Origin of the sequence: Brevundimonas sp. PAMC22021 (assembly GCF_019443405.1) — a bacterium.
GTDB lineage: Bacteria > Pseudomonadota > Alphaproteobacteria > Caulobacterales > Caulobacteraceae > Brevundimonas.
This window is the reverse complement of sequence record NZ_CP080376.1, coordinates 2,130,684-2,184,952: the sequence shown is the minus strand read 5'-3', so window position 1 is coordinate 2,184,952 and position 54,269 is coordinate 2,130,684. Positions and strand designations below refer to the sequence as shown.

The following is a 54,269-nucleotide window of genomic DNA, read 5'->3' as shown; positions in this document are numbered from 1 at the left end:
TGCGGATCGTGGTGGTGCTGTCGCTGCTGAGGACCGCCCTGGGCATGCAGCAGTCGCCGCCGAACGCGGTGTTGGTGTCGCTGGCGCTGTTCCTGTCGGCGATCGTCATGGCTCCGACCTGGCAGGACGCCTATGATTCGGGCATCCGCCCCTTGCTGGATCAGCAGATGGAACTGCCCCAGGCGTTCGATGCGGCGTCCGAGCCGGTCAAGACCTTCATGCTGGGTCAGGTGGACCGCGCCGACCTAGCCCTTTTCACCCGCCTGAGCCAGGTGGAAGCGCCGCAGAACGTGCAGGAGCTGCCGCTGCGCGTGGTCACTCCGGCCTTCATGATCTCGGAGCTGAAGCAGGCGTTCTCGATCGGATTTCTCCTGTTCATTCCGTTTCTTGTGATCGATCTGGTGGTCGCCAGCGTGCTGATGTCGATGGGCATGATGATGCTGCCGCCGGTAGTGGTGTCCCTGCCGTTCAAGCTGATCTTCTTTGTGCTGGTGGACGGCTGGCGGCTGGTCGCGGGCAGTCTGGTGGAAAGCTTCCAGCGGGCGGCCGGAGGCGGCTGAGGCCCGCCCCGCAAGGGTTTGCGCCGTATCCGCACTTGCCAAGGCGACGCTTTTCCGTGTTGATCGGCGGGTCTCGCCCCGTGGGGGCGATTGCAATGGATAAATCCTCATGACCACTCAAGCCGAACTGATCGCCGCCGTCGCCAAGGACACCGGTGTGTCGCAAGGCGACGCCGGCAAGGTGCTGACCTCGATCGTCGAGAACATCCACAAGAGCCTGAAGGAAGGCGGCGACGTCCGCATCTCGAACCTGGGCGTCTTTGACACCGCCGACCGCGCCGAGCGCGAGGGCCGCAACCCGGCTACCGGCCAGACGATCAAGATCGCCGCCTCCAAGGCCGTGCGCTTCCGCGTCTCCAAGCCGCTGAAGGACGCCGTGAACGGCTAAGGCCGATCCGGTCCGCCGGTGCGGATCGAAGCTGCGTTTCGACGGGCGGGCGCCTTTCAGGCCCCGCCCGTTTCCTTTCTGAAGTCGTCCTTCATCGCGCCGACCCAGCCGACAAAGGTGTCGGCGCCGCCCGCAAGCCCGGCGAAGTCGCCGGCGCCCGCGACGCCCGAGAGGCTGTCATCCAGCGCCACGCGGATGGCGTTGGCGGACCGAGCCTTGGCGATGAACGGCGAATACTGTCCGTGCAGACGCTGCAGCGCGGGCCGGTTTCCACCCAGCGAATAGCCGACGCCGGCGCGAACCAGCCAGCTTTCCTCGACCGGCTTCAGTGGCGACGGATCGGCGAACCGGTCGCCCAAGCGGGCTTCGTACAGGGCGGCGGCCTCGGCCCACTTCTGCTGCTTCCACAGAATGTCGGCGCGGACTTCGCGTGCCGGGGCGCTCTGGTCCTTGTCCAGCACCTCCAGCGCGTGGTCGAAACGGCCCAGGTCCATCAAGGCGCGGGCCTCCAGCGCCCGGCGTTCGGCGTTCATGGCGCTGGGCAACAGGGTGGTGCGCGAGGACCAGATGGCTTGCAGCGCCTTCTCAGGCTGGCGATCCATCAGATAGATGGTCGAAAGATCGGTCGCGACCTGCGCCTTGGCCACGCCCTCCAGCCGCGCGTCCACCTGGTGCTTCAGCAGCTCGGCCGCCTGGTCCAGCAGGTCCACGTCGATCAGGCGACGCGCCAGGCGGCGCACCATTTCGTCGCCGTCGGCGCCGACGGGCGTCAGCTCGCGGAAGTCGTAGAACAGCGCCAGGGCCTGCACCGGCTGAAGGCCGTCCGCCGCGCCGTCCAGGAACAGGGCGCGAAAGGCGTTGGACTGGTCCGCGAGGATGTCGGACGCGCCTGGAATGCGCGCCATCCGCTTGCCCGCGCTGCGCAGCGCGTCCAGCGCCTCGCGGTAGCGCCCCTGGCGCAGGTAGATGTCGGCCAGCTTGCGGATTACGGCCAGTTCGGTCGCGTCGCCTCGCCAGCGCCATTTCAGCTGCTCCAGCTGCGCTGCGGCTTCATTGGCGGGCAGGGCGCCCTTGTCCAGCTCCAGCCCGATCACGCCCAGCTTGGCGGGGGTGGCGATGCCGTCCAGCGGCGCGCGTGCCACGGCCTTGTAGACAGCGAGCGCCCGGTTCTTGTCGCCGGAGAGGTCGAACAGGCGCGCCTGCACCAGCCGCGCGGTCAACTGGTCCGCCGCCGGGGCCTGCTGGCTGAAGCTGTAGGCGAGAAGCTGGCGCGCGGCGTCCAGATCGCCGGTCTCGATGGCGGCCATGGCGTGGGCGGCGCCGAAACGGGCGCGCCATTCCTTGGGGAAGTCGTCGATCACCGAGGCGCCTGCCGCAAAGGCGGTCCGCGCGCCGGCCCAGTCGCCCTGATTGGCGGCGATATAGCCCAGCCAGACCCTTGTCGCCGGATCGTTGGCCAGGGCCGCGCCTGAGAAGTCGCTTTGCGCCTCCTCCAGCCGGCCGATCGCCGCGCGCGCGGCGCCGCGCAGGCCGCGCACCTCGGGCTCGCCAAGCATGTTCGGGGCCTGAGCCACCAGGGCGTTCAGCACGCCAACGGCCTCGAAGTTCAGACCGGAGCCGACCAGGAAGCGGGCATAGGCCATGCGCGCCTCGATCGGCGCGCGCGGATCGTCCTTGGCCGACAAGGTCTCCTCGCCGGCCGCATCCTGAAGCTGGCGCTGGCGTTCGGAAAAGCCGTCCTCGCCCAGTTCGGACCACTCGGCCAGGATCAGGCCTGGATGATCGGCCTTTTTCGGCGCATCGGCCGCGTGGTCGCCGACCGCAAGCACCGCGGACGGCGGCGACAGCATCAGGCCGTCCGGGCGGCTCAGCGTCACCAGGTCGCCGGCGGCCTCGACCTGAAGGTCGTCGGTGGCGGTTTCGACAGCCAGCCCCTGGGCGGTGGGGATCAGCGACAGGTCCACGGTGCGACGGGCCTCGGCCAGGCCCTTGCCGGGCGCAAGCGCGGTAACGGCGGCGAAGCGGTCGCCGACCAGCGGATCGGTCAGCCACACCGTCTTGGTGGCCCCGGCCATGCGCGCCGTCAGGGTCGCGGAGCCGTCGTCGGAGCGGCCGATCTCGACACCCGATGCGCCGGCGGGCGATCCGCCGATCGTCACGGTCCACAGACCGCCTTCGCCCTGTGCGGTGACCGCCAGGCCGTCCGGCGCGGCGATCCGCACCACCGAATAGTCGGGACCGGCGGCCCAGCGCGCATCCTTGGCCGGGCCCAGGTCCTTGGCGCCCGCGAGATCCATCCTGGCGGCGGCGTCGAAGACGATCCACACCGCCTCGCCCCGCCGGAACACGGCCGCGCCCACCGGCGTGCTCCAGCCGAAGGAGAGCACCGTCTTGTCCGCAGAACTCGTGGCGCGCACCGGCACGACCGACTGAGTCGCCGGCTTCGGCTTTTCTTCGCCTTCGGGCGCTTTGCCCGGCGCATAGAGGTTCAGCCAGACGGCCCCGTCGGCGACGCCGGACCGGGCCTGCGCGCCCTCCGCCAGGGTGATGACGACCTCGGCCGCGCCGCGCACCGCGCGCGTTTCGACCGAAGCGACGCCTTCCGGGGGATCGACCTTGAGACGCGAAATGTCGGGCGCGGCCGTTGTGCCGATGCGCACGATCACGGCGTCGCCCTGACGCCGCACCTGCGCGCGACCGCCGATGACGCCGCCGAACTCGACGCGGGTGAAATCCGCGGTGCGGCCGATATCGACCGACAGGGGCGCGCCGCCGCGCGCCGCCTCCTGCGCCAGCGACGGCGCAACGGGCGCAAGCGCGACCGCGCCAGCCGCGGCGGCCGCCACGGTCGTCTTCAGCAGGCGCTTGCTGTGCGGGGCCCCGGACATCGCCTGGGACCCTTGGGGAAAAGCCGTTTAATCGCGGTTAACCGAACGCCGCCCGTCGCGTCAGAAATAGCGTTCGCCGATGCGCAGGGTGTCGCCGGGCGCGACCGGCGTGGAACTGGTCAGCGGATAGGCCTGCTCGGCGTTCTCGTCCACGCGCTTGATGAACACCCGGCGGGTGTTGGCGCGGTAGGTGAAGCCGCCGGCGGTGGCGGCCGCGCTCATCACCGTCAGACCTGCTGCGTATGGGTATTCGCCGGGCCGATTGACCTCGCCCAGGATGTAGAAGGGACGGTGGTTCACCACCTCGGCCGAGACGCGCGGCTCGTGCAGATAGCCGTCTCGCAAGGCGGCGGCCACGCCGTCCCTGAATTGCGCCACGGTCAGGCCGCCGGCCCGCACCTCGCCGATCAGCGGCAGGGACGCGGCGCCCGCGCCGTCCACCACAAAGGTCCCGCCCAGCGCCTCTTCACCAAAGACGGTGACGCGGACGCGGTCGCCGGGCCCGAGCCGATACTCGGGCACGACACGCTCGGGCGTCTGGATCGGCCCGGCCGAGGCCGGCGCGTTGGCCGCGACGCCCATCGCAACGACAAGGACCATCGTCCACGCGCCAAGCGTTTGCGCCTTCATCTTCAGCCCCCATACCGTTAGTGCACCATAGGCGTGGTCGCGCTCGCCAGCCAAGGCGGGACGACGCGGGCCGGCGGGGGCGGGCGACATGGGGGCAAGGAAACGGCGGCTCGCCGTGGCGATGGTTCTGCTCGCTGCGTCGACGTGGGCGTCCGACGCGATGGCGCAGGTCAGCGCTCAGCCGGCGCCGCTGTTCGAGCGGGACCGGGGCATGGCCGTGCGCGACCGTCCGCATCCGGAATATGAAGCCACGGGCGCGCGCCTGGGCGGCTTTGTGTTGCGCCCCCGCGCGGAGGTCGGAACCGAGATCGTCGACAACCTCTACGCCGCGCCGGCCGATCGGGTGGCCGACAGCCTCCTGCGGCTCGCCGCGGGTGCATCGCTGCGATCGACGTGGTCGCGTCATGCGCTGGTCGTCCAGGCGGATGGCGTGGCGCGCCGCCATGCGTCTGCATCGCGTGAGGACAGCAGCGATGGATCGCTCGACCTGTCCGGCCGGCTGGACCTGACGCGTGACATGGACCTGGCGTTCGGCGCCGGCCTGTCCAGGCGAGCCGAGCCGCGCGGCGCGGTGGATGCGCCCGACGTCAGCGCCGAACCGATCGTCATCGAGGCGCGCGAGCTTCATCTGCAGGGCCGACGCGTCTCCGGTCGTTTCAGGACCACGCTGCGCGCCGAGCAACGCCGTCTCGACTTCCGCGATGGCGAAACAGCAGCGGGCGAAGAAGTCGATCAGGATCACCGCGACCGGACGGTGTCGCGTCTGACCGGGCGCGCCGACTATGCCGTCACGCCCGCAGTCGCCCTGTTCGTGCAGGGCAGCGCCGACCGGCGGGACTATGACAGTGCGCGAGGAAGGGACTCGGCAGGCGGCGAGGCCTTGCTGGGCGCCGACTTCGAGGTGGGCGCGCTGATCCGCGCCCAGATCGCGGCCGGCCATGTTCGACAGGCGTTTGACGATCCCGCCATTCGCGACATCCAGGGCGTAGCCGCGACGGCCAGGGTCGAGTGGTTTCCGACGCAACTGACGACGGTAACCCTGACGGGGGATCGAACGGTCGAGGATGCGGAGCGCCTCGGCTCGGCTGCATCCTTATCGAGCCGCGTCGCCCTGGCGGTGGATCATGAACTGCTGCGCAACCTGATCCTGAGCGCGCGGATCGGATGGCGACGCCAGGCCTACAATGACGTGGATCGGGAGGATCGGCGGTTCACAACCGCCCTCGAAGCCAGCTATCTGTTCAACCGACGGTATGGAGTGCGCCTTACCGGCATCCATGAGCAGCGATCGTCGCGGGGGCGGTCGGCCGGGGCGGGGTTCGAGATCAATCGACTGGCGGGGGCGCTGGTCGCCCGGTTCTGACCGGGTGCGGGAGGGGGAGATCGATGGACGCAGGGCTGCAGGCGCCGGCCGGCTGGCGCGGCGCGATCGGAGAGGGCGTGGACCTGCATCGGCTGATCGGCGTCGTGCGTCGTCGGCTGTGGCTGGCGTGCGCCGTGTTCCTGCTGACCACGGTCGCGACCATGGCGGCGATCCGGATGCAGCCGACGCTCTATACGGCCGTCGCCAGCCTGACGATCGACACCCGCAGGGCTCGGGTGGTCGATTCCGAGGCGGTGCTGTCGGGCCTGACAGCCGAGTCGGCGGTGGTGGACACCGAGGTCGAAATCCTGAGGTCCCGTCAGTTGGCGGAGCGGGTGGTCGACGCGCTGAGGCTGGTCCAAGATCCCGAGTTTGCCGAGCCGAGGTCAGGGCGCCGGTTCGGCGTAGCGGGCGGGCCAGCCGTCTTGAGCGATCCGCAGGCGCGCAAGGAGCAGGTGATCGACGCGGTGCTGGAGCGGCTCGGCATCGCACGGACCGGCGGGACCTACGTGATGAACGTGGCGTTTGAATCGCGCGACCCGGCCAAGGCGGCGCGCATCGCCAACGCCTTTGCAGACCAGTATCTGCTGCAACAGCTGGAGGCCAAGGGCGATGCGACGCGCCAGGCCAACGGCTGGTTGACCGAGCGGCTGGCGGCCCTGCGCGCCGAGGTCGAGGCGGCGGAAGGCGCGGTCGAGCGATACCGCGCCGAGAACGGCCTGCTCAGCGCCGACGGCGCGACCCTGACCGAACAGGAGATATCGGCCTACAACCAGCAGCGGGCCGCCGCCCGCAGTCAGCTGGCGGAAGAGCAGGCGAGGCTGCGCACCGCCCGCGCCCAGCTGGCGCGCGGATCGAGCGGCGAGGATGTGGGCGAGGCGCTTCAGTCCCAGGTCGTGCAGCAGCTGCGCGCCCGCCGGGCCGAGGCGTCGGCTCGCGTAGCGGACCTGTCCAGCCGCTATGGCGAACGTCATCCGGACATGGTGCGGGCCCGCCACGAACTGTCCGACGCCGACGAACAGATCGATGCCGAGATCCGCCGCATCGTCTCCAACCTGGAGGCGCGGGTGCAGGTCGCGCGCGAGCGGGCGGGGGCGGTGGACGCCAGCCTGGATGAAGCCCGCCGCACGCTGGCGATCGACAACGCCGCCGGTGTCCGCCTGAACGAACTGGAGCGCCACGCCTCCTCGGTGCGAACCTTGTATCAGAGCTTCCTGGCTCGCTTTCAGGAGACCAGCGCCAGCGAAGGGGCCGAGCAGTCGGACGCCCGCATCGTCTCGCGCGCCCGCACCCCGTCCGAGCCGTCGTCGCCGAATATCCCGCTGATGCTGGCGGGCGGGTTGGTGGCCGCCCTGGTGCTGGCGCTGGTCGCGGTCGGCCTGGCCGAGATGCTGGACAGCGGCCTGCGGCATGGGGAGGATGTGGAGCAGCGGCTGGGCAAGCCGAGCCTCGGTCAGGCGCCGCTGCTGCGCTCGGTGGCGGAAAAGGCGGATCGCAGCCTGGCGCCCGCCGACTATGTGCTGAAACGGCCGTTGTCGCCGTTCGCCGAAGCGTTTCGGACCCTGCGCGCCGCCATTCTGCACTCAAGGCCGGGCCGCAATGTTCAGGTGGTCGCCCTGTGTTCTGCCCTGCCCGACGAGGGCAAGTCGACCACCGCGCTGAGCCTTGCGCGCATCTCGGCCCTGGCCGGCGGACGGGTGGTGCTGGTCGACTGCGATCTGCGCAGGCGTGCCGTGGCCCGCATGCTGAGGGTCGAGCCGGAGGTCGGCTTGCTCGAGGTGCTGGACGGGTCGGCTGCGCTGGACCAGGCGCTGCATCTGGACGAGGGCTCGGGCGCGTGGGTCCTGCCGCTGGCGCGGGGCGGCGCGACGCCGCGGGATATCCTGGGGGGGCGCGAGATGGACCGGCTGATGGCGGCGCTGCGAGAGCGGTTCGACCTCGTCATCCTGGACACGCCGCCGCTTCTGGCCGCCAGTGAAGCCAGGGTTCTGGCGACGCGGGCCGACGCGGCCGTGGTCCTGGCGCGCTGGCGGCGCACGCCTGACCGCGTCGTGGGGAGCGCACTGCGGATGCTGGAGCAGTCGGGAGCCGCCGCTGTCGGCGTGGTGCTGACGCAGGTCGACATGAACGCCCAGGCGCGGCACGGCTATGGCGACATCGACTACGACTACGCCGACTACGTCGCCTTTGCTCAGCCGAGAGCGGACTGACGCCGCCGGCGCGCTTGATGGATGTCGGTCCAGATCAGCGGCAGGAGGCTCCAGGGCTCGACGCAGTAGCGGTGGAACAGGCGTCGAGGATCGTGGAGGAGGCGGTACAGCCATTCCAGCCCCGCCCGACCCATCCACCGGGGCGCCGCGCTCTGCACCCCGGCCTCGTAGTCGAAGGCGGCGCCCACCGACAGGATGGCGCAGTCGGGTAGGCGATGCAGGTTTTCGGCGATCCAACGCTCCTGCCGGGGCATGCCCATGCCGACAAACAGGATGTGCGGCTGGAAGCGCGCGATCTCCGACAGCACTTCCGCATTGTCGGCCGCATCCGGTCGGGCGTCGAAATAGCCGGACTGGGTGCGGATGTCCGCGCCCGGATAGGCGATCGCCAGCTTCGCCCGAGCCGCAGGCCCGACCTCTGGTGCGCCGCCCACGGCCATGACGCGCCAGCCCAGCCGGTTGGCCACGCTCCAGAAGTGGTCGCGCCAGTCCAGATAGGTGCAGCGGTGGAAAGGCCGGCTGTGCAGGCCCAGCGCGCGCGAGAACCAGATCAGCGGAGTCGAATCGACTTCGACAAGGTCGGCCTGCTCATAGAAGCGGGCGACTTCCGGATGTTTCCGCAACAGATAAAGGCTGTGCAGATTGTGGTTCGCCACCACCGTCTTGCGTCCCGCCGCCACCGCGTTCTGGACGTGGTGAAGCACCTCCTCCGGGCGGACGAGGTCCATCGGCTGACCCAGGATGCGGACGCGTTCGGCCTCGCGGCGTTCCTTGCGGAACGGCCGGCGCGGGGTCGCGCGACGCTCGCGGGCGGGCAGGACGGCGGGCTCGGTCATCGCCGCTGGATAGCCCTGCTCGGCTCAAGACCGGGTAAGCGCACAGCGTTAACGGCGCCGGCGAAAAAGATGACGTTTTTTGCAGCATCGCCCTGTTGACCCGCCCTGCGGCCTGCCTTAGAGGTCCGCGCCTTCCCGATGACGACGCCGCAAGGCGACGCCGCCGGGGCCCAGATGGCGGAATTGGTAGACGCGCTGGCTTCAGGTGCCAGTGGCTTAACGGCCGTGGAGGTTCGAGTCCTCTTCTGGGCACCACTTTTTACAACGGCGTCGCATCTTCGGGTGCGGCGCCGTTGTTGTTTCCGGCGGCGGTTTCGCCAGAACCGCCCAGCTCATATATGATCGCGCAATGACCGTTTACCTGCACGAAGGCGACCTGCCCGACGACCTGGACCTGGGGCCGGAGGTCGCCATCGATTCGGAGACCATGGGCCTGCGCTTCCGGCGCGATCCGCTGTGCGTGGTGCAGCTGTCATCGGGCGACGGGAACGCCCACGTCGTGCGCCTGCGCCGGCCGGACTACGACTGCCCGAACCTGAAGCGGCTGCTGGCTGATCCGGACGTGCTGAAGATCTTTCACTTCGGCCGCTTCGACATCGGCATGTTCCAGCTGCACCTCGGCGTCGAGACGCGGCCGGTCTATTGCACCAAGATCGGCTCAAAGCTGGCGCGGACCTACACCGACCGGCACGGGCTGAAGGACGTGGTGCGTGAGCTGGCGGGCGTGGATCTGTCCAAGGCGCAGCAGTCGTCGGACTGGGGCGCCGAGACCCTGACCCAGGCGCAGCTGGATTACGCCGCATCGGACGTGTTGCACCTGCATGCGGTCAAGGGGCGGCTGGACGCCATGCTGGAGCGCGAGGGCCGCACCGAGCTGGCGCGCCAATGCTTTGACTTCCTGCCGACCCGTTCGGCGCTCGATCTCGCCGGCTGGGACGAGATCGACGTGTTCGCCCACAGCTGATCCCATGAGCGAGGCGGAGCGGCGCAGCATCGAGGCGGACGAGGCGCGGGTCGCCCGCGAGGGCGACCGCTGGCGCGCGCGATCGCGCCGCATCCGCTTCTATCGCCGCGTGCTGCCGGTGCTGATCCTGGTGGTGGCGGGCGCCGCCCTGACCTGGACCGTGTTTCGCACAGTCATGTCCGGCGTCGAGCGCCGGGCCAGCCAGAGCCAGGAAATCCGCCTCGACAATCCGATGTTCCATGGCCAGGATGCGCAAGGCCGCGCCTTTCTGGTGGGGGCGCAGGGCGCGATCCGCGATCCGAACACCGGCCATTTCCGCCTGGTCGGGCCTGTGCTCAGGCTCAATCTCGGCGGCCGCAAGGTGACGCAGATGACGGCGGACGGCGGCACCTATGACGAGGGGCAGCGCAAGGTCATCATCGGGCCGAACGTGCGCATCTCGGACGGCGGCTCGGGCTTTACGCTGACCACGCCCGAGGCGGTGGTCGATACCCGCACCGGCGTGGTGACGGGAACCAAGGGCGTGCAGGGGACCGGCCCCCTTGGAACGATCAACGCTTCGTCCTATGCGATCCATGATCAGGGCGAACGCGTCGTCTTCCAGGGCGCGGGCGACAACAAGGTGAGGGGCGTCATCAACCCCTCCGGCTCGGAGGGTTGAGCATGGCGACGACAATCAAGGCGATCGCGGCGGCGGCTGCCGCCCTGACGCTGCTGGCCCTTCCGACAACAGGCGACGCCCAGTCGGGCGCCTCGCGCCAGCCGATCGCCTTCGGCGGCGACACCCTCGAGAATACCGCAGACGGAGTTGTTCTGCGCGGTCGCGCCGAGGTGGTGCAGGGTGGAAATCGCCTTCGCGCCGACGTCCTGTCGCTTGTTCGTGCGTCGGACGGCGACCTGCAGCGGATCGATGCCACCGGCACGGTCTATCTGGTGACGTCCGAGCAATCGATGCGCGGCGACCGCGCCGTGTATACGCCGAGCTCCGGCGAGGTGGTGGTGACGGGCGACGTGATCCTGACGCAGGGCCAGAACGTGCTGACCGGCGGCCGCCTCGTCTACAACGTCAACACCGAGGCCGCCCGCATGGAGGGCGCGCCGCGCGGCGCGGCCGGCCGTCGGGTGCAGGGCGTCTTCTATCCCGAAGGGACCAACTGAGCCCCTCGGGGTTCGGTCTGGATCGCGCTTGGCCCGCAAGGAACTGTCAGCCCTGAACCTGGACGACCGCACCGGCCCCGAGCCGGCGGTCGAGCCCGCACCCGCGCCCGCGCCCAGAGGCCTGCGGGTGCGCAACATCGCGCGCGCCTTTGGTCCGCGCCAGGTGGTGCGCGACGTGTCGCTGACGGTGCAGCGTGGAGAGGTGGCGGGTCTGCTCGGTCCCAACGGCGCGGGCAAGACCACCTGCTTCTACATGATCACCGGCCTGATCCCGCCCGACAGCGGGACCATCCATCTGGACGGCCAGGACATCACCGCCCAGCCGATGTACCAGCGCGCCCGCATGGGCTTGGGCTATCTGGCGCAGGAAGCCTCGATCTTTCGCGGCATGACGGTGGAGCAGAACGTCCGCGCCGTGGTCGAACTGCACCACAAGGGCGACAAGGCGGTCGAGGCCGAGACCAACCGCCTGCTGGAAGAACTCCGCATCGACCACCTGCGCCACGCGCCGGCGACCGGCCTGTCGGGCGGCGAACGCAGGCGGGTGGAGATCGCGCGCGCTCTGGCCGGTCGTCCGTCCTTCATGCTGCTGGACGAGCCGTTCGCCGGCATCGATCCGCTGGCCATCGCCGACATCCGCACCGTGATCCGCTACCTGGCGGGCGAGGGCATCGGGGTTTTGATCACCGACCACAATGTGCGCGAAACGCTGGACATCATCGACCGCGCCTCAATCATCTCGGCCGGTTCGGTGCTGTTCGAGGGCACGGCGGACGAGGTGGTGCACGATCCGGAGGTGCGCCGGGTCTATCTGGGCGACCTCTACGCCTGAGAATCCCTCTGCCGCCCGCGCCGCCTTCGGTCTAAGACACGGCCATGAGCGACATCGACCCGAGTCTCGACGGCCCTCCCTGGGACGAGGACGTCGTCGAGCGCGATCAGAACACCGACGACATGTTCGGCGCTCCGCCCGCGCCCGCACCAGCGCCGCCTGCGCCTGCGCCCGCGCCCGCGCCTGTCGCGGCGCCTGAACCGCCTGCGTCCGACGCCGCCTATCAGGTGCTGGCGCGCAAATACCGGCCGTGCACCTTTGAGGACCTGATCGGGCAGGAGGCCATGGTCAGGACCCTGACCAACGCCTTCGCCACCGGCCGCATCGCCCACGCCTTCATGCTGACCGGCGTGCGCGGGGTGGGCAAGACCACCACCGCGCGCCTTCTGGCCCGCGCCCTGAACAACGAGACGGACGTCATCGACAAGCCGTCTCTGGCGCTGACGCCGAACGGACGGCACGACTCAGCGATCATGTCCGGCCAGCACATGGACGTGATGGAGATGGACGCCGCCTCGCACACGGGCGTCGGCGACATCCGCGACATCCTGGAAAGCGTCCGCTATGCGCCGGTCGAGGCGCGCTACAAGGTCTATGTGCTCGACGAAGTGCACATGCTGTCGAACCAGGCCTTCAACGCCCTTCTGAAGACACTGGAGGAGCCGCCGCCGCACGCCAAATTCATCTTCGCCACCACTGAGATCCGCAAGGTCCCGGTGACCATCCTGTCGCGCTGCCAGCGTTTCGACCTACGGCGCGTGGAGCCCGAGGTGCTGGTCGAACACCTGGACCGAGTGGCGGACCGCGAAGGCATGCGGATTGAGCAGGAAGCCTTGGCGCTGATCGCGCGCGCGGCCGAGGGCTCGGTGCGTGACGGTCTCAGCCTGCTCGACCAGGCGCTGGTGCAGGGCGAGCGCGGGCAGACGGTGCAGGCCGCGACCGTGCGCGACATGCTGGGGCTCGCCGACCGCAGCCAGACCATCGCCCTGTTCGAATCGATCATGGCCGGCCGCACGCCCGAGGCGCTGGAGAGCTTTCGCACCCTCTACGGCTACGGCGCCGATCCGGTGCAGGTGACCAACGACCTTCTGGAGCATTGCCACGCGGCGTCGGTGGCCAAGATGCTGGGGCCGCAGGCGACGCGGCTGCCCAAAGATCAGGCGCAGACGCTGGCGGCGCTGGGCGCGGCCATTCCGGCGGCGACCCTGTCGCGGACCTGGCAGATGCTGCTGAAGGCATTGGACGAGGTGCGGCGCGCGCCCAATCCGTCGGACGCGGTGGAGATGGCCATCGTCCGCCTCGCCTACGCCGCCGACCTGCCCGGGCCGGAAGAGGCGCTGAAGCGGCTGCAGTCGGGCGAGCCGATAGGCGGCGGAGCGGGCGGTGCGCCCAGAGGTGGAGGTGGCGGCGGCGGAGGCGCTTCAGCGCAGCTGGCGCCGCGCCCGGTGGTCCAGCCCGCCCTGCCCAATCCGCAGACGTTCGAGCAGGTCGTGGCCCTGATCGGCGAAAAGCGCGAGATCGGCCTGCAGATGGACGTCGAGCGGTTCGTCCGCCCGGTGGAGTTTCAGCCGGGTCGCATCACCTTTGAACCCGCCGACGGCGCGCCCGCCAATCTGGCCACCCGCTTGACGGCGCGCCTTCGGGACTGGACCGGCCGCCCGTGGTTCGTGGTCGCCAACGGCCAGGGCGGCGGCGAAACCCTGATCGAACAACAGAAGAAGGCGCGGCTCGCCGAGCGCGCCGAGGTCGAGGCCGATCCCTTCGTCAAGGCGATCCTGGACGCCTTTCCCGGCGCGACGCTTGGCGAAATCCGCACGATCGCGCCGACGGTGGTGACGCCGGAAATCCCCGACGCCGTCGAGGAAGACGACGACTGAGCCACACCAACCTGCGGCCCCTGTCGCAACGCCTCGGACCGCATTATCTAACGCCCCATGAAAGACCTTACCCAACTGATGCAGCAGGCTCAGGCGATGCAGCAGAAGCTGCAGGACGCCCAGGCGAAGATGGCCGAGACGACCGCACAGGGCTCGTCCGGCGGCGGGCTGGTGACGATCGCGCTCAAGGGCGCCGGCGAGATCACCTCGGTGGTCATCGACGACAGCCTGCTGAAAGCCGGCGAGGGCGAAATCCTGGCCGATCTGATCACGGCGGCCCACGCCGATGCGCGGCGCAAGCTGGATGAGGCCAACTCGGCGCTGATGCGCGAGGCGGCCGGGCCGATGGCGGGGATGAACATCCCGGGCATGCCCAAGCTGTTCTGATGGCCGCATCCGCCGGGCCGGAAATCGAGCGGCTCATCTCCCTTCTCGCCAAGCTGCCGGGGCTCGGCCCCCGCTCGGCGCGGCGTGCGGCGCTGGCGCTGCTGAAGCGGCGCGAGCAACTGCTGGTCCCTTTGGCCGCCGCCATGGCCGAGACGGCCGAGCGGGTGGTGTCTTGCTCGGTGTGCGGCGCCCCAGACACGCGCGACCCTTGCGCCATCTGCGCGGACGGGGCGCGCGACAACGGCCTGATCTGCGTGGTGGAGGAGGCCGGCGCCCTGTGGGCCATGGAGCGGTCGGGCGCCTTTCGCGGCAAGTATCATGTGCTGGGCGGCTTGCTGTCGGCCTTGGACGGGGTGGGGCCCGAGCACCTGCGCATCGCCGAACTGGTCGGACGGGTGAGGGGCGGCGGCGTGCGCGAGGTGGTGCTGGCCCTGCCGGCCACCGTCGACGGCCAGACCACCGCCCACTATGTCGCCGAGCGGATCAGCGGCCCCGAGGTGGACGTGACCTCGCTGGCGCGCGGCGTGCCGGTCGGCGGCGATCTGGACTGGCTGGACGACGGCACCATCGTCCAGGCCCTGCGCGCCCGCCGGCCCGCCTGAAGGCTGTTACGGCCGGGCGACTCCCTCTAGGAACGGACGGTGAACGCCTAGCTGTGCGACCGTGTCCGTCGTAGAGCCTCGTCAATCGTGGCGTTCGCCTGATTTCCTGTCGGAGCCGCCATGCCGATCGACCTGCTGCTGATCCTCGTCCTGCTGGTGTCGGCCTTCGCCGCCGTCTGCGCCGTGTGGGCCGGCCTGTCCGCCCAGCGAGCGGGCCGCATCGCCGAGGCGGCCGGCCGCGACGACCGGTCGGCCGTGGCGCTGGCGCGCGAGATGGCCGCCCTGCGCGGCGAGTTCGACGCCAAGGCCGCGACCCAGCGGCTGGAGCTGTCGCAGGCGTTGAACGGCCTGTCCGACAGCCTGGATCGTCGCATCGGCGCGCTGACAACCAACTTCGACACGCGGCTTCAGGCCTTTGCCGAACTGCAGAAGAAGTCCGGGGACGACCTGGCCGAGTCCCAGCGCCAGCGCCTGAACGAGACCAAGGCCGCCGTGGACCGCCTGGTCGAGACGCTCAGCCAGCAGCAGGTCGAGGGCCGCAAGGCCATGGGCGAGGAGCTGGAAAAGGTCCGCGTCGTCGTCTCCGGCAACCTCGAGACCCTGCGCAAGGAAAACGAGACCAAGCTGGAGCAGATGCGCGTCACCGTGGACGAAAAGCTGCAGGGGACGCTCGCCGAGCGGCTGGGCGAGAACTTCAAGCTGGTGTCAGAGCGGCTGGACACGGTGCACCGGGGCCTGGGCGAAATGCAGAGCCTGGCCACCGGCGTCGGCGACCTGAAGCGGACCCTGTCCAACATCAAGGCGCGCGGCTCCTGGGGCGAGGTGCAGCTGGGCGCCCTGCTGGACGACATGCTGACGCCCGAGCAGTTCGGCCGGCAGGTGCGGGTGCGCGACGACAGCCGCGAGGTGGTGGACTATGCCGTCTATCTGCCGGGCGCGACCGAGGGGAAACGGCTGATCCTGCCGCTGGACTGCAAGTTTCCCCACGAGGACTACGACCGGCTGCTGACGGCGCAGGACGCGGGCGACCCCGTTGCGGTCGAGGCGGCCGCCAAGGGGCTGGAGCGGGCGTTGCGCATCCAGGCCAAGAGCATCCGCGACAAATACGTCCATCCGCCCGAGACCACGCCCTTCGCCATCATGTACCTGCCGACCGAGGGGCTGTTCGCGGAGGTGATCCGCCGACCGGGCCTGGCGGGCGCCCTGTCGGCCGAGTTCTCGGTCACGGTGACGGGGCCGACCACGCTCGCGGCCACGCTGAACAGCCTGAAGATGGGCTTCCAGACCCTGGCCATCCAGAAAAACGCCGGCGACATCGCCCAGGTGCTGGGCGAGGCCAAGAAGGCTTTCGAGGACTACGGCTCCGCGCTGGACGCCGTCGACAAGAAGCTGGACGAGGCCAAGAACAAGGTCCGCGACGTAGGCGTGCGCCACCGCGCCGTGACCCGAAAGCTGAAGGGCGTCGAGACCACGGGCCTGACCGGCGGCGCGCGGCCGTCGCTCGCCTCCGACCTGCTTGCCCTGGAGGCTGACGGCGACGACGCCTGATCCGCAACGATGAACAGCGTGCTTGTCCTTGTGGCAAGCACGCTTGACATTCCTTGCGGAGCCGTGAGACAAGCCTCCTTGTCATAACGGCAAGGGAGGTTGTCATGCCGAGTGCACTTAGAAACATGATCAAGCCCATCGGGGCTTTTCTGCTGCTCATCGTTCTGGCGCTGGTGGCGGGCGTTGTGTTGGGCATCGTCGGGGCCGCCGGCGGGCTGGGGCTGAACCTGACGCTGCTGATCGCGATGAGCGTCGCCACCGTCATCCTGATGGCCGGCGCCCTGTGGGTCGGCGCCCTGTGGATGCGCAACATCGACGAAGCGGCGCGCGAGGCGCACAAGTCGGCCTGGTACTGGGGCGGCACCGCCGGCATGGCGGTCGGCGGCGTCGGCGTGGTCCTTTCTCGCCTGCCGCAGGCCGCAACCATTCAAATCCCGACCATCGGCGATCCCACGCCGGCGACCTATGCGGCCATGGGCGCCGTCATGATGCTGGGGCTGATGCTGCTTGGCTACACGATCGTGTGGGCCTGGTGGTGGTGGGCGCGGCGGTGAGGAGATGTTCATGAACAACCGCCTCAAGGTGCTTCGCGCCGAACGCGACTGGAGCCAGGCTTTTCTGGCCGACCAACTCGGCGTCTCCCGTCAGACCGTGAATGCGCTGGAAACGGGCCGCTACGACCCCTCCTTGCCGCTCGCCTTCAAGATCGCTCGCGTCTTCGACCAGCCGATCGAGTCCATCTTCCTGGACGAAGCGGCCTGAAGCCGCCGCGCCATCGCTCACCAACAAATCCAACACCGTTGAACCGCCTGTCCAAAAGGATCCGCGACATGAACGCCCACGCCTTTTTCGCCTCCGCCGCCCGCAACGTCAGCCGTGCCGGCGCCTCCGCCATCGTCTCCATGGCCGTCTTCAGCGCCCTGTTCTCCGTCCCCAGGCCCGCCTTCGCCCAGACGCCGGCCGCGCCGGCCGCGCAATCCGCCGAGGTTCAATCCGCCGAGGTCCAGGGCGACGGTCCCGCGCTCTGGGTGGTGCGCGATGAGGACTCCACCCTCTACCTGTTCGGCTCGGTGCATGTGCTGCGTCCCACCACCGCCTGGGAAACGCCGCGCATCAAGGCCGCCTTTGACGCCTCGTCGGACGTCTGGATGGAGATCAGCAATCCCGACGATCAGGCCGCCATCCTGCCGCTGATCCAGCAGCACGGCCTGTCGCCGCAGACGCCCCTGTCCACCCTGCTGACCGCCGAGGAGTTCGCCGACCTCGACGCCGCCGCCAAGACCGTGGGCGCCAGCGGCGCGGCGCTGGACCCCATGCGGCCATGGCTGGCCGGCCTGACCCTGTCGGTCGCGCCGCTGACCAAGGCCGGCTACGATCCCCAGTCGGGCGTCGAGCTGATCCTGAAGAGCCGCGCCGAGGCCGCCGGCAAGCCGATCCACGGATTCGAGACCATCGACGAGCAGGTGCGCATCCTCGCGGGCCTGCCCGAAGCCGATCAGGTCGACTTCCTGCGCGCGACGCTTGAAGACTTCGACGAGGCGGTGACCCTGCTGGACGGCATGGTGACGGCCTGGTCGGGCGGCGACGTGGACGGGCTGGACCGCATCGTCGTCAAGGAGATGAAGACCGACGCCCCGGCCGCCTATGACGCCCTGCTGGTCCGCCGCAACGCCAACTGGACCGGCCAGATCGAGACCCTGCTGAAGGGGTCGGGCACGGCCTTCATCGTGGTCGGCGCGGCTCACCTGGCGGGCGCCGACAGCGTCCAGTCGATGCTAGAGGCCAAGGGCGTCGACGTCCGCCCCGCCCCCTGATCGCACCGCTCGCCTGCGCAAAGGCCCGGCTCGCCGCCGGGCCTTTTCTTTTGCCCGTCGCGGGCTATGGTCGCCGCCGCGCGCGGGCGTAGTTCAGAGGTAGAACGTCAGCTTCCCAAGCTGAATGTCGTGGGTTCGATTCCCATCGCCCGCTCCAATGATTTCAGCAGCTTACCGGCTTCCAGGTTTCGAGGCTGGGTCTTCGGCAGGGCGGCGATCAGGCGCTTTCGGCGGCCAGGGGCTTGGGTTCGGCCGGCGCTCCGCCGTCCGGGATCATGCGCTCCAGCGCCTTCGCGGCCCAGGGCGTGAAGATCAGAAACAGCAGGGCGCCGCCCACGTTGAAGGCGACGTGGGCGTTGGCGATCTGCTGGCTGACCTCTCCGGCGCTGAAGGTCGCCAGTCGCGCCAGCGGAGCCAGCAGCATCAGCCCGATAGCGACGCTGGTGACGTTGAACAGAAGATGGAAGACGCCGGCGCGCACCGCGTCGCGCGAACGGCCGAACGTCGCCACCAGGGTGTCGGCGCAGGTGCCGATCTCTGCGCCCAGCATCAGCGCCAGGCCCGCCGGCAGCGAGATCAAACCCTCCCCCGCCAGGACGATGATCAGACCCATCATGGCCGAGGACGATTGCAGGGCCGCCGTCGCCGCGGCCCCGGCCAGGACCCCCAGCAGCGGCGCCTCGAATCGGGCGAGCCATTCCTTGATCGCGGGGACGTCGCGCAGCGGCTCGACCGCCAAACCGACGACGCTGAGGCCGAACAGCACCATGCCCAGGAAGAAGACCACCCAGGACCACTTGCGCACCCCGTCGCTCTTGGCGAGCAGGGTCGAGAGAAAGGAAAGGGCCAGCAGGATGGGCGCCAGCGAGTCGGCGTTCAGGGCGAATATCTGGCTGGAGAATGTGGTGCCGATATTGCTCCCCAAAATGACGGGAAGCGCGGCCGAGAAGCGGATGAGGTTGGCGTCCACCAGGGCGATCACCAGGATGATCACCGCCGAAGAGGAGTCCAGAAGCACAGTCACGACCGTGCCGCTGGCCAGGCCGCGCACGCGGTCGCTGGAGCTGGCCCGCAGCACCGACTTGAGCTTGTCGCTGCCGACCTCCTTCAGTCGCACGGCCAACTGGTTGACGCCGTAGAGGAACAGGATCAGGCCGCCCGTCAGCGTCAGGCCGATTTCCCACCAGGATATGTCGGGGGCGCCCTCGGCTTGCTGCGCAACCGCGCTTGATGTGTCGAAGACGAGAAGCGCGGCGACCGTCAGGACGACCCACAGCACGCTGTAGCGGTTGGCCAATGAGAGCTTCATGGGAGGCCTGTCACGGGGTGAGACAATTGACCGCAGAACCCGTGCAATGGGACGCTGTTCCGGGAACGCAGGAATATCGCCAATCCTTCATCAAATCGTCGCGTGGCAAGCGGGCTGCCGGGTCGCTAATCTGGGTGAAAGAGACCGTCGGCTTGGTCTCGGCGGAAGGTGGCGATCTTGATCCTGCACGGCTATTTTCGATCCAGCGCGGCGTGGCGCGTGCGTATCGCTCTGGCGCTGAAGGGACTGGGGGTCACGGATGTGTTCCACCACCTGCGAAAGGGCGAGCAGAGGTCGGCGGACTATCTGGCGCTGAACCCGCAGGGGCTGTTGCCGACGCTGGAACTGAATGACGGAACCGCGCTGACGCAGTCGATGGCGATTCTGGAGTATCTGGACGAGACGCATCCCGAGCCGCCGCTGCTGCCCACCGATCCGGTCGCGCGCGCGCAGGTGCGGGCCGTGGGCCAGGCGGTCGCGTGCGACATCCATCCGGTCCAGAACCTCAAGGTGCTGAAGCGGCTGCGCGATCTGGGCCACGACGAGGCGCAGGTGCAGGCCTGGGCCGCCTGGGTGATCAAGGAGGGGCTGGACGCGGTCGAACGGATGCTGGCGGGCGGCGCGGGGCCCTTCGCCTTCGGAGACCGGCCGACCCTGGCCGACATCGTGATCGTGCCTCAGCTGGCGAACGCGCGGCGGTTCGGCGTCGAGGTCCGCTGGCCGCGCCTGCTCGCGATCGAGGCGGCGTGTCTGGACCTGGACGCCTTTCGCACGACCGCGCCGGCGATGCAGCCGGACGCGGAGTAGCCGCCACTAGCAGGCGTTGACGCGTGACAGCACCGCCGGCGCGGTGCGCCACAGGATCAGCAGGTCGGTCCGGAACGACCAGTGGCGGGCGTAATGCAGGTCGGCCTCGATCCGGCACGCCATGCAGCCGAGCTGCCGGATCTCGCCGCGCAGGCCACGCACCTGGGCCAGGCCCGTCAGGCCCGGCCGGACGGCAAACCGCTCGCGATAGCGCGGCAGAAGCGCCGCATAATGATGGTCATGAGCCACGGCGTGCGGGCGTGGGCCGACCAGGGACATGTCGCCCCGCAGCACATTGATCAGCTGCGGCAGCTCGTCGAGGCTGGCGGCGCGCAGGACCCCGCCGATGCGGGTCACGCGCGGGTCGCCGGGACGCGCGTGGGTGACGGCGCCGCCGTCCTCGGCCACGGTCATGGTGCGAAACTTCAGGATGGTGAAGACACGCCCGTTCAGCCCGGTGCGACGCTGGCGAAACAGCACGCCGCGCCCTTCCGAGGCGATGACGACGGCGATCAGCAGAAGCAGCGGCGCAAGGACAGCCAGCATCAGCGCGGCGGCGGCGAAGTCGAAGGCGCGCTTGCCTGCCGCCGACGCGGCGCATCGAACGCCGGTCACCGCACAGGGCTGCACGCCCGCCGCGAAGCTTTGGATATTCACGGCCGCCTCCCCACGCCCGTTGCCCTGCTAAGGTTCTGTTAACCTTTGGCGGGCGGGCGGCGCATCATCAAATGATAGGAGGGAGGCCTCAGCCGTCGATGGACACCACGGGCCGGGGCATGGCGGCGACGGCCTTGGATCCGCCGCGCGCGGCCAGCCCCTTGCGGATCAGGCGCTGGATCGGATCGTCGATCCAGTGGTGGAACAGGAAGGCGAACACAAAGGCGGCCACGACGCCCATTCCCCACAACGTCCACTGCGCCGAGACGGGCAGGGCCAGGCGACTGGCCGCGACGCCCGCGCCGCCGAACCAGGCGATGCGCACCACCTCGTTGGTGATGAACATGGAAAAGGACACCACCGCCGTCTTCTCGATCAACCGCGACGGCCGCGTCACCGGAACGGCCCCGGCCGCCAGGATGATGATCGAGATAAAGAACAGAGACGCGAGCGCGTGCTTGTCGAAATGCTGAACGCCTGCCAGCGCCACGGCCGCCAGCACGCCCGCCCAGCCGGCCAGGCGCGGCGAGATCCAGACCTTTTGCGCGAACCATGCCAGGCACATGCCCAGAAAGAACAGCGGCAGGGCGCGGATGAAGCCGAAGCGCATCGGCATCTGGTAGACGGGGAAGCCCAGCAGCGCCCAGGTGATCTCATTGGCCACCAGATAGGCGACGACGCCCAGCAGCAGCGCCGCCCAAGGGCGCATCCGCATCAGGCCCCGGATGATCCAGGGAAAGCACAGATAGCAGCCGATCAGGGCCGAGATCGACCAGGACGGCGCATTCCAGCCCAGGCCGCCATGCACGCCGAACGACTGGACCAGCAGCAGCTGCGCCGGCAGCTGATCCCAGGCGAACCATTCCGGATGGGTCGGAGGCGCGCCCAGCGCGGTGCCTGCGACGACCAGGGCGACAAGCGACAGCCCCATGATCAGGTGGGCCGGCGCGACCCGCAGCACACGCTTCAGAAAGAAGTCGCCCGCCGACATCCGGCCGCCCAGGACAGGGCCGCCATAGACCCGCATCAGCACATAGCCGGAGTCGATCAGAAAGAAGTTGGTCAGCAGAAAGCCGCCCCGCTCGAACACCGGGTGCAGGCCTTCCGCCAGCGGCACGGGCGCCGAGGCCTGGAAGTGGTGCAGGATGATCAGCGAGGCCACGATGAAACGCAGCGCGTCGAGCCAGCCCCCGCGCGCGATGGGGGTTGTGTCGTTTCGGGTCATGACGGCGGCCCAGGGCATGGCGTGCGCTCCTTGAGGCCTCGCCGTCGCAAGAGCCGGGCCGTCAGGCTCCGCCTCAGCGCACCAGGCGCAGGAACTCCTCGCGGGTGCGGGGATCGTCGCGCAGCACGCCCAGCAGGCACGAGGTCGACAGGCTGGCGCCCGGCACGTTGACGCCGCGCAGGGTCATGCAGCTGTGTTCGGCCTCGATCACCACGCCGACGCCTTGCGGACGCAGGACGTCCTGGATCGCCTTGGCGATGTCCGAGGTCATCTTTTCCTGAATCTGCAGGCGCTTGGCGAAGCCTTGGACCACGCGCGCCAGCTTGGAGATGCCGACAACGCGGTCGGTCGGCAGATAGGCGACATGCGCCCGGCCCACCACCGGCAGCATGTGGTGCTCGCAGAAGGAGACAAAGCGGATGTCCTTCAGCACCACCAGTTCGTCATAGCCGCCGACCTCCTCGAAGGTCTTTTCCAGATAGGCCCGGGGATCGGCCTCGTAGCCGGCGAACAGCTCCTTGTAGCTGCGGGTCACGCGGGCGGGGGTCTCCAGCAGACCCTCGCGCTCGGGATTGTCGCCCGCCCACCGGATCAGGGTGCGAACGGCGGCTTCGGCTTCTTCGGCGGAGACGGCTGGATCGGTCATGGCGGCGATATAGACGCGCGTCGCGAAGAAGGGGAGGGGCGGCTGAGCGGTTAGCGCGGCGTTAACCAGACGCCCGGCATTTTCTGCCCGGTTGTTCCCGGGAGAGTGCACGCATGAACGGCGCGGAAGTGATGGACGTGGGCCGCGACGCCCTGTGGCTGACCATCCAGCTGTGCGCGCCCGTGCTGATCGTCGGCCTGGTGGTGGGCGTGGTGATCGGCCTGGTGCAGGCGCTGACGCAGATCCAGGAGCAGACCCTGGTCTATGCGCCCAAGATCATCGCCATCTTCGTGTCGCTGCTGGTGTTCCTGCCGCTGATGGGAGCCATGCTGGGCGGCTTCATGCGCGAGATCGCCGCGCGTATCGCAGGCATGTAGTGGAGCGCTTCTGACCATGGGGCCTTGGGCCACAGCGGACCAGGTCTGGGCCGGCGGGCTGATCCTGGCTCGGATCGGCGCCATCCTGATGCTGATCCCCGGCATCGGGGAATCCTATGTGCCGCCGCGCGTGCGGCTGTCGCTGGCGCTGCTGATCAGTCTGGCGCTGTGGCCGGTGGTGAACGGCGCGCTGCCGCCCTTGCCGGCCGAGATGGGGGCCATGATCGGCTGGATCCTGCGCGAGGTGATCGTCGGGCTGATGATCGGCCTGCTGCTGCGGATGTTCATGACGGCCCTGACCACCGCCGGCGAGATCGTGTCGCTGCAGACGACGCTGAGCTTTTCCCAGACCGCCAATCCGCTGCAGGCCGCGCCGGGGTCGACCATCGCGACCTTTTTGACGCTCCTGGGCGTGACCCTGCTGTTCGCCACCAACACCCACCACCTGTTCATCGCCGGCATTGTCGGCTCCTACCGGCTGATCGCGCCGGCCAATCCGCTTGTGATGAGCGACTTCACCAGCCTGGCGGTGCGCACGCTCGGCGACAGCTTCCTGATCGGGGTGCAGCTGGCCGCGCCGGTGCTGGTGTTCGCCTTGATCTTCAATCTGGCGACCGGACTGGTCGGGCGGGTGATGCCGCAGTTCCAGGTGTTTTTCGCGTCGGCCCCTCTGTCGATCCTGCTGGGGCTGTCGGTGTTCGCCCTGAGCCTGGGCGTGCTGGGGACCGTCTTCATCGACCGTTATCGCCGCCTGGCCGAGGTCTTCGCCCAGGGCGTCTCGGGAGGCGCCGGTGGCTGAAGGCGCCGATCCCGAGTCGAAAACAGAAGAAGCCACCCCGCGAAAACTCGACGAGGCGCGGCGCAAGGGCGACGTCGCCAAATCCCAGGATGTCGGCTCGGCCCTGGCGCTGGCGGGCGCGGCTGCGGTGATCCTGTCGGCGGGCGGCTGGTTCGCGACCTCCATGGCCGAGCAGCTGCTGCCTTTCATCGCCGCGCCCCACGCCATGGTGGACGCGCTGGAGGGCGGAGCGGGCGGCCAGATCGCCTCGCGTGCGCTCTGGGCCATGGCGCCGTTCCTGGGCGCGGTGATGCTGGCGGCCTCGATCGGCGGGATCGGCGGCAATCTGGCCCAGACCGGCCTGATCTTCACCGCCGAGAAGCTGAAGCCGAACTGGAAGGCGGTGAGCCCGCTGGCGGGCTTCAAGCGCATCTTCGGCCCCGACGGCCTGGTTCAGTTCCTGAAGACCTTCGTGAAGCTGATCGCCACCGGCTGCGTCTGCTGGGCGGTGCTGAAGTCGCACGCGCGCGAGCTGGAGAACCTGGCGGCGATGAGCCCGGTGGCCATCCTGCCGCTGTGCCGCGATCTGGCGGTGGCGCTGATGGCCTCGGCGATCGTGCTGTTCGGCTTCACCGCCGGGGCCGACTTTCTGTGGCAGAAGATCAGTTTCGCCAAGAAGATGCGGATGTCCAAGGAAGAGCTGAAGGAAGACTACAAGCAGTCCGAAGGCGATCCGCACATCAAGGCCAAGCTGCGCCAGATCCGCATGCAGCGCAGCCGCCAGCGGATGATGCAGGCGGTGCCGACCGCCACCGTCATCGTCACCAACCCGACCCACTATTCGGTGGCGCTGCGCTACGAGCCGGATCAGGGCGACGGCGCGCCGGTCTGCGTGGCCAAGGGCGTCGACGCCCTGGCCTTGCGCATCCGGGAAGTGGCGCGCGAGCACGAGGTGCCGATCGTCGAGAACGTGCCTCTGGCCCGCGCCCTCTACGCCGCCGTGGACATCGACGAGACCATCCCGCCCGAGCATTTCCAGGCGGCCGCCAAGGTGATCGGCTTCGTGTTCCAGTCGCGCAAACGCCGATAAGCGGGATCGGCCGCGATCCTCTATGATCCGTTGACTGATTCCCTTGCGCGAGGCCGCATGACCATCGTCCGTCGTCTTCCGTTTGATCCGCTGCTGGCCGCGATGGCCGCCGGGCTGGCGCTGGCGGTGGCGGCGATGGCCTATCCGGCGTTCCGGGGCAATCCGTGGTCGGCGCCGGGCATGATCCTGATCCTGACGGCAGGGCTGATCGCCCTGGTCGGGCTGTTCGGCTTTCGCCGGGCGGAGGCGGGTCGGCCCTCTAGCGACGTGGCCGTGGACTTGCTGGACGCCCTGGGCGAACCGGCGGCGCTGGTGTGGGCCTCGGGGCAGGTCCTGGCCTTCAACGCCGCCTGGACCGAGGCGAACGGCGCCGACACCACCCTTCCGCGCGGCAAGTCGGCCCAGGCCCTGTACATGGCCTTTGCCCAGGCGCGGCGGGGTCAGGCGGGCCGCGCCATCGTCGAGATCGGCGAGCGCGAGCTGGAGGTCGTGATCGGCCTGGCGGGCGAGGGACGCTTTCTGGTGCGTGCGGCGCCGGAAGCCGTGCTGCCTGATCTGCATCCCGGCGCGTCCGAGCCGCGCGCCCAGGCCGCCCTGTCCGGCGACGCTCGCGCCATGGCGGCCGGCGCGCCGTTCGGGTCGGCGGTGATCGGGGGCGAGGACCTGTTCGTCGGCCGGGCGGAAGAGCCGAACGCCGCGCTGAAGGTGCTGACCGGCCCGGCCGCCGCCGGCGACGCCGCCTTCGGCCACCTGTTCGAGCCGGCGGGCGTCGGCGAGGCGCGCGCCAAGCTCCAGGCTGGCTCGTCCGGGCCGATCGAGCTGGTGGCCCGCGCCTTTCCCGACCGGATGCTGCACCTCTATGTGGCGCCCGAAGGCGACAAGCGCCGCATCTGGCTGTTCGACGTCTCGGCGCAGAAGTCGATGGAGCTGCAGCTTTCACAGGCCCAGAAGATGCAGGCGGTGGGCCAGCTGGCCGGCGGCGTGGCCCACGACTTCAACAACCTGCTGACCGCCATCCAGCTGCAGCTGTCGGGCCTGTTGGAGCGGCACCCGGTCGGCGACCCGTCCTACGAGGGGCTGAACGAAATCCGGCAGACGGCGATCCGCGCGGCCGATCTCGTGCGCAAGCTCCTGGCGTTTTCGAGGAAGTCCACGGTGCGGCGCGAGCGGCTGGACCTGGGTGAACTGGTGGGCGAGTTCGCGGTGCTGCTGCGCCGGCTGCTGCGCGAGGACGTGCGGCTGGAAACCGACTATGGCCGCGATCTGCCGGTGGTGCTGGCCGACAAATCGCAGCTGGAGACGGCGGTGATGAACCTGGCGGTCAACGCCCGCGACGCCATGCGCGGCGTGGTCGAGCCGGGCGACGCCGTGGTCACCATCAAGACCCGCCGCCTGACCGCCGAACAGGCCCGCGCCATGGGCTGGACTGCCGTGGCGACGGACGAGGTCGCCTTGATCGAGGTGTCCGACACCGGCCCCGGCGTGCCGCCCGAACTGGCCGACAAGATATTCGAGCCCTTCTTCACCACCAAGGCGGTGAACGAGGGCACCGGCATGGGCCTGGCCACCGTCTACGGCATCGTGCAGCAGGCGGGCGGGCACATCACCGTCGGCAATCTGGACGGCGCGGGCGCGGCGTTTCGCATCTTCCTGCCGGCCGCGGGCGAGGCGGAGCTGGCCGAGGTGCAGCCGGTCGAGGTCAAGGTCAAGGCGCCGCGCGACCTGTCCGGCGCCGGCCGCATCCTGTTCGTCGAGGACGAGGCCGCCGTGCGCGGCATCGCCGCCCGCCTGCTGCGCCAGCGCGGCTATGAGGTCATAGAGGCGGCCGACGGCGAGGAGGCCCTGATCCTGGCCGAGGAGCACGCCGGCCAGATCGACATGCTGATCTCCGACGTCATCATGCCCGGCCTGGACGGTCCGTCCCTGCTGAAGAAGGCGCGGCCCTATCTGGGCGACGCGCCGGTGATGTTCATCTCCGGCTATGCCGAGAGCGACTTCTCCGACCTGTTGCAGGACGAGGTCGGGGTGTCCTTCCTGCCCAAGCCGCTGGACATCAAGACCCTCGCCGAGCGGGTCAAAAAGGAACTGCACGCGGGCTGATCGCCGGCGCGACCCTTGCGCGATTCCCACTTGCGGCGCGCGTCCGCGCGGGCTCCATTGCCGGTCTGAACCGGGGGAGTTCGTCGCCATGATCAATCGTCGCCGTCTGCTGCAGACCACCGCCGCCGGAGCCGGCCTGGCCGCGATCGGCGCGCCCGCCCTGGCGCAAGACGCGCCGGCCGCAGCGCCCACGCCGCTGTGGGCCTTCATGGACCGGACGTTCGAGCAGGCGCTGGACCTCAGCCCGGAAACGGTGACCGGCCTGGGCCTCGACAAGGGCGTGCGCGCCGCCGCCAAGTCACAGCTGACCGCGCCCACGCTGGAGGTCGAGGAACGGGGCCGCGCCTTCACCCTGGCCCAGCGAGCGGAACTGGCGCGGATGGACCCGGCCGGCATGACCGAGCGGGACCGCATCTACTACGACACCCTGGTCGACAACCTGGATGCGACAGTGGCCACCTACGCCATCCCCTATGGCCAGGGCGGCTGGCCCAATCCGTATCGCGTCAGCCAGCAGGGCGGCGCCTATCAGTCCGCGCCCGACTTCCTGGCCAACCAGCACACCATCGAGACGGCGGCCGACGCCGACGCCTACGTGGCGCGGATCGAGGCCCTGGCCGACGTCCTCACGGCCGAGACCGAGCGGGTCCGCGAGGACTTCGCATTGGGCGTCACGCCGCCCGACTTCATCCTGGCCAAGGCGATCCGCCAGCAGGAGGGCATGGCGGGCACGCCGGCGGCCGAATCCTCGATGGTCGAGTCGGTCGTGACCCGCACGCGCGACAAGGGCCTGACCGGCGACTGGGGCGCGCGGGTCGAGCGGTTGCTGAACGAGCGGGTCTATCCGGCGCTGGCGGCCCAGACGGCGGTTCTGAAGGCTGCCCAGCCCGACGCGACGCACGAGGCCTCGGTGCGGCGCCTGCCGCAGGGCGAGCAGTATTACGCCAACAGCCTGCGCTATATCACCACCACCCGGCTGAGCGCCGACGAGATCCACCGCACGGGCCTGGAACAGGTGGCCGAACTGTCCGGCCGGGCCGACGCGCTGCTAAAGGCGCAAGGCATGACGCAGGGGTCGGTGGCCGAGCGTATCGCCGCCATGGGCAAGGATGCGCGCTACATCTATCCGAACACCGATGCGGGCAAGGTCGAACTGATCGGCAAGCTGAACGAGCAGATGCAGGCCATGCAGGCCCGCCTGCCGACCGCCTTCGGCCGCCTGCCCAAGGCCGGCGCCGAGATCAAGCGCGTGCCGCCGGCGATCGAGCAGGGCGCGCCGATGGGCTATTATAACAGCCCGTCGCTGGATGGATCGCGGCCCGGCATCTACTGGATCAACCTGAAGGATACGGCGGACTGGCCGTCCTGGACCTTGCCGACCCTGACCTATCACGAGGCCTCGCCCGGCCATCATCTGCAGATCGCCCTGCAGCAGGAAAGCCCGTCGGCGCCCAAGCTGATGAACCTGTTCTTCTTCTCGGCCTATGGCGAGGGTTGGGGGCTTTATGCGGAACAGCTGGCCGACGAACTGGGCGCCTATGAAGACGATCCGGCGGGGCAGATCGGCTATCTGCAATCGCTGATGTTCCGCGCCGCGCGGCTGGTGGTCGACACCGGCATCCACTCCAAGGGCTGGAGCCGCGAGGAGGGCATCCGCTACATGATGACCGCCTATGGCGACACCGAAGGGGCGGCGACGTCGGAGGTCGAGCGGTATTGCGGCTGGCCGGGCCAGGCCTGCGCCTACAAGGTCGGGCACAACGAGTGGGTGCGCCTGCGCGACAAGGCCAGGAGCCAACTCGGCGCCCGCTTCGACCAGCGCGGCTTCCACGACACGGCGCTGGCCGCCGGCGGCGTGCCGCTGTCGGTGCTGGAGCGGATCGTGGACGGCTGGACGACCAGCCAGGCCTGATCGGGGCGTCCTAGTCGCGCACCGTCATGCCGTCGCGCTGACGCAGCAGGTTGTGGATGGCGGTGGCGGCCACGGCCGCCTCGGCGGTGGCGACCGCGATCTGGTTGAGGCCGCGCACCACGTCGCCGGCGGCGTAGAGGCCGGGCACGCTGGTCACCTGGTGCAGATCCACCTCCAGCCGGCCGTCGGTCGCCAGGCGGGCGCCAAGCGTCCGGGCCAGCTTGCAGTTCGGGGTGGTGCCCAGGGCCGAGTAGAGGAAGTCAAAGGCCCGCTCGGTCCCGCCCCAGCTGATGGCGCGCACCCGGTCGCCCTCCAACGTGACGCCCTCCACCGATCCTTCCAGCAGGGTGACGCCCAGTCGATCCAGCTCCGAGCGGCAGGTCAGGGCGTCGGGCGGGCCGATGTGGAACAGGGTCACGTCGTCGGAGTAGGTGCGCAGAAAGGCCGCCTCGCGGATGCCCAGGTCGCTGTCGCCGATCACCGCCACCCGCTTGCCGGTGGCCTCGAAGCCGTCGCAGATCGGGCAGATGCGCACCAGGCTGCGCCGGATGGCCGGATCGACGCCGGGCAGGTCGGGATGATGATCCTCGAGCCCCGACGCCAGCAGCACGGCGCGGACCCGCACCGTGCGGCCGTTCAGATCCGTTTCGAAGCCGCCTTCCACGAGGCGCAGGTTCTCGGCCCGGCCCGGCTCCAGGATCGCGCCATACTCCTCGGCCTGCTGGCGCATTCGGCCCAGCATGTCGCGCCCGCTGAGACCCTCGGGAAAGCCGGGCGTATTGTGGCTGACGGGTATCCAGTTGGCGCGCGGCTCCCCCCCGTCGGCGACCAGCACCGAACGGCGAAAGCGGGCCAGGTAGGTGGCGGCGGTCAGGCCCGCGGGGCCGGCCCCGACGACGAGGACTTCAGGCTCTCCACGCGTCACGCCTTGCGCAGCTCCGACGGCTTGTGCGCGGCCTGGGCGCCGGTCTTTCCGCTTTCGACCAAGTATTCGGGATTGTCCTTGGAGGCGGCGACCTTGTGGCCCTTGATGTGGGCCTCGGAGGTCAGCTTCTTGACCACCTTGCCGGTGGTCGTGCCCTGGCTGTGGTCCCACTTGACCTTGTCGCCGGACTTGAAGGTCTTTTCGGTCATGACGGCGGCTCCGCGTGTGTCAGTCCGCTGTTGAGCGGGCGGGGTGGGCTTCGGTTCCGATAGGCGGCGGGCCTTTGCGCCGGTGACGCGGCCCGCTATACCGCCGCGACGTTTTCATCCTCCCCAGCACAGGCGGACTTCACGCATGGCCAAGATCAAGGTCGCCAACCCCATCGTCGACATCGACGGCGACGAAATGACCCGCATCATCTGGCAGATGATCAAGGACAAGCTGGTGTTCCCGTTCCTGGATCTGGAACTGGACTACTACGACCTGGGCATGGAGAACCGTGACGCCACCGAGGACCAGGTGACGGTCGACGCCGCCCACGCGATCCAGAAGCACGGCGTGGGCGTCAAGTGCGCCACCATCACCCCGGACGAGGCGCGGGTGAAGGAGTTCGGCCTGAAGAAGATGTGGAAGTCGCCCAACGGCACCATCCGCAACATCCTGGGCGGCGTGGTCTTCCGCGAGCCGATCATCTGCTCCAACGTGCCGCGCCTGGTGCCGGGCTGGACCCAGCCGATCGTCGTCGGCCGTCACGCCTTTGGCGACCAGTACAAGGCGACCGACTTCCTGATGCCGGGCAAGGGCACGCTGTCGATCAAGTTCGTCGGCGACGACGGCGAAGTGATCGAGCACGAAGTGTTCAAGTCGCCGGGCGCCGGCGTCGCCATGGGCATGTACAACCTGGACGACTCGATCCGCGAGTTCGCCCGCGCCAGCTTCGCCTACGGCCTGAACCGAAACTATCCGGTCTATCTGTCGACCAAGAACACCATCCTCAAGGCCTATGACGGACGCTTCAAGGACCTGTTCCAGGAAGTGTTCGACGCCGAGTTCAAGACCGAGTTCGACGCGCGCGGCCTGACCTATGAGCACCGCCTGATCGACGACATGGTGGCGGCCGCCATCAAGTGGTCGGGCGGCTTCGTCTGGGCGTGCAAGAACTATGACGGCGACGTCCAGTCGGACGTGGTGGCGCAGGGCTTCGGCTCGCTGGGCCTGATGACCTCGGTCTTGATGACGCCGGACGGCAAGGTGCTGGAGACCGAGGCCGCACACGGCACCGTGACCCGCCACTATCGCCAGCACCAGAAGGGTGAGGCCACCTCGACCAACTCGATCGCCTCGATCTTCGCCTGGACGCGCGGCTTCAAGCATCGCGCCAAGCTGGACAACAACGCCGAGTTGGGCGTGTTCGCCGAGACGCTGGAAAAGGTGGTGGTCGACACCGTCGAGGCCGGCTTCATGACCAAGGACCTGGCGCTTCTGGTCGGCGATCAGCAGGGCTGGCTGACCACCGAGGGCTTCCTCGACAAGGTCGCCGAGAACCTGAGCGCCGCCCTGCCGGAGGCGGCGTAAGGGCGAGGAGGCATCGGGCTCAAGCAGCGCGAAGCGCGGGGGGCCACAAACACGGGCTCAAGCAGCGCGAAGCGCGATAGCCCCACTAAGCATGACGCCCGCCGGAGCGATCCGGCGGGCGTTTTCGCATCCAACGAGCTTGACCGCGCGTTAGGGGTCGTGGCCCACTGGGCGCAGTATGAAGGCCTGTTCCGCCGCATGACCGATGCTCGTCCGCCTGCAGCCGACACCCGCCCGATCTGGGTGCGCGAGGCCGAGCGCAAGGCGGCCGAAAGACGCGAGCCTTCCGTCAAGAAGCTGCTGGTCAACCTGATCCTCATCGCGGTGGCGGCGGCGCTCGTCTGTTTCGTTGCTGCGCCCTTCTTCGCTTTCGGCGCCATTCGCGCGGCGGCGAATGCGTCGGACGTGCAGGGTCTCGGCCGGCTGATCGACTATGATGCGGTGCGGGCGTCGTTGCGGCCGCAACTGTCCGGACGGCCCGAGCCGCTGACGCCGCCGCCCTCCTTCTTCCAGGACCCCGTCGCGGCCGTGCGTCGTCAGTTCCAGCAGTCTGTGACACGGCCGGTGCGGACTGCGGTCGATCCCGAAATCTATCTGTCGCCCCGCGCCCTGCACGCCCTGACGCTGGGCTATGGCCGCCGCGCGGACGCCTTTACGGCGAGCGGGCAAGAGGCGGAGGGCGGGTTCCGGCGCCAGCCCTGGCCGGCCTTCTGGAGCTTCGACCGGGCGCGGGTGTCCGTGCCGGGTCAGGACGGGGGCGAGCGTACGCTTTTCACCTTTGAGCGACGCGGGCCGTTCGAGTGGCGGCTGGTCCACATCGGCTTGCCGCAGGCCGTGGTGGCGGCTGCGCCGGCGCAACCGGCGGCGCGCTGAAGGCTTTGTTGCGGCTAAGAGGGGATCGCATGAAACGCAAACTGTTGTGGACGCTGGCCGTTCTGGTCGTGCTGGGCTTCGCCGGCGCGTTCTTCGCCTCGCCCTTTCTGGCGGCGCAGAGCCTGGTGCGGGCCGCGCGCGCGGGCGACGCCGCCGGGATCGAGCGTCACGTCGACTTTCCTGCCTTTCGCCAAAGCCTGAAGGACGAGCTGAGCGCGCGGCTGCTGGCCGAGTTCGGCGGCGAGCGGCGCGGGGGCGCGTTGGGCAGCCTCGGCATGCTGCTGGCGCCGCAGCTGGTGTCGGGCGCGGTGGAAAGCTTCGTCACCCCGCAAGGGATCGCGGCGCTGGTGCGCGAGGGCGAAGCGCCCGATCCGCAGAGCCGACCGGCGGAAACGCCACAGCCGGACACGCCCCAGGACGCGTCGGGCGAGGACGTGCGCCAATCCTGGGCCTATCGCGACCTCAACACCTTCGCCGTCACTCTGACGCGCGAGAGCCGCCCGGACGATCCGCTGGTGCTGCTGATGCAGCGGCGCGGGCCGTTCAGCTGGAAGCTGGCGGCCATCGACCTGACGCCCGCCTCCTGAAGTCAGCCGGCCAGCGCCGCGCGAACGGCGGCCAGCCCCGCTTCGGCCTTGGACCCGTCAGGCGCGCCGCCCTGGGCGAAGTCGGGCTTTCCGCCCGCGCCCTGGCCGCCCATGGCTAGAACCGCCGCGCGGGCGAGGTCGGCGGCGTTGACGCGGCCCGCCATGTCGCTGGTCACGGCCACCGTCACCGCGGCGCGTCCGTCGGTCACGCCGATCAGGGCGACGACGCCCGAGCCGACCTGTTTCCTGAAGTCCTCGGCCACGCCGCGCAGGCCCTTGCCGTCCACGCCGTCGAGCACGCGCGCGATCAGCTTGACGCCACTGATCTCCTCGGGCGCGGCGGATGCGCCGGAGCCGCCACCCAGGGCGAGTTGCTTCTTCAGTTCGGCGACCTGCTTCTCCAGCGCCTTGACCGATGTCTGCAGGCCTTCGACGCGGCCGGCCACGTCGCCGGGCTGGACCTTGAAGTCGCGGGCGAGGCCGCGGGCGACCTTGGCCTGGCCTTCCAGATAGAGGCGCGCCGCCTCGCCGGTCAGGCCCTCGATGCGGCGCACGCCGGCCGCGACGCCGGCCTCGGACACCACCTTGAACAGGGCGATGTCGCCGGTGCGCGCCACATGGGTGCCGCCGCACAGTTCGACGGAATAGGGAGCGTTGTCGCTGGTGAGCGAACGACCCAGCGTCAGGACGCGCACCTCGTCGCCGTATTTCTCGCCGAACAGGGCGATGGCGCCGGCCTCGATCGCCTCCTGCGGCGCCATCAGCTTGGTCTCCGCCGGGACGTTCTGGCGGATCACGGCGTTCACCTCGGCCTCGATGGCGGCGATCTGGTCGTCGGTTACGGGCGCGTTGTGGCTGAAGTCGAAGCGGGCGCGTTCGGCGTCGACCAGCTGCCCCTTCTGCGCGACGTGCGGGCCCAGCACGTTCTTCAACGCGGTGTGCAGCAGGTGCGCGGCCGAGTGGTTGGCGCGGGTGGTCTGGCGCTTGTCCGCATCGACCCGCTGGGCCACGCGGGCGCCGAGTTCGAGCTTGCCCGCCGTGATCTCGGCCGACAGGACGTGCAGGTCGCCGGCGTGCTTCTTGACGTCGATGACCTCGGCCTCGCCGCCCGGCCATTCCAGCGTGCCGTGGTCGCCGGTCTGGCCGCCGCTTTCGGCATAGAAAGGCGTCTGGTCGAACAGGATTTCGACGATGTCGCCGGCCTCGGCCGCATCGGTCGGCTCGCCCGCCTTCATCAGGGCCAGCACCTCGCCCGAGCCGTCGACGGAGTCATAGCCGGTGAAGACGGTCGGACCCATGCGGTCGCGCACGGCCAGCCATTCGGAGGCGTTGGCGCTCTGGCCCGAACCCTTCCAGTGCTCGCGCGAACGCGCGCGCTGCTCGGTCATGGCGACGTCGAAGCCTTCGACGTCGACGGTGAAGCCGCGACGGCGCGCTTCGTCCTGCGTCAGGTCCAGCGGGAAGCCGTAGGTGTCGTAGAGGGTAAAGGCCGTCTGGCCCGACAGCACGCCGCCGTCGCCCAGCGACCGCGACGCCTCTTCCAGCAGGCCCATGCCGCGACCCAGCGTGGTGCGGAAGCGGATTTCCTCCTGCTTCAGCGTGTCCTCGATGAAGGCCTGGGCGCGGGCGAGTTCGGGATAGGCGTCGCCCATCTCGCCGACCAGGGCCGGCACCAGCCGGTGCATCAGCGGGTCCTGCGCGCCCAGGAGGTGCGCATGGCGCATGGCGCGGCGCATGATCCGGCGCAGCACATAGCCGCGTCCCTCGTTCGAGGGCGTGACGCCGTCGGCGATGAGGAAGGAGGAAGAGCGCAGGTGGTCGGCGATGACGCGGTGGCTGGCCTTGCGGTCCCCTTCAGCCGTGGTCGAGGTCGCTTCTTCCGACGCCGCGATCAGGCGGCGGAACAGGTCCACCTCATAGTTGGAGTGGACGCCCTGCAGCACCGCGGCGATCCGCTCCAACCCCATGCCGGTGTCGATGGACGGTCTTTCGAGCTTTCGAACGATCTGGTCGTTCTCCTTCTCGAACTGCATGAAGACGTTGTTCCAGACCTCGACGAACCGGTCGCCGTCCTCGTCCGGGCTGCCGGGAGGGCCGCCGGGGATGTGGTCGCCGTGGTCGTAGAAGATTTCGGTGCAGGGACCGCACGGGCCGCTGTCGCCCATGGCCCAGAAGTTGTCGGAGCCGGCGATGCGCACGATCTTGTCGTCGGAGAAGCCGGCGACCTTTTTCCAGATGTCAAAGGCCTCGTCGTCGTCGATGTAGACGGTGACCATCAGCCGCTTGGGATCGAGGCCGAACTCCTTGGTGACCAGGGTCCAGGCGCGGTCGATCGCGTGTTCCTTGAAATAGTCGCCGAAGGAGAAATTCCCCAGCATTTCAAAGAAGGTATGGTGGCGCGCGGTGTAGCCGACGTTGTCGAGATCGTTGTGCTTGCCGCCGGCGCGAACGCACTTCTGCGAGGAGGTCGCGCGCTTGTAGGGCGGGGTGGAGGCGCCGGTGAAATAGTCCTTGAACGGCACCATGCCCGCATTGACGAACAACAGGGACGGATCGTTCTGCGGCACCAGCGGGGCCGAATGCACCTTCGTGTGGCCGTCGGCCGCGAAGAAGTCGAGGAAGGTGGATCGGATCTCGTTCAGGCTGGGCATGGCGGCGCGTTTCGGCTGGGAGGATCAGGCCATATAGGGGCAGGCGCGCGATCAAGCCATGCGTTTTCGGCGGGCGTCGGCCCGCGCCCCGTCATCCCCGCCTGTGCGGCGGGAATGACGGACTGGAGACGGCCTTACGCCTCGACTTCGTCGACCTCGGCGTCGTCTTCGGAGAGCAGGGCGTCCAGGGCGTCGATGATGGCGTCGAGCTGCTCGGGCGTGGCCTCGACGGTCAGCGAGCCGCCGGCGTCGCCTTCGATCTCGATCAGATAGCCTTCCTCGGTTTCGGACAGGCTGAACTGGGTCAGGGCCTGGGTTTGGGTCTTTTCGTCGGCCATGGGGAGGCTCCTTGCGTGGTGAACCGGATCAACGGTCCGGCCGTGCGGAAGGCTCCGGGGCGCGGGCAAAGAAAAAGGCCGTTCGACGGTCGTGTCGAACGGCCTTCGCTTTCTCCGTCCCGCCCCGACGGGGTAGATGGCGGGTCGCCGGACCCGGACGGAGGAAGAGCGGCGAGGAGAGCCGGAAATCAGCCCTCCAGGTCTTGACCCTCGTCCGGCTCGGGCGTGCCCAAGAGCTCGTCGGCGATCTTGTTGGTCGAGGCGCGCACGGCCTTTTCGATGGAGGCGGCGATGTCCGGATTGGTGCGCAGGAACTCGCGCACATTCTCCCGGCCCTGGCCGATCCGGGTCGAGTCATAGGAGAACCAGCTGCCCGACTTCTCGATGATCCCGGCCTTGACGCCCAGGTCGATGATCTCGCCCAGCTTGGAGACGCCTTCACCGTACATGATGTCGAAGATGACCTCGCGGAACGGCGGGGCGACCTTGTTCTTGACCACCTTCACGCGGGTGGTGTTGCCCACCACCTCGTCGCGGTTCTTGATCGCGCCGGTGCGGCGGATGTCCAGGCGCACCGAGGCGTAGAACTTCAGCGCATTGCCGCCGGTGGTCGTCTCGGGCGAGCCGTACATCACGCCGATCTTGTGACGGATCTGGTTGATGAACAGGACGATGCACTTGGACTTGGAGATCGAGGCGGTCAGCTTGCGCAGCGCCTGGCTCATCAGGCGAGCCTGAAGGCCGGGCAGGCTGTCGCCCATCTCGCCCTCGATCTCGGCGCGCGGCGTCAGGGCGGCGACAGAATCGACCACCACGATGTCCACCGCGCCCGAACGGACCAGGGTGTCGACGATCTCCAGCGCCTGTTCGCCGGTGTCGGGTTGCGACACCAGAAGGTCGTCCAGGTTCACGCCCAGCTTCTGGGCGTAGATGGGATCCAGCGCATGCTCGGCGTCGACAAAGGCGGCGACGCCGCCCTTTTTCTGCACCTCGGCCACGGTGTGGAGCGCCAGGGTGGTCTTGCCCGAGGATTCGGGGCCGAACACCTCGATCACCCGGCCGACCGGCAGGCCGCCGATGCCTAGCGCCATGTCCAGGCCCAGCGAGCCGGTCGAGACGCTTTCGATCTCGGCCACCTGGCCCGCCTTGCCCAGCTTCATCACCGAGCCCTTGCCAAAGGCGCGATCGATCTGTGCGATCGCCGCCTCAAGCGCCCGCTGCTTGTCTCCGTCTTCCTTGCCCACGAGTTTCAACGCCGCCTGCGAAGCCATTGCCTTGGTCTCCCTTGCCATGATTCCCATCAATGCTTGGGAGAGACCCGCCATGGACCCGCTCCCTTGTGAGACGGACTATGTGCATGGTTTGTTCTGGTTCACAAGATGTTCTCATCCGCAGGACAGCGCCCGCTGCGATGTTGCGACCATTCCTGACGCACCAGCTGATCGGCGGGTCAGGCAGGCTGCCGAGAGGCGAGCGGGCGGCACAGCATCAGCAGCAGCAAGGCGGGCAGGGCGACCACCCCCGGCAGCAGGCCGCCGATGCCGAGGAACAGGTGGTGCGCGAGGCTGAGCAGCCAGGCGCCGCCGATCACGGTCGCCAGCAGCGGCGCGATCACGGCCGGAGCCTTGTCGAGCGCATCAGCTGTCGAGGCGGAGAGGGCGGCGGCGAGCGCGGCCAGCAGCGTGGGCCAGGCCACGATCGGCGCCGTGGTCGGGGCGAGGGTCTGGGCGGCGAGGGTAACGACGAGCCCGAGCCCGATCAGTCCGATCCAGCCGCTCCATGCGTTTCGGGTTTGAAGCCCGGGCGCAATCGGCAGGACCAGAGCCACGGCGGACGTCGCCAGCAGCATCGGGTTGGGACCAGCGCGCGCGATGCAGATCACGGCTGCTACGCCGACCATGGCGACGGCGCTCCATCTGCCGCGACGGCCTTTCCCGAACAGGAGCAGAGCCGCCAGGCCGAGCTGGCTGATGGCGACCGCCGCCTCCAGCCAGCCCAGCCGCGCCATGATGGTATAATAGCCCTCCGGCCCTGTGGGACCGGCCAGCAGCCGCAGCGCCTGCGCGGTGACAAGCCCGGCCGCCAGGAACCAGACGCCGCCCAGCACGCCACGTCCGACATCGGCGGCGCTGAGCCCGCCGACCCGTCCGACCCTCCACACGGAAAATCCCCAAAGCGCCAGGGCGCCCGCGACCCCGATCCACCCCGCCGCCGGCGGATAGGACAGCACGATCCGGCCCAGCACGTCCGTGTAGACCACATCCGCGGTCGCCGCAGGCAAAGCGGGCGCGCGCGCCAGACGGTCGGCGAACTCCAGCGCCTGTGACCCAATGTGCTGGACGCTGCCGGCGTCGAGGTTGTCCGGCGTCGACAAGGGCGTGTGGTAGTGGGCGGGCCGGCCGAGGAACGCCAGGTTGATCCCCTGAACGCCGGCGTCCTTTGGCAGGCTGAAGTCCGTGCCGTTGGGCATCCGCTCATAGACGAAAACCGACAGCGAGTTCGACGACACCCCGCCGGTGACGCGGGACGCGATGGCGGCGAAGGCGGAAACCGTGTCGGCGTTGCCGCGCCCGGTCTCGAACATGGCGGCCCGACCGCCGCCGCCGCGCGCCTCCAGATTGGCCACGGCTCCGATTGTGTCGCGCAACGGATGGGCGGCGAAGAAGGCGCGGGCGCCGATCAGGCCGATCTCCTCCGCGTCGGTGAACAGGACGATCACGGTGCGCGGGGCCGGGCCTCTGGCGCGGATGGCGCGCACCGCCTCCAGGATCGCGGCGACGCCCGTCGTGTTGTCCGCCGCCCCGGGCGAGCGGGGCGTGGTGTCATAGTGGGCCATCAGGGCCACGGCGGGAAGCGCGGGGTCGGAGCCGGGCAGCACGCCGATCAGGTTGACGCCCTCTCCCGCGCCCGGATCGAGGCCCGGCGGCGCGTGGTCGGCCAGACGGAAGCCTTGAGTCTGCGTCTGCAGGCCCAGGCCCCCCATCCGTCCGAGCAGATAGGCTCGCACCCGCGCATGGTCGGGCGATCCGACAGGGTGCGGGCGCTGGGCGATCTCTCGCACGTCCGCCAGGGCGCGTGTGGCGGAAAAGGCGGTTGCGGGCGCGTCGGCCGGAAGGGGGCGCGGGCTCTGGCTCGTCAGCACGGCCAGCCCGAACGCCCCGGCCAGCGCCGCGATCAACAGAAACAGCCGCATCGCCCCGCCTCCTGCCAGAGGCGCAGTTAAGAGGCCGATCCGCCTTCTGGCAATCGTCAGGCGGCGCGGCGCAGAGAGGCGGGCGATTTGACGTAGACGCCGCGGCGGCCGTTCACGGGGCGAAAGGCGACCGTGTCGTCCTCGATCCGCTCGTCCAGACCCAGGAACAGGCAACCGTCGTCCACCAGCCGCTGTTCGAGGCCGTCCAGCACGCGAGCGCGCCGCGACGGGTCCATGTCGCCCAGGACGTTGCGGCAGAAGATGACGTCGAAGCGGACGTCGTCGGTCGGCTCGTCCAGCAGGTTGGCGCGGGCGAAGCGAACGGCCTGCGTAAGTTCGGGGCCGGCGCGCCACTGATCCTCGCTGGACTCGAACCATCTCAGCATGGCGTGGGCGCTCAGGCCGCGCTGGATCTCGAAACCGGTGTAGATTCCGGCGCGCGCCTTTTCGATCGCGCGGCTGGACAGGTCGGTGCCCAGCACCTCGACCCGCGCATCGGCGCCCAGCGCGCCCATCGCGAGCGACCAAGTCTCCTGGCCGGTCGAGCAGCCGGCCGACCAGACGCGGATCGGCCGATCGGTCCGCACCCGCCCCAACGCCGGGATCAGTTCGCGCTCGAACACCGCAAACGGCGCGCGGTCGCGGCGGAACCAGGTCTCCGGGTTCAGCAGCGCCTCGATCACGGCCCAGCCAAGCGAGGCGACCGGCCGCGCCCACAGGGCCGCCAGCATGGCCTCGACGCTGTCGTAGGACTCACGCCGCGCCACCGGAGCCAGCCGGTGCTCGGCCAGGCGGATGCGATCGCGCGTGAGCCGGAAACCGGCGCGCGAGATCATCAGGCCTTGCAGCCGCTCGAAGTCTTCCGGGCTCATGACGCAGGCGCGCCCGCGTGGGCGGCGATCGTCGGGACAAAGCCGACCTCGGCCAGCTTGGACTGCAGGATCTCGCCGTCGAACGGCTTCATCACATATTCGTCGGCGCCGGCGGACAGGGCCTCGGCGATGCGCTCGGCCCGCGTCTCGATGGTGCAGAACAGCACCTTGGGTCGCTCGCCGCCCGGCATGGCGCGCAGCCGGCGCAGAAAGGTCAGCCCGTCCATGACCGGCATGGACCAGTCCAGCAGAACCGCATCCGGCATCATTCCGGCGCAATAGGCCAGGGCCTCGGCGCCGTCGGCGGCCTCGTCGACCTCGAAGCCCAGACCTTCCACGATGCGCCGGGCGACCTTGCGGATGATCCGGCTGTCGTCGACGATGAGGCAGGTCCTGAGGTCCAAGGTCGTCTTCCGAAAGGGCGCGCCGGGCGAAAAAGGGCGGCCGTGACTCGAGAGGGATTATCGCGCCCTGCCGGTTAACGAGGTGTTGGGACGGCGCCGGATCTCAGCCCGGCATCCGCGCCGTGATCGCGACAAGCCCGTCGTCGATGGCGAGGTCAAGCGTTCCGCCCGCGTCGCGCACCGTCAGCCAGAGCCAGTAGGGCTGGATCCACTGGCCGGCGAGGCCGTCGGTCAGGCGCTGGCCGTTCAAACCGGTGACCACTTCGGGCTTCAACCGGGCGCGGGCGCCTTCCGCCCGGCCCTCGAACACCAGGGCGTCGCCGTCGCGTCGGCTGGTGACGACCGCCTGGCCGCCCATGGGCAGGGCCAGCGCCGTCAGATAGGCGAGGTTGGTTAGGGCGCGCGCCTGGGGCTTTGAGAAGTCGCCGCCGTCGATGCGCCAGTCCAGCACCGCGCGCCCGCCCTCGGTCATGCCGGACACTAGGCCGTGCAGCTCTCCGGCGGTGAACCGCTCGCAGGTGGTGGCCGCGCCAAAGGCCACGCGGGCGAAGTGGACCAGAGCCACCAGCTTTCTGGCGCTTTGCTCGATCAGGCCCAAGGCGTCGTCGCGCATGTCCTGCGCCGCCGGATCGTTCATCAGGTCCAAGCCCGAGCTGATCGCGCCGGCCGGGCTGATGAAGTCGTGGCACAGCTTGGCCGCGACATGGGCGGCCAGTTCCTGGCCATCGACGGGCAGATCGAGAAGGGCGTGATCGGACGGGGTCATGCGCGGCCTTGGAACGAGTCGGAAACGGCCGGGACCCTGCCCCGATTTGAGGGTTCTTGGAACCGCCCGCTTGATGCTATCGACAGCCGATGACCGACGCCGTGCACGACCGCCTGTCCCGCAATCTCGCCTCGGGCGCGCTGACGCTGGCGCTGGCGGACATCGCCGAAGAGGCGGGTCGGGTGATCCTGCCCTTCTGGCGCAGCGACATGGCGGTGCAGACCAAGGCCGACGAAAGCCCGGTGACACTTGCGGACCAGAAGGCCGAGGCGCTGATCCTGCAACTGCTGGAGGGGCTCTATCCCGGCGTGCAGGCCGTGGCCGAGGAGCAGTCGGAGGCGCAAGGCAAGCCTGATGCGGCTGCCGACTGGTTCTGGCTGATCGATCCGCTGGACGGCACGCGTGGCTTTGTGAAGGGCGGGGAGGCGTTCACCGTCAACATCGCCCTGGTTCATCAGGGCGCGGTGGTCGCAGGCGTGGTGTCCGCGCCGGCGACGGGCCTGACCTGGCGCAGCGACGCCGGGTCCTGCCGCGAGGGCAAGGGTGCGTCCCGCCGCCGCTTCGGCGAGGCCTGGCAGCCGATCCGCGTGCGCGATCGGCCGCGCGAAGGGCTGGCGCTGCTGAGCCACAGCGTGTCGGACGCCGAGGCCGAGCGCCTGGCGGCGCGGCACGGCTGCACCCGCTGGCAGGGCACGGACTCTTCCCTGAAGTTCTGCCTGATCGCTGAGGGGCGATTCGACGCCTATCCGCGCTCGGGTCCCATCTCGGAATGGGATACGGCGGCCGGCCAGGCTGTGCTGGAGGCCGCGGGGGGGCGGGTGCTGGCCGAGAATGGCCAGCCGCTGGCCTATGGCAAGCCCGGCTTCGTGAACGGCCCGTTCGTCGCCATCGGCGGCTGAGCCAGCAGGCGCTCGGCGCGCTCGGCCAGCACCAGCGCGCCCTGTTCGCGCGCGGTCACGGCCGCCTCCGTCAGGATCAGGCCCAGTTCGGGCGGCGCATCGAGACGGCTCTCGGCAAAGGGAGAGCGCGTCAGGACGGTGCGGGCCAATGTGGTCCGAGCCAGCGCGACATGCGCCATGCCGATCTGGTCGGCCGCCCAGGCCAGCGGCTCCGATGCCGCCGCCTTGATCAGGCGCGCGCGAATGCGCGTCTCGATCGCGTCCAGCCCCGCCACGTCGCCGAGCGTCGCGACCAGCGCCGTCTCGCGTGCGATGCGACGTTCACGCGCCAGGGCGCCCAGGATCAATCCCTGTCCCTGCGTCAGGCTCTCGCATTGCGTCAGGGTCAGCAGCGGAACCGCCTCGTCCTCAGACCGAACCAGCTGGATGGCGATCCAGTCCAGCGGGCTGTGATCCGGGGTGAACTGGTCGGCGGCCGCCTCGAACATCGCGCGCCCCTGCGCCGCCGCATCCGCGTCGCCGGCCAGCGCCGCCAGCACCGACAGGCCGGTTCCGCACAGGGCCAGGGCGCGCGCGCGCGTCAGCGGCCGATAATCGGGCGAGGCGCCGTCGATCAGCACGGCCAAGTCGCGCCCGGCCTCATCCAGCAGGGCGGGATCGCGGCGCATCACCCCGATCTCGAGCGCCAGCCCCGCGCGCTCCATGCGCAGCTCGTCGCCTTGGATCTTGTCCTTGCCGGCGGGGCCTTGAAGCGCCGCGTCCATCCGGGCCGCCGCCTCGCGCAGGCGTCCGTCGTCGCCCGACAGCCGCGCCAGGCGGGCCTCGATGCGCGCGCCGAGCGCGGCGGCCGGCGCCTCAGCGCGCCGGCCGGGCGCGAGCGCCGCCACGGCCTGCTCGGCTTGTTCGAGGCCATCGATCCCGCCGCACAGATCGAACCGGATCATGGAAATATGCGCGACCTCGACCGCAGCAAGCGCGGTTTGATCGGGCGTTCCGGCCTGCTTGACCGCGTCCTGGGCCGCATCGTGAGCACGCGCCAGACTTTCGGCGGCGCCGGTGCGACGGGCGTGCTCGCGCCACAGGGCGCAGGCGCGCAGCGAGGCCGAGAACGGACGCGCGCAAGACACCCGGCCGGCGTCCGTCGACTGCTGCCGCGCCTCGATCCGCAGCAGGTCCGCGCCGATCAGCTCGACCCAGCCGAGGTCGTCCTCCTGCCGCGCCTGGGCGAACAGCTTGCGCAGATCCTTGCCGAATTCGAACATCCTGCCTCGTCCTGTGCCGGAAGGGGACCCTCGCGGCCGCTCTTCCGTGTCGGCAGCAAACGCCCGGCCGCGCGCCGGGTTCGGCTTGAGCATGGGCGAAAAGCGATCAGCCCAGGTTCGGCGCTCGCTGCAGGCACTGTCGCAGGGCCGCGCGGCCCGCCGCCTGATCGGCGCTGAGGCGACGCACGGCCGCGATCCGCGCGCGGGTCTGGTCGCCCTCCGCCGCCTGCGCCGACTTGCCCGCAACCGTCGCCGCCTGCATCGCCGCCAACGACCAGTACAGCGCCGCGTCGTACAGCCGCTTGCCCTCGGCGCTCTCGCCGCCCTCTAGCTCCGACGCCGCCTGCGTCAATCCCGCGCACTGCACCGCCTCCGCATAGGAGACGAGGCCGCTTTCTTGCGCGGGTTCGACGCCGACCAGGCCGACAAGGATCAGAACGCCCAAGGCGATCATGACGGACTCCAACAGGCGATACGCGCCACCATGCGCATCAGATCACGCGCCCGGCGCGGTGAAAAGATGGCGCTGCGATCACCCCCGCTCCTTCGTCCGGGTGAAGGCGATCCTGGGGAAGCGTTCTCCGACGTAACCAGTCTCCCAGCTCGACTTCGCCAGGAACACTGGCGCCTGATCGATGTCGCGGGCCATCTGGGGGCGGTATTTGCCCGTGAAGTCGTCGATGTCGGCGGCCTCGCCGCCGATCCAGCGGGCTTCGGCGTAGGGGGAAGGCTCGAACACGACGTCCAGGCCGTATTCCTCGCCCAGACGGTCAGCCATGACTTCGAACTGCAGCTGGCCCACAGCGCCGACGATGAAGTCTGAACCGAGTTCCGGCCGGAACAGCTGGGTCACGCCTTCTTCGGCCAGGCCTTCCAGCGCCTTCTTCAGGTGCTTGGCCTTCAGCGGGTCCTTCACCCGCACGCGCTGCAGGATTTCGGGCGCGAAGTTGGGCAGGCCGGCAAAGCGGATCAGGCCGCTTTCCGACAGGCTGTCGCCGACGCGCAGCACGCCGTGGTTGGGGATGCCGATCACGTCGCCGGCAAAGGCGTCCTCGGCCAGTTCGCGGTCGGAGGCGAAGAACATGATGGGCGCATTGACGCTCAGCGACTTGCCGGTGTTCTGCACCTTCAGCTTCATGCCGCGCTTGAAGCTGCCCGAGGCCATGCGGAACATGGCGATGCGGTCACGGTGGTTGGGGTCCATGTTGGCTTGGACCTTGAACACGAAGCCGGACACTTCGGCCGAGCCCGGCTCGACGGTCAGCTCGGCGGGCGCCGGGGCGTTGCGGGTCTCGGGCGGGGCTTCCTTGCGGGCCGCCAGCGTCTTCGGCGGCGGCGCCCAGTCGCCGATGGCTTTCAGCAACTCGTCGATGCCGAAATGGCGCAGGGCCGAGCCCCACAGCACCGGCGTCATGTGCCCTTCCAGAAAGGCCTGGCGGTCAAAGGTCGGATAGCCGGCCTCGACCAGCTCCTGCGCCTCCAGCAGCGCCTCGTGCTCGCCTTCCTCGAAGTAGCGGGCGGCGTCGGACAGCGGCAGGGCGTCGGGGTGCGGCGTGTCCTCGACGCTGCCGGCGACCTTGCGGGCGTAGGGCTGGAACCGGCCGGTGCCCATTTCCACCATGCCGCGCAGGCGATTGCCGCTCTCGGCCGGCCACCAGATCGGCGCGGGATCCAGCTGCAGGCGCGATGCGATCTCGTCCAGCAGGGCCATCGGATCCTGAGCCTCGCGGTCCAGCTTGTTGATGAAGGTGATGATGGGAATGTCGCGCAGGCGACAGACCTCGAACAGCTTCAGCGTCTGCGGCTCGATGCCCTTGGCGGCGTCCAGCACCATGATGGCGCAGTCGGCGGCGGTCAGGGTGCGATAGGTGTCTTCGGAGAAGTCCTCGTGACCGGGGGTGTCGAGCAGGTTGAACATCAGATCGCGGTGCTCGAACGTCATCACCGACGCCGAAACCGAGATGCCGCGCTCCTTTTCGATCTTCATCCAGTCCGACTGGGTGCGCCGGTTCTCGCCCCGCGCCCGAACCGCCCCCGCCGCCCGGATCGCCCCGCCGGCCAGAAGGATGTGCTCGGTCAGGGTGGTCTTGCCCGCGTCCGGGTGCGCGATGATGGCGAAGGTCCGGCGGCGGCCGGCCTCTTCGGAAAGGGTCAGTTTCGACATGGGCGCGCACTAGCGCGCGCAGAGGCCGCTGTCACCGGGCGGCGGTAGGTTCCGCATTCTCCGGTGGGCGGTATCGGGGCTCTTCTGGAGTGGGGCCGGACTCGATCTGGTCCTCCACTTCGGGCGGCGGGGGCGCTTCGCCGGCCTTCATCTCCTCGATCATGCGCTGGGCGGCGTCTGCCGCGCCGCCTCCATGCGGACCATTGGCCAGCGGCTCGAGAAGGGCGATGGCCTCACTCTTCTTGTCGGCCCGAACCAGCGCGGAGGCGTAGTTCAGGCGCACCTCCGCAAGCTGCGGCGCCCGATCGAATGCCAGGCCGAGCGTCAACAGGTCGTTTTCGTTCGGATAGTTGGCCACGCCCGATCGAAGTTCGGCCAGCAGCATAAGGGTGCGATAGTGGTTCGGCTCAGCTTCATAGGCACGAGCCAGATAGCCCCGAGCGCCGCGCTGAAGAGCCAGCCGAGCGTCATCGTCCTCGGCGCCTTGCGCCTGTCGCATGTGTTCGGAAGCGAGGAACTGCAACGCCTCGACGTGCGCGGGGTCGATCTCCAGCAGACGCTTCAGCGCCGCCTCGCCCGCTGACCTGTCTCCAAAGTGAAGCCCTGCATGCCCCGCCGCGAGCAAGGCGAGGGGATCGTCTGCATGCCGCGCCGCCAGCCTTGCGGCCTCGCGGCCGGTCGCTTCACGCTGATCCTCGGCCACCCCGACCTTGAGGCGCTGGTTCAGCAACAGCAGGTCGTTCGCTGACGACGGCAGGCGGCTGATCGTGATCTGGGGCTCCGGGAAGGATCCCTCGACGATCCGGCTCGTCAGGCGGCGCCCCGTATAGCGGCGAAGCTCTGCCCTCAACTCAGGAAGCGACAGGCCGGTGGCGCGCTGCATGGCCTCGACCGGATCGCCGCCAGCGCCCACGTCGGTCAGATAGGCGTCCAGCTGGGTGCGACGGGCGGGGTCGCTCATGAACCAGTGCGTCAGCAGCCAGGCGACAGGATAATAGGTGTCGCGATGACTGGAGCGCGTCACCTCTCCGGGACGGCTGCGCAGCAACACCTCCAGCGGCAGCCACGTGGCGTTCAGAAGCCAGCCGGCGCGATTATCCGAGTAGTTGCCGAGCGTGACCCTTCCGTCGTCGATGTCGGCGGTCATGTAGTATTCGGCGAATCCCTCGACGAACCAGCCGGGATAAGCGCCGGGCATGTTCGCCAGCATGAAGTGATGCACATACTCGTGCAGCAGCACCTCGTCGTTCTCGCCCCGAATGGCGACGGCGAAGATATCTTCCTCAGTCGGGAAGTAGGTGCCCACGACGTTCTGTTGCGACGCCGGATGTACGCGCAGCAGGCCCGCCCGCGAGCCCACCAGATAGATCGGGAGCTTGCGCGATGCGTCGGTCGCCGGCGCGCGCCAGAGATAGCGAAGAACGCGATCAAAGGTCTCCAGCTTGCGGACATAATCGTTCAGCGACCGTTCGGAGCCGTCGCTGTAGACAACAAAGCGGTCACTCTCCGCTCTGCGCCAGTCCGCCCACGCCGCGGTAGGCGCCAGCAGCACCGCCGCAGCCGCCGCGAGCATGGTCACGCGCCATCCATGACCAAGCGTCATGTCGATTCCCCGTTCGGATTCCCTCATGGGCCAATCTGCACGGTTGCAGTTCGGGTGTCACCGGAGTTGCGCTGGGTCAAATACCCTCTCGCCACGGAGGGCTATTGGAGTCATGCTCGTGTCCGCGAGACGATCCGGCCACGCAGTCGGGCGCCGTGAGGAAACACAGGAAAGGAAGACCATCATGGCCGTGATCCATCCCGAAGACCGCCTGCACGCCTCCGAAACGCGCGGAAGGCTGCATCCCGCTGTCGGCCTGGCCGTCGGCTTCGGCGCCATCGTGGCGGTCGCCACGGCGGTGCACCTGCTGTTCGGCGTGCTGTTCTAGGACGGCCTCAGGCCGCCAGGCGGTTCCAGACGGCGCGGTCGGCCTCGATCAGGTCGAGGCGGCCGGCGTCGGCCTGGTTGTGCAACTGGCGGATCACGCCTTCGGGCAGGGCGCAGAAGCGCGGCTCGACCAGGTCGGGCTGGCAGTTCGCGGCGGGCGCGGCGAACAGGGCGGCGTTGACCTCGGGTCCGCGGTCGTGGATCAGCCAGGCCAGGCGGCGGGCGCGCGCGGGATCGTTGCGGTGCAGCAGCGGGTCCTCGGCGAAGAGTTCGCAGCCCAGTTCCAGCACATAGTCGAAACCCAGCCGCTCGAACCGGCGCGCGTCGCCGGGCGTGACCGGGCAGGCCTCGTCCAGGTCGAACACGACGTCGTTCAGGAGAAACAGCATGGGCGGCTTTCTGCCTTGGAGGGCGGACGCGGCTTGGTCCGTTTCGCCAACCTAGCCGGGCGCGCTTGCAGTCCCGTTCACGGACGCGGTTAAGGCTTGGTCACCAGCAAGGCGCCGGGAGCCGATGCGTCCCTTTCGGCGCCGGATCGCCGGGCGGGTCAGGAGCTCGCGAGCCAGGGCCGAAGCGCCCTGTCAGAAGCGGCACGGTCGAATGCGGCCGCGCTTTCGGCGTTGTCGCTATTCGGCCTGATCTTCATGCTAGTCAGCACGATGGATGATGAGAGCCGACAGGCTTTGGCGAACGACCGAGCGGAGAAGTACGCGCCCGCGCCCACCGGCGGATCGCTGTTGGCGGGCGTCTGCGGCGGCGTCGTGGCGCTGCTGGGCGATGTCAGCGTTTCGGCCTTCTACGGCTGGCGGCTGCGGGATCATCTGCTGCTTTCGGCCGGCGTCACCGTGATCGGCTTTTTGATCGTGTTCGTTGGCTACAAGCGCCTTGGGCGGCTGAGCCGAGCCGCGCGCAAGTCTGAACGGGCGCAGGTGGACGTGGAGCAGGACCGGTAGCGCAACGGACGGCGCGGTCACGGCGCCAAGGCGCGCCTTAGCCCGCGCCGCGATCGCGGGAGGGTTCCGGCTCGGGCTCCAACGCCGTGTCGCCGCGCGCCTCGGCCATGACGTCGTCGGCGGCGTCATTGTTCGCGGAAGATGGCGTCGGCTGTGGCGCGGCGGCAGGCGAGGGGCCTCGGCCATAGCCCAGCCGACGCAGGGCCTCGTCGCCCTCCAGGCCAAAGGCGCTGCGCAGCCGCAGGTCGGTCTGTGGGAAGGGCGTCTCGATGCCTGCGCCGTCCAGCGCGTCGGCGATCAGCCAGGTATAGGCCGCATGCATGGCCGCCGGCCGCTTGACCGCCTCGCGGGTGGGCCAGACCAGCAGCTCGAACTCCAGCCCGCGCTCGCCGAACGACACCAGCCAGACCTGGCTCTTGCGGGCGTCGCTCTCGGGCAGGGTGAAGGGGCTCGTGCGGGCGCAGGCCAGCACCGCATCGCGCACCCGGCCCCGGTCCGAGCCATAGGCGACGGTGAAGGGAATGTGGATGCGCCGCGTGTCGCCCTTCAGCGTCCAGTTGGTCACCGGCTGCTCGATCAAGCGCGAGTTGGGCACCAGCACGTTGACGTTGTCGTTGGTGCGCACACGGGTGGCGCGCGGGCCGATCTCCATGATCGCGCCGCGGATGCCGATGTCCTCAATCTCGATATAGTCGCCGACCGACACCATCCGATCGAAGATCAGGAACAGGCCCGAGACGAACTCCTTGACCACGCCCTGGAGCCCCAGGCCCACGCCGATGCCGAGCGCGCCGGCGAACACCGCCAGCGACGACAGGTTGACGCCGGCGGCCGACACCGCCGCCATGACGCCCACCACGATGATGCCGTAGCCGGCCAGCCGCTCGAGCAGATAAATGGCCTGGGCGCCGCGCTCGGACCGCGCGCGCAGCCGGCGAAGGAAGCGCGTGACCAGCCAGCTCGCCGCCGCCGTCGCGACCAGGATCACCGCCGCGGTGACCAGCCCGCCGATTGTCAGGGTGACGCCGCCCGCCTGCAGGACGCGGGTCTCGTCCAGGGTGTGCAGGCTGTTTTCCAGGCTCGCCGTCATGGGGTGCAAGCGTTGCGGCTGGGCTCAGGGTTCCAGTTCGATCCAGACGGGGGCGTGATCGCTGGCGCCGTCCTGGCTGCGCACCTCGCGATCGACGCCGGCGTCGATCAGGCGCGCCGTCGCATCCGCGTTCAGCAGCAGGTGGTCGATGCGCAGGCCGGCGTCACGGCTCCAGGCCTCGCGCAGATAGGCCCAGAAGGTCCAGGGCGGCGGATCGTCCGGGAACCGCTCGCGCAGGGCGTCGGTCCAGCCGTCGTCCAAGAGACGGGCGAAGGCGGCGCGCGCTTGCGGGCTCAGCAAGGCGTCGCTCTTCCACGAACGGCTGTTGTAGATGTCCGCCTCGGTCGGGACGACGTTGTAGTCGCCCGCCAGCACCACGGGCGCCGGGGCGTCGCGCAGTGTCCGGGCGTGCGCGATCAGTCGCTCGAACCAGGCCAGCTTGTATTCGAACTTGGGACCGGGCCGGGGATTGCCGTTCGGCAGATAAAGGCAGCCGATCACGACGCCGTTCACCGCCGCCTCTATGTAGCGGGCCTGATCGTCGCCGTGGTCGCCCGGCAGGCGGCGGCGCGTGACGACCGGCGCGCCGACGCGGCTGAGGATGGCCACGCCGTTCCAGCGGTGCTCTCCCTTCCAGGCGGCTTCGTAGCCCGCGTCGAGGATGGCCCCCTGCGGAAACTGCGCGTCCGTGGCCTTCAGTTCCTGCAGGCAGACGACGTCAGGCTGTGCGGTCTGAAGCCACTGCAGCAGGTTGGGCAGTCGGCGGTTGATCCCGTTGATGTTGAAGCTGGCGATCTTCACGCCGGCTCAGGCTTGCAGGGCCAGAGGCAGCGGCGGCAGGGACGGAGCCGCGACGCTCAGGCTCGCCTGCTCAAGCGTCGAGACAAGGGCGGCGGGGTCGATCGGCTTGGTCAGGAAGCTTTCGACGCCCACCGCCAGCCACGCCTGTCGGTGCACATCCATGGCGTTTGCGGTCAGGGCGACCACCGGCGTCTCCCGATTGAGGCCTTCCCGGCGGATCGCGCGCGTCGCGCTGATCCCGTCCATGACCGGCATCTGCATGTCCATCAGGATGATGTCGAACGGCACGTCGCGCGCCAGCGCCACGGCCTCCGCCCCATCCTCGGCGAAGCTCAGCCTGCAGCCGAACGGCTCCAGCAGCATGGCGACGATCTTGCGGTTCACCGGATGGTCGTCAACGGCCAGGATCGACAGTCCGGACAGATCGGCCTCGATCTGCGCCTGCTGTTCCGCCGCCTCCACCCGCTCTTCGGCCTGGCTCGGCAAGGTCAGCTCGAAGGTGGTTCCCACGCCGATTTCGCTCGCGACCGTCAGGGCGCCGCCCATCAGCTCGGCCAGCCGCTTGGAGATGGCCAGGCCCAGGCCGGTGCCGCCGTAACGGCGCGTTACGCCCGCATCGACCTGTTCGAAACTGTCAAAGATGTGCGGCAGCCGATCGTCGGGGATGCCGCAGCCCGTGTCGCTGACCTGGATGCGCAGGGCGGAGCCGTCGGCGATCCACTCGGCGCGCACCGTCACTTCGCCTTCCTGGGTGAACTTCACCGCATTGGACAGGAGGTTGAACAGGATCTGCTGCAGCCGCAGGGCGTCGATGCGCAGGCGGGCAGGGAAGTCGGACGGCAGGTTCAGGCGGATCGCCACGCCGTTGGCGTCGGCCTTCGGCTCCCACAGGCTCTTCAGTCCCTTCAGCTTGTCGCGGACGTCGGTGCTGGTCGGCTCGATCTGCATCTTGCCGGCTTCGATCTTGGAGAAGTCCAGCACGTCGTTGAGCAGGCCCACCAGGACCTCGCCCGCGTCCTTCAGCATGCCGACCTGTTCGCGCTGTTCCGGCTTCAGGCGGCTGCGGTCAAGCAGGGTGGCGGCCGCCATCACGGCGTTCATGGGGGTGCGGATCTCGTGGCTGACCACCGCCAGGAAATCCGATTTCGCCGCGTTGGCGATCTCGGCGCGGTTGCGTTCTTCGGTGGCCACCGCATTGGCCTGCTGAAGCGCCTTGGTCGTCGCGGCGCTCTGGCGAACCGCCACCAGCAGGTGGGTCATGTAGAGCAGGCAGCCGATGGCGATCAGATAGTCCTGGGGCGTGTCCGTCAGGATGGCGCGACCGACCGGCAGGCCCAGGAAATAGAGGGCGTGCGGCGCGACCGAAGCCAGCAGGATCGATCGCACCGAGTTCAGGTGCAGGGTGACGTGAAGCAGTGCGCCGGCGATCAAGACGCTGCCGAACACCATGCCCGTCTCGCCCGCGCCCCACAGATAGATCGAAATGGAGGAATAGACCGTGCTGTTCAGGACGCAGGCCAGACACGCCGCCGCGATCGCGCCAGCGCCCGGACGCTCGCGATCGCTGTTCAGGAACGGCCGGAACGCCAACCAGTCCACGGCCTGCCCGACCGAGACGGCGATCAGCCACACAGCCGGCCAGACGGACGGCGCGATCATCCACGCCGTCAGCGCGATGAAGCCGGCAAGCCCCATGCGGGCCTTCATCTCGCGTCGTCTGGTCTGGGCCACCGCCCGGTAAGGAGTGTTCATGGCGTCCTCTCGCCCGCGACACTATGACGCCAATGCTGGATTAAGCCTTAGCGCGAGCGAGACGACGCCGATTTATCTGCGGTTGCCGGCGAGAGAACCAGCCGGCCCGCAGTCAGGTCAGGGAATAAGCCGCTCGGCGCGCATCTGCTCGAACAGGGCGAAGAAGGCGTCGTCCGTCGGCTGATAGGCGGTGAAGCCCAGGCGCCGGCTCTTGCCCATGTCGGTGACCACCTCGATCGGCCGACCGAGGTCGGCGTCGGTGTGCCAGGGCGACGCCAGGCGGTCCAGGTCGGGTTCGACCAGACCCTCGCGCTCGGCGATCGCCCGCCAGGTCGCGCGGTCATCCCGCATCTGGACTTCCAGCGGCAGGATTTCGCCGTCGAACTCGGCGGGGGCGAGGCCGAACCATTCGGCGATGCGCCCCCACATCCATTTCCAGCGGAAGACGTCGCCGTTGACGACGTTGAAGGCCTGGTTGGCGGCCCCAGGCGTGGTGGCGGCCCAGACGAGATGGCGCGCCAGCTGGCTGGCGCTCGTCATGTCGGTCAGGCCGTTCCACTGCGCTTCGGATCCGGGGAAGCGGAACGGCCGTCCGGTCTCGCGGCACAGGGTGGCATAAGCCGCCAGCGTCGCGCCCATGTTCATGGCGTTGCCCACGGCCTTGCCGATGATGGTGTGCGGGCGATGCACGCTCCAGGTAAAACCGTCGCGCGCGGCGGCGGCGAAGACCTCGTCCTCCTGGGCGTAGTAGAAATTGTCGATGTCCAGGCGGCCTTGCGCCTCGCGGAACGGAGTCTCGGGAAGGGATCCCTGCCCATAGGTCTCGAACGGGCCGAGGTAGTGTTTCAGGCCGGTCACCAGGGCGACGTGGCGAACCGAGCCGGCCGGTCGGACAGCGTCCAGCACCGCGCGCACCATGGCGGCGTTGACGCGGATGTTCTCCGCCTCGTTCGCCTGCCGCGACCAGGTGGTGAAGAAGACGGCGTCCGGTCTTGCACCGGCCAGCGCCGCAGCCGTCGCGGCGGGGTCATGCAGGTCCGCGGCGACCGGGGAGACGCCGTCCTGCGGCGCCGGCCTGCGAGCCAGGCCCAGAACCTGCCAGCCCTGGCGCACCAGTTCCGCAGCGACCGCGCCGCCTGCGATGCCGCTCGATCCCACCACCAACGCTGTTCCGGCCATCACCATCTCCTTTGCATGAGGAACGCACCTAGGCGCGAGGCGCCACGGCCGCTAGACGGCACCAATCGGGGACCTAGCCTCCAAAGGGTGACCACCATGCAGGCGATCGGCGAAGACGAGGACTGGCGCGAGGACTGCGCCCCCCGACGCGTGCTGGAGCTGTTCGCGACCAAATGGACCAGCATGGTGCTGCATACGCTACAGGCGCGTCACGGAGGCTGCGCGCGATCCGGAGTCCTGCTCCGCAGCCTGCCGGGCGTGTCCAAGAAGATGCTGACCCAGACCCTGCGCGAGATGGAGGCAAGCGGCCTGATCAGCCGCCACGTGCAGGGGTCCATTCCTCCGGCCGTCGAATATCGCCTGACCGAGCTGGGGAGACGGTTCGTGGAGCCGGTCGAACTGCTCTACGCCTGGGGCCGGGACAACGCCGACGCGCTGGACCGTCTGACGCCGCGGCCGACCTCGCGCAGAGGCTAGAGGGGGCACGGTCCCCGCGCGCTCATTCGTCGTCGAACGGTGGCGGCAGCTGTCCGGCCTTGAACAGGATTGTCGGGTTTTCGTCGTAGTCCCCGATCTCGACATCCGCCGAGACGCTGAAGGCGACGACGCCGAGCCTTAGCGGCGCGAGGCGTTCGGCCTGGCGCCTGGCTTCCTCGGGGGTCTTGCACCCGATTTGTTGTTCGGCCCTGAGGGCCTTGCCCCGTCCCGCCGTATACGCCTGGACAATATGTACCGTTTCTGAAGCCATCGATATCCAAGCGGCTGATTTCTCTGATCGGTCAAGCGCAGAACGCGTCAAATGTTCAGGTAGGCACGGGAGCGCCTTGAAAATACCAGAACTGACTACCATATCGGTCATGTCGATCTTTTGCGTAACGCCCCGTCCTTTATGCGTACGCACCAAGTTCAGGCTTATCCATTCAGAATCCGACGCACCACCAAGGTCTGTCTTGTGGTGAATTCTAACGGAGGTCCTGAAAATGACTACCGGCACTGTAAAATGGTACAATTCCACCAAGGGGTATGGCTTCATCCAGCCGGATGACGGCGGCAAGGACATCTTTGTCCACGTCTCAGCTGTCGAGAGCGCGGGTCTG

General features: G+C 69.1%; 55 protein-coding genes and 2 tRNA genes (2 of these 57 cut by a window edge). 31 read left to right on the top strand and 26 right to left on the bottom strand.

Annotated features, from left to right (window positions below):
• Both fliP and KY493_RS10765 read left to right on the top strand, forming a co-directional pair.
• Positions 1-560 carry the 3' portion of a flagellar type III secretion system pore protein FliP gene (gene fliP, locus KY493_RS10770; RefSeq protein ID WP_219898513.1) on the top strand. Its footprint begins 241 nt before the window's first position, so the window shows 560 of its 801 coding nt (coding positions 242-801); its start codon lies beyond the left edge, outside the window; the stop codon is at positions 558-560.
• Between the two features lie 109 nt (positions 561-669).
• Positions 670-948, top strand: coding sequence for an HU family DNA-binding protein (locus KY493_RS10765; protein ID WP_219896339.1), 279 nt, complete (start codon positions 670-672; stop codon positions 946-948).
• A 56-nt stretch (positions 949-1,004) separates the two neighbouring features.
• Here the strand turns inward: KY493_RS10765 and KY493_RS10760 are convergent, their stop codons facing one another.
• Both KY493_RS10760 and KY493_RS10755 read right to left on the bottom strand, forming a co-directional pair.
• Complete coding sequence (locus KY493_RS10760; RefSeq protein WP_255567865.1) at positions 1,005-3,836, bottom strand: hypothetical protein; 2,832 nt, start codon at positions 3,834-3,836, stop codon at positions 1,005-1,007.
• 60 nt (positions 3,837-3,896) lie between these two features.
• The gene (locus KY493_RS10755; RefSeq protein WP_370627323.1) at positions 3,897-4,556 is read right to left on the bottom strand and encodes a polysaccharide biosynthesis/export family protein; all 660 of its coding nucleotides are present in this window, start codon (positions 4,554-4,556) and stop codon (positions 3,897-3,899) included.
• A 31-nt stretch (positions 4,557-4,587) separates the two neighbouring features.
• Between KY493_RS10755 and KY493_RS10750 the strand changes: the two genes are divergently transcribed.
• Together KY493_RS10750 and KY493_RS10745 are read left to right on the top strand one after the other, a co-directional pair.
• On the top strand, positions 4,588-5,829 hold the full coding sequence (locus KY493_RS10750) for an outer membrane beta-barrel protein (protein ID WP_255568134.1): 1,242 nt from the start codon (positions 4,588-4,590) through the stop codon (positions 5,827-5,829).
• Positions 5,830-5,852: 23 nt separating this feature from the next.
• On the top strand, positions 5,853-8,039 hold the full coding sequence (locus KY493_RS10745) for a GumC family protein (RefSeq protein WP_219896337.1): 2,187 nt from the start codon (positions 5,853-5,855) through the stop codon (positions 8,037-8,039).
• On the opposite strand, the gene KY493_RS10740 is transcribed toward KY493_RS10745, so the two are convergent.
• Entirely contained in the window at positions 8,021-8,875 is an 855-nt protein-coding gene (locus tag KY493_RS10740; protein WP_219896336.1) for a WecB/TagA/CpsF family glycosyltransferase, read from the bottom strand. The two genes, KY493_RS10745 and KY493_RS10740, sit on opposite strands and share 19 nt — an antisense overlap.
• A 168-nt stretch (positions 8,876-9,043) precedes the next feature.
• On the opposite strand from KY493_RS10740, the gene KY493_RS10735 reads away from it, so the two are divergent.
• The 13 genes from KY493_RS10735 to KY493_RS10675 all read left to right on the top strand — a co-directional run bounded on the left by KY493_RS10735 (position 9,044) and on the right by KY493_RS10675 (position 18,214).
• Positions 9,044-9,130: transfer RNA gene (locus tag KY493_RS10735), tRNA-Leu, on the top strand.
• Between the two features lie 94 nt (positions 9,131-9,224).
• Positions 9,225-9,839, top strand: coding sequence for a ribonuclease D (locus KY493_RS10730; protein WP_219896335.1), 615 nt, complete (start codon positions 9,225-9,227; stop codon positions 9,837-9,839).
• Positions 9,840-9,843: 4 nt separating this feature from the next.
• Entirely contained in the window at positions 9,844-10,500 is a 657-nt protein-coding gene (lptC, locus tag KY493_RS10725; protein ID WP_219896334.1) for an LPS export ABC transporter periplasmic protein LptC, read from the top strand.
• Between the two features lie 2 nt (positions 10,501-10,502).
• Complete coding sequence (locus tag KY493_RS10720) at positions 10,503-10,997, top strand: LptA/OstA family protein (protein ID WP_219896333.1); 495 nt, start codon at positions 10,503-10,505, stop codon at positions 10,995-10,997.
• Positions 10,998-11,025: 28 nt separating this feature from the next.
• A complete protein-coding gene (gene lptB / locus KY493_RS10715; protein WP_219896332.1) occupies positions 11,026-11,829 on the top strand; it encodes an LPS export ABC transporter ATP-binding protein in 804 nt (267 codons plus the stop codon).
• 44 nt (positions 11,830-11,873) lie between these two features.
• Positions 11,874-13,706, top strand: coding sequence for a DNA polymerase III subunit gamma/tau (locus tag KY493_RS10710; protein ID WP_219896331.1), 1,833 nt, complete (start codon positions 11,874-11,876; stop codon positions 13,704-13,706).
• Positions 13,707-13,763: 57 nt separating this feature from the next.
• The gene (locus KY493_RS10705) at positions 13,764-14,093 is read left to right on the top strand and encodes a YbaB/EbfC family nucleoid-associated protein (RefSeq protein ID WP_219896330.1); all 330 of its coding nucleotides are present in this window, start codon (positions 13,764-13,766) and stop codon (positions 14,091-14,093) included.
• Positions 14,093-14,695, top strand: coding sequence for a recombination mediator RecR (recR, locus tag KY493_RS10700; protein ID WP_219896329.1), 603 nt, complete (start codon positions 14,093-14,095; stop codon positions 14,693-14,695). The genes KY493_RS10705 and recR overlap by 1 nt, the downstream gene beginning before the upstream one ends.
• Before the next feature lie 120 nt (positions 14,696-14,815).
• Positions 14,816-16,243 carry a DNA recombination protein RmuC gene (gene rmuC, locus KY493_RS10695; RefSeq protein WP_219896328.1) on the top strand — a complete coding sequence of 476 codons (1,428 nt, stop codon included), beginning with the start codon at positions 14,816-14,818 and terminating at the stop codon, positions 16,241-16,243.
• 125 nt (positions 16,244-16,368) lie between these two features.
• Positions 16,369-16,797: a hypothetical protein gene (locus KY493_RS10690; RefSeq protein ID WP_219896327.1), complete on the top strand. Its 429-nt coding sequence runs from the start codon at positions 16,369-16,371 to the stop codon at positions 16,795-16,797.
• A 10-nt stretch (positions 16,798-16,807) separates the two neighbouring features.
• Positions 16,808-17,005 (top strand): helix-turn-helix transcriptional regulator, encoded by a 198-nt coding sequence (locus tag KY493_RS10685; protein ID WP_219896326.1) that lies wholly within the window; start codon positions 16,808-16,810, stop codon positions 17,003-17,005.
• A gap of 68 nt (positions 17,006-17,073) precedes the next feature.
• Positions 17,074-18,057 (top strand): TraB/GumN family protein, encoded by a 984-nt coding sequence (locus KY493_RS10680; RefSeq protein WP_219896325.1) that lies wholly within the window; start codon positions 17,074-17,076, stop codon positions 18,055-18,057.
• An 82-nt stretch (positions 18,058-18,139) separates the two neighbouring features.
• Positions 18,140-18,214, top strand: a tRNA-Gly gene (locus tag KY493_RS10675).
• A gap of 60 nt (positions 18,215-18,274) precedes the next feature.
• On the opposite strand, the gene KY493_RS10670 is transcribed toward KY493_RS10675, so the two are convergent.
• Positions 18,275-19,366 carry a Na/Pi cotransporter family protein gene (locus tag KY493_RS10670; protein ID WP_219896324.1) on the bottom strand — a complete coding sequence of 364 codons (1,092 nt, stop codon included), beginning with the start codon at positions 19,364-19,366 and terminating at the stop codon, positions 18,275-18,277.
• A gap of 168 nt (positions 19,367-19,534) precedes the next feature.
• Here KY493_RS10670 and maiA point away from each other — a divergent pair, with 168 nt between their 5' ends.
• Positions 19,535-20,173: a maleylacetoacetate isomerase gene (gene maiA, locus KY493_RS10665; RefSeq protein ID WP_255567864.1), complete on the top strand. Its 639-nt coding sequence runs from the start codon at positions 19,535-19,537 to the stop codon at positions 20,171-20,173.
• Between the two features lie 6 nt (positions 20,174-20,179).
• Here maiA and KY493_RS10660 read toward each other — a convergent pair whose 3' ends face one another.
• The 3 genes from KY493_RS10660 to folE form a co-directional block, all read right to left on the bottom strand.
• A complete protein-coding gene (locus KY493_RS10660) occupies positions 20,180-20,830 on the bottom strand; it encodes a sugar transferase (RefSeq protein WP_304502411.1) in 651 nt (216 codons plus the stop codon).
• A gap of 88 nt (positions 20,831-20,918) precedes the next feature.
• Complete coding sequence (locus KY493_RS10655; RefSeq protein ID WP_219896323.1) at positions 20,919-22,073, bottom strand: acyltransferase; 1,155 nt, start codon at positions 22,071-22,073, stop codon at positions 20,919-20,921.
• Positions 22,074-22,128: 55 nt separating this feature from the next.
• Positions 22,129-22,701 (bottom strand): GTP cyclohydrolase I FolE, encoded by a 573-nt coding sequence (gene folE, locus KY493_RS10650; RefSeq protein ID WP_219896322.1) that lies wholly within the window; start codon positions 22,699-22,701, stop codon positions 22,129-22,131.
• Between the two features lie 113 nt (positions 22,702-22,814).
• On the opposite strand from folE, the gene fliQ reads away from it, so the two are divergent.
• The 5 genes from fliQ to KY493_RS10625 all read left to right on the top strand — a co-directional run bounded on the left by fliQ (position 22,815) and on the right by KY493_RS10625 (position 28,958).
• Entirely contained in the window at positions 22,815-23,078 is a 264-nt protein-coding gene (gene fliQ / locus KY493_RS10645) for a flagellar biosynthesis protein FliQ (protein ID WP_219896321.1), read from the top strand.
• Between the two features lie 16 nt (positions 23,079-23,094).
• Complete coding sequence (gene fliR / locus KY493_RS10640) at positions 23,095-23,877, top strand: flagellar biosynthetic protein FliR (protein ID WP_219896320.1); 783 nt, start codon at positions 23,095-23,097, stop codon at positions 23,875-23,877.
• Positions 23,870-24,946 (top strand): flagellar biosynthesis protein FlhB, encoded by a 1,077-nt coding sequence (flhB, locus tag KY493_RS10635; RefSeq protein WP_219896319.1) that lies wholly within the window; start codon positions 23,870-23,872, stop codon positions 24,944-24,946. Before fliR ends, flhB begins: the two co-directional genes overlap by 8 nt.
• A gap of 57 nt (positions 24,947-25,003) precedes the next feature.
• Entirely contained in the window at positions 25,004-27,046 is a 2,043-nt protein-coding gene (gene cckA, locus KY493_RS10630; protein WP_219896318.1) for a cell cycle histidine kinase CckA, read from the top strand.
• A gap of 88 nt (positions 27,047-27,134) precedes the next feature.
• Positions 27,135-28,958 (top strand): DUF885 family protein, encoded by a 1,824-nt coding sequence (locus KY493_RS10625; RefSeq protein ID WP_219896317.1) that lies wholly within the window; start codon positions 27,135-27,137, stop codon positions 28,956-28,958.
• 10 nt (positions 28,959-28,968) lie between these two features.
• Here KY493_RS10625 and KY493_RS10620 read toward each other — a convergent pair whose 3' ends face one another.
• Both KY493_RS10620 and KY493_RS10615 read right to left on the bottom strand, forming a co-directional pair.
• A complete protein-coding gene (locus KY493_RS10620) occupies positions 28,969-29,883 on the bottom strand; it encodes an NAD(P)/FAD-dependent oxidoreductase (RefSeq protein WP_219896316.1) in 915 nt (304 codons plus the stop codon).
• Entirely contained in the window at positions 29,880-30,092 is a 213-nt protein-coding gene (locus tag KY493_RS10615; protein WP_219896315.1) for a DUF2945 domain-containing protein, read from the bottom strand. Before KY493_RS10615 ends, KY493_RS10620 begins: the two co-directional genes overlap by 4 nt.
• 145 nt (positions 30,093-30,237) lie before the next feature.
• Here KY493_RS10615 and KY493_RS10610 point away from each other — a divergent pair, with 145 nt between their 5' ends.
• The 3 genes from KY493_RS10610 to KY493_RS10600 all read left to right on the top strand — a co-directional run bounded on the left by KY493_RS10610 (position 30,238) and on the right by KY493_RS10600 (position 32,918).
• Positions 30,238-31,458 carry an NADP-dependent isocitrate dehydrogenase gene (locus tag KY493_RS10610; protein ID WP_219896314.1) on the top strand — a complete coding sequence of 407 codons (1,221 nt, stop codon included), beginning with the start codon at positions 30,238-30,240 and terminating at the stop codon, positions 31,456-31,458.
• Positions 31,459-31,617: 159 nt separating this feature from the next.
• Positions 31,618-32,331 (top strand): DUF2939 domain-containing protein, encoded by a 714-nt coding sequence (locus KY493_RS10605; RefSeq protein WP_255567863.1) that lies wholly within the window; start codon positions 31,618-31,620, stop codon positions 32,329-32,331.
• 29 nt (positions 32,332-32,360) lie between these two features.
• Entirely contained in the window at positions 32,361-32,918 is a 558-nt protein-coding gene (locus KY493_RS10600; RefSeq protein ID WP_219896313.1) for a DUF2939 domain-containing protein, read from the top strand.
• A 2-nt stretch (positions 32,919-32,920) separates the two neighbouring features.
• On the opposite strand, the gene alaS is transcribed toward KY493_RS10600, so the two are convergent.
• From alaS to chpT, 7 genes are all read right to left on the bottom strand, one after another.
• Entirely contained in the window at positions 32,921-35,569 is a 2,649-nt protein-coding gene (alaS, locus tag KY493_RS10595) for an alanine--tRNA ligase (protein ID WP_219896312.1), read from the bottom strand.
• Positions 35,570-35,703: 134 nt separating this feature from the next.
• Positions 35,704-35,907, bottom strand: coding sequence for a hypothetical protein (locus KY493_RS10590; RefSeq protein ID WP_219896311.1), 204 nt, complete (start codon positions 35,905-35,907; stop codon positions 35,704-35,706).
• A 188-nt stretch (positions 35,908-36,095) separates the two neighbouring features.
• The gene (recA, locus tag KY493_RS10585; protein WP_219896310.1) at positions 36,096-37,178 is read right to left on the bottom strand and encodes a recombinase RecA; all 1,083 of its coding nucleotides are present in this window, start codon (positions 37,176-37,178) and stop codon (positions 36,096-36,098) included.
• 179 nt (positions 37,179-37,357) lie between these two features.
• Positions 37,358-39,100 carry a M20/M25/M40 family metallo-hydrolase gene (locus KY493_RS10580; RefSeq protein WP_219896309.1) on the bottom strand — a complete coding sequence of 581 codons (1,743 nt, stop codon included), beginning with the start codon at positions 39,098-39,100 and terminating at the stop codon, positions 37,358-37,360.
• A gap of 56 nt (positions 39,101-39,156) precedes the next feature.
• On the bottom strand, positions 39,157-39,972 hold the full coding sequence (locus KY493_RS10575; protein ID WP_219896308.1) for a protein-glutamate O-methyltransferase CheR: 816 nt from the start codon (positions 39,970-39,972) through the stop codon (positions 39,157-39,159).
• Positions 39,969-40,376 (bottom strand): PleD family two-component system response regulator, encoded by a 408-nt coding sequence (locus tag KY493_RS10570; protein ID WP_219896307.1) that lies wholly within the window; start codon positions 40,374-40,376, stop codon positions 39,969-39,971. Before KY493_RS10570 ends, KY493_RS10575 begins: the two co-directional genes overlap by 4 nt.
• 103 nt (positions 40,377-40,479) lie before the next feature.
• A complete protein-coding gene (chpT, locus tag KY493_RS10565; protein WP_219896306.1) occupies positions 40,480-41,142 on the bottom strand; it encodes a histidine phosphotransferase ChpT in 663 nt (220 codons plus the stop codon).
• An 89-nt stretch (positions 41,143-41,231) separates the two neighbouring features.
• Between chpT and cysQ the strand changes: the two genes are divergently transcribed.
• Positions 41,232-42,041 (top strand): 3'(2'),5'-bisphosphate nucleotidase CysQ, encoded by an 810-nt coding sequence (cysQ, locus tag KY493_RS10560; protein WP_219896305.1) that lies wholly within the window; start codon positions 41,232-41,234, stop codon positions 42,039-42,041.
• On the opposite strand, the gene KY493_RS10555 is transcribed toward cysQ, so the two are convergent.
• The 4 genes from KY493_RS10555 to KY493_RS10540 all read right to left on the bottom strand — a co-directional run bounded on the left by KY493_RS10555 (position 41,990) and on the right by KY493_RS10540 (position 47,097).
• Positions 41,990-43,303: a hypothetical protein gene (locus tag KY493_RS10555; protein ID WP_219896304.1), complete on the bottom strand. Its 1,314-nt coding sequence runs from the start codon at positions 43,301-43,303 to the stop codon at positions 41,990-41,992. The two genes, cysQ and KY493_RS10555, sit on opposite strands and share 52 nt — an antisense overlap.
• 106 nt (positions 43,304-43,409) lie before the next feature.
• Positions 43,410-43,757: a hypothetical protein gene (locus KY493_RS10550; protein WP_255567862.1), complete on the bottom strand. Its 348-nt coding sequence runs from the start codon at positions 43,755-43,757 to the stop codon at positions 43,410-43,412.
• Between the two features lie 78 nt (positions 43,758-43,835).
• Entirely contained in the window at positions 43,836-45,467 is a 1,632-nt protein-coding gene (locus KY493_RS10545; protein ID WP_219896303.1) for a peptide chain release factor 3, read from the bottom strand.
• Between the two features lie 31 nt (positions 45,468-45,498).
• Positions 45,499-47,097, bottom strand: a complete 1,599-nt coding sequence (locus tag KY493_RS10540) for a lipopolysaccharide assembly protein LapB (protein ID WP_219896302.1) — start codon at positions 47,095-47,097, stop codon at positions 45,499-45,501.
• A 157-nt stretch (positions 47,098-47,254) separates the two neighbouring features.
• Here KY493_RS10540 and KY493_RS10535 point away from each other — a divergent pair, with 157 nt between their 5' ends.
• Positions 47,255-47,398 (top strand): hypothetical protein, encoded by a 144-nt coding sequence (locus KY493_RS10535; protein ID WP_219896301.1) that lies wholly within the window; start codon positions 47,255-47,257, stop codon positions 47,396-47,398.
• A 7-nt stretch (positions 47,399-47,405) separates the two neighbouring features.
• On the opposite strand, the gene KY493_RS10530 is transcribed toward KY493_RS10535, so the two are convergent.
• Positions 47,406-47,786 carry a hypothetical protein gene (locus KY493_RS10530; RefSeq protein WP_219896300.1) on the bottom strand — a complete coding sequence of 127 codons (381 nt, stop codon included), beginning with the start codon at positions 47,784-47,786 and terminating at the stop codon, positions 47,406-47,408.
• Between the two features lie 255 nt (positions 47,787-48,041).
• On the opposite strand from KY493_RS10530, the gene KY493_RS10525 reads away from it, so the two are divergent.
• Positions 48,042-48,350, top strand: a complete 309-nt coding sequence (locus tag KY493_RS10525) for a hypothetical protein (protein ID WP_219896299.1) — start codon at positions 48,042-48,044, stop codon at positions 48,348-48,350.
• A gap of 37 nt (positions 48,351-48,387) precedes the next feature.
• On the opposite strand, the gene KY493_RS10520 is transcribed toward KY493_RS10525, so the two are convergent.
• The 4 genes from KY493_RS10520 to KY493_RS10505 form a co-directional block, all read right to left on the bottom strand.
• Positions 48,388-49,440, bottom strand: coding sequence for a mechanosensitive ion channel family protein (locus KY493_RS10520; RefSeq protein WP_219896298.1), 1,053 nt, complete (start codon positions 49,438-49,440; stop codon positions 48,388-48,390).
• Between the two features lie 24 nt (positions 49,441-49,464).
• The gene (locus KY493_RS10515) at positions 49,465-50,241 is read right to left on the bottom strand and encodes an exodeoxyribonuclease III (protein WP_219896297.1); all 777 of its coding nucleotides are present in this window, start codon (positions 50,239-50,241) and stop codon (positions 49,465-49,467) included.
• Positions 50,242-50,247: 6 nt separating this feature from the next.
• Positions 50,248-51,993: an ATP-binding protein gene (locus KY493_RS10510; RefSeq protein WP_219896296.1), complete on the bottom strand. Its 1,746-nt coding sequence runs from the start codon at positions 51,991-51,993 to the stop codon at positions 50,248-50,250.
• A gap of 117 nt (positions 51,994-52,110) precedes the next feature.
• Positions 52,111-53,172 carry an SDR family oxidoreductase gene (locus KY493_RS10505; protein WP_219896295.1) on the bottom strand — a complete coding sequence of 354 codons (1,062 nt, stop codon included), beginning with the start codon at positions 53,170-53,172 and terminating at the stop codon, positions 52,111-52,113.
• A gap of 96 nt (positions 53,173-53,268) precedes the next feature.
• On the opposite strand from KY493_RS10505, the gene KY493_RS10500 reads away from it, so the two are divergent.
• Positions 53,269-53,649 carry a helix-turn-helix domain-containing protein gene (locus KY493_RS10500; RefSeq protein ID WP_219896294.1) on the top strand — a complete coding sequence of 127 codons (381 nt, stop codon included), beginning with the start codon at positions 53,269-53,271 and terminating at the stop codon, positions 53,647-53,649.
• A gap of 22 nt (positions 53,650-53,671) precedes the next feature.
• Here KY493_RS10500 and KY493_RS10495 read toward each other — a convergent pair whose 3' ends face one another.
• Positions 53,672-53,920: a hypothetical protein gene (locus tag KY493_RS10495; protein WP_219898500.1), complete on the bottom strand. Its 249-nt coding sequence runs from the start codon at positions 53,918-53,920 to the stop codon at positions 53,672-53,674.
• 232 nt (positions 53,921-54,152) lie between these two features.
• Between KY493_RS10495 and KY493_RS10490 the strand changes: the two genes are divergently transcribed.
• Positions 54,153-54,269, top strand: partial view of a cold-shock protein gene (locus tag KY493_RS10490; protein WP_219896293.1) — the 5' portion only. The gene runs 96 nt beyond the window's last position; the window shows 117 of its 213 coding nt (coding positions 1-117); the start codon lies at positions 54,153-54,155; its stop codon lies off the right edge, out of view.

What these genes read in the sequence shown, in the direction of transcription:
- KY493_RS10765 (WP_219896339.1), top strand. Translation starts at nt 670, where the DNA reads ATGACCACTCAAGCCGAACTGATCGCCGCCGTCGCCAAGGACACCGGT.
- KY493_RS10760 (WP_255567865.1), bottom strand. Translation starts at nt 3,836, where the DNA reads ATGTCCGGGGCCCCGCACAGCAAGCGCCTGCTGAAGACGACCGTGGCG.
- KY493_RS10755 (WP_370627323.1), bottom strand. Translation starts at nt 4,556, where the DNA reads ATGTCGCCCGCCCCCGCCGGCCCGCGTCGTCCCGCCTTGGCTGGCGAG.
- KY493_RS10750 (WP_255568134.1), top strand. Translation starts at nt 4,588, where the DNA reads ATGGTTCTGCTCGCTGCGTCGACGTGGGCGTCCGACGCGATGGCGCAG.
- KY493_RS10745 (WP_219896337.1), top strand. Translation starts at nt 5,853, where the DNA reads ATGGACGCAGGGCTGCAGGCGCCGGCCGGCTGGCGCGGCGCGATCGGA.
- KY493_RS10740 (WP_219896336.1), bottom strand. Translation starts at nt 8,875, where the DNA reads ATGACCGAGCCCGCCGTCCTGCCCGCCCGCGAGCGTCGCGCGACCCCG.
- KY493_RS10730 (WP_219896335.1), top strand. Translation starts at nt 9,225, where the DNA reads ATGACCGTTTACCTGCACGAAGGCGACCTGCCCGACGACCTGGACCTG.
- lptC (WP_219896334.1), top strand. Translation starts at nt 9,844, where the DNA reads ATGAGCGAGGCGGAGCGGCGCAGCATCGAGGCGGACGAGGCGCGGGTC.
- KY493_RS10720 (WP_219896333.1), top strand. Translation starts at nt 10,503, where the DNA reads ATGGCGACGACAATCAAGGCGATCGCGGCGGCGGCTGCCGCCCTGACG.
- KY493_RS10710 (WP_219896331.1), top strand. Translation starts at nt 11,874, where the DNA reads ATGAGCGACATCGACCCGAGTCTCGACGGCCCTCCCTGGGACGAGGAC.
- KY493_RS10705 (WP_219896330.1), top strand. Translation starts at nt 13,764, where the DNA reads ATGAAAGACCTTACCCAACTGATGCAGCAGGCTCAGGCGATGCAGCAG.
- recR (WP_219896329.1), top strand. Translation starts at nt 14,093, where the DNA reads ATGGCCGCATCCGCCGGGCCGGAAATCGAGCGGCTCATCTCCCTTCTC.
- rmuC (WP_219896328.1), top strand. Translation starts at nt 14,816, where the DNA reads ATGCCGATCGACCTGCTGCTGATCCTCGTCCTGCTGGTGTCGGCCTTC.
- KY493_RS10690 (WP_219896327.1), top strand. Translation starts at nt 16,369, where the DNA reads ATGATCAAGCCCATCGGGGCTTTTCTGCTGCTCATCGTTCTGGCGCTG.
- KY493_RS10685 (WP_219896326.1), top strand. Translation starts at nt 16,808, where the DNA reads ATGAACAACCGCCTCAAGGTGCTTCGCGCCGAACGCGACTGGAGCCAG.
- KY493_RS10680 (WP_219896325.1), top strand. Translation starts at nt 17,074, where the DNA reads ATGAACGCCCACGCCTTTTTCGCCTCCGCCGCCCGCAACGTCAGCCGT.
- KY493_RS10670 (WP_219896324.1), bottom strand. Translation starts at nt 19,366, where the DNA reads ATGAAGCTCTCATTGGCCAACCGCTACAGCGTGCTGTGGGTCGTCCTG.
- KY493_RS10655 (WP_219896323.1), bottom strand. Translation starts at nt 22,073, where the DNA reads ATGCCCTGGGCCGCCGTCATGACCCGAAACGACACAACCCCCATCGCG.
- folE (WP_219896322.1), bottom strand. Translation starts at nt 22,701, where the DNA reads ATGACCGATCCAGCCGTCTCCGCCGAAGAAGCCGAAGCCGCCGTTCGC.
- fliQ (WP_219896321.1), top strand. Translation starts at nt 22,815, where the DNA reads ATGAACGGCGCGGAAGTGATGGACGTGGGCCGCGACGCCCTGTGGCTG.
- fliR (WP_219896320.1), top strand. Translation starts at nt 23,095, where the DNA reads ATGGGGCCTTGGGCCACAGCGGACCAGGTCTGGGCCGGCGGGCTGATC.
- cckA (WP_219896318.1), top strand. Translation starts at nt 25,004, where the DNA reads ATGACCATCGTCCGTCGTCTTCCGTTTGATCCGCTGCTGGCCGCGATG.
- KY493_RS10625 (WP_219896317.1), top strand. Translation starts at nt 27,135, where the DNA reads ATGATCAATCGTCGCCGTCTGCTGCAGACCACCGCCGCCGGAGCCGGC.
- KY493_RS10615 (WP_219896315.1), bottom strand. Translation starts at nt 30,092, where the DNA reads ATGACCGAAAAGACCTTCAAGTCCGGCGACAAGGTCAAGTGGGACCAC.
- KY493_RS10610 (WP_219896314.1), top strand. Translation starts at nt 30,238, where the DNA reads ATGGCCAAGATCAAGGTCGCCAACCCCATCGTCGACATCGACGGCGAC.
- KY493_RS10600 (WP_219896313.1), top strand. Translation starts at nt 32,361, where the DNA reads ATGAAACGCAAACTGTTGTGGACGCTGGCCGTTCTGGTCGTGCTGGGC.
- alaS (WP_219896312.1), bottom strand. Translation starts at nt 35,569, where the DNA reads ATGCCCAGCCTGAACGAGATCCGATCCACCTTCCTCGACTTCTTCGCG.
- KY493_RS10590 (WP_219896311.1), bottom strand. Translation starts at nt 35,907, where the DNA reads ATGGCCGACGAAAAGACCCAAACCCAGGCCCTGACCCAGTTCAGCCTG.
- recA (WP_219896310.1), bottom strand. Translation starts at nt 37,178, where the DNA reads ATGGCTTCGCAGGCGGCGTTGAAACTCGTGGGCAAGGAAGACGGAGAC.
- KY493_RS10580 (WP_219896309.1), bottom strand. Translation starts at nt 39,100, where the DNA reads ATGCGGCTGTTTCTGTTGATCGCGGCGCTGGCCGGGGCGTTCGGGCTG.
- KY493_RS10575 (WP_219896308.1), bottom strand. Translation starts at nt 39,972, where the DNA reads ATGAGCCCGGAAGACTTCGAGCGGCTGCAAGGCCTGATGATCTCGCGC.
- chpT (WP_219896306.1), bottom strand. Translation starts at nt 41,142, where the DNA reads ATGACCCCGTCCGATCACGCCCTTCTCGATCTGCCCGTCGATGGCCAG.
- cysQ (WP_219896305.1), top strand. Translation starts at nt 41,232, where the DNA reads ATGACCGACGCCGTGCACGACCGCCTGTCCCGCAATCTCGCCTCGGGC.
- KY493_RS10555 (WP_219896304.1), bottom strand. Translation starts at nt 43,303, where the DNA reads ATGTTCGAATTCGGCAAGGATCTGCGCAAGCTGTTCGCCCAGGCGCGG.
- KY493_RS10550 (WP_255567862.1), bottom strand. Translation starts at nt 43,757, where the DNA reads ATGATCGCCTTGGGCGTTCTGATCCTTGTCGGCCTGGTCGGCGTCGAA.
- KY493_RS10545 (WP_219896303.1), bottom strand. Translation starts at nt 45,467, where the DNA reads ATGTCGAAACTGACCCTTTCCGAAGAGGCCGGCCGCCGCCGGACCTTC.
- KY493_RS10540 (WP_219896302.1), bottom strand. Translation starts at nt 47,097, where the DNA reads ATGAGGGAATCCGAACGGGGAATCGACATGACGCTTGGTCATGGATGG.
- KY493_RS10535 (WP_219896301.1), top strand. Translation starts at nt 47,255, where the DNA reads ATGGCCGTGATCCATCCCGAAGACCGCCTGCACGCCTCCGAAACGCGC.
- KY493_RS10530 (WP_219896300.1), bottom strand. Translation starts at nt 47,786, where the DNA reads ATGCTGTTTCTCCTGAACGACGTCGTGTTCGACCTGGACGAGGCCTGC.
- KY493_RS10525 (WP_219896299.1), top strand. Translation starts at nt 48,042, where the DNA reads ATGCTAGTCAGCACGATGGATGATGAGAGCCGACAGGCTTTGGCGAAC.
- KY493_RS10520 (WP_219896298.1), bottom strand. Translation starts at nt 49,440, where the DNA reads ATGACGGCGAGCCTGGAAAACAGCCTGCACACCCTGGACGAGACCCGC.
- KY493_RS10510 (WP_219896296.1), bottom strand. Translation starts at nt 51,993, where the DNA reads ATGAACACTCCTTACCGGGCGGTGGCCCAGACCAGACGACGCGAGATG.
- KY493_RS10505 (WP_219896295.1), bottom strand. Translation starts at nt 53,172, where the DNA reads ATGGCCGGAACAGCGTTGGTGGTGGGATCGAGCGGCATCGCAGGCGGC.
- KY493_RS10500 (WP_219896294.1), top strand. Translation starts at nt 53,269, where the DNA reads ATGCAGGCGATCGGCGAAGACGAGGACTGGCGCGAGGACTGCGCCCCC.
- KY493_RS10495 (WP_219898500.1), bottom strand. Translation starts at nt 53,920, where the DNA reads ATGGCTTCAGAAACGGTACATATTGTCCAGGCGTATACGGCGGGACGG.